The sequence below is a fragment of the Geodermatophilus telluris genome (genome assembly GCF_900102745.1).
Classification (GTDB): domain Bacteria; phylum Actinomycetota; class Actinomycetes; order Mycobacteriales; family Geodermatophilaceae; genus Geodermatophilus; species Geodermatophilus telluris.
The window spans coordinates 573,408-630,825 of record NZ_FMZF01000001.1 but is presented as its reverse complement, the minus strand read 5'-3'; the positions used below and the strand labels follow the sequence as shown (position 1 = coordinate 630,825).

Genomic DNA, 57,418 nt, shown 5'->3' with positions numbered 1-57,418 from the left:
TGCCAGGACCTCGCGGGCGGCCGCCGCGGCGGGGCCGGCAGGTAGGACGGCGAGCGGCGCACCGCCGTCGAGGGCGGCGCGGACGGCCGGCAGCACGGTGGTGAGGACGGCGTCAGGGGAGTCCGGCGCGGGGAGGACGGTCAGCTGCCGGGGCACGGCGAACCAGGGTACGTAAGGGGACCCTGCCGCCCCCCACCACTCGTGGGCTCGCGGCGGGCCCCCGCAGGAGGGCCATACGCTTGCGGGCGTGATCACCGCCGCCGTCCCGCCGGGGATCGAGGAGCTGGCGGTGTGGTCGGTGCCGATGCGCACCCGCTTCCGCGGGATCGACGTCCGCGACGGGGTGCTGGTGCGCGGCCCGGGCGGCTGGGGCGAGTTCTCCCCGTTCTGGGACTACGACGCCGCCGAGAGCCGCCGCTGGTGGGCCGCCGCGGCGGAGGCGGCGTCCGGGGGCTGGCCGCCGCCGGTGCGCGACACGGTGCCGGTCAACGTCACGGTGCCCGCGGTCGACGCCGTGCGGGCGCACGCGATCGTGACGGCGTCGGGCTGCCGCACGGCGAAGGTGAAGGTCGCCGAGCCGGGCCAGACCCCCGCCGACGACCTCGCCCGGGTGGAGGCCGTGCGCGACGCCCTGGGCCCCGGCGGCGCCGTGCGGGTGGACGCCAACGCCGCCTGGGACGTCGACACCGCCGTCGCGCGGATCCGGGAGCTCGACCGCGTCGGGCTGGAGTACGTCGAGCAGCCCTGCGCCGGTCTGGACGAGCTCGCCGCGCTGCGCCGCCGGGTGGACGTGCGCGTGGCGGCCGACGAGGTCGTGCGGCGCGCGGCCGACCCGCTCGCGGTCGACCTGCGGGAGGCCTGCGACGTCGTCGTCCTCAAGGTGCAGCCCCTGGGCGGCGTGCGCGCGGCGCTGCGGGTGGCCGAGGCGCACGGGTTGCCGTGTGTCGTCTCCTCCGCGCTGGAGTCGTCGGTGGGCATCGCGGCGGGGGTGGCGCTGGCCGCGGCGCTGCCCGAGCTGCCCTTCGCCTGCGGGCTGGCCACGGTCGCGCTGCTGGCGGAGGACGTGACGTCGGCGCCGCTGCTCCCGGTCGACGGCGTGCTGCCGGTCCGCGCGGTGGTGCCCGACCGGCTGGCCGCGGTCGCCGCCGGCCCGGGCACGGCCACGCGCTGGTCCGGCCGGCTCGCGGCGGTGCTGGCGGCGTGAACCCCGCCACCGCGCTGGCCCGCGTGCTGGTCGACGAGCTGGCCCGCCACGGCGTCACCGACGCCGTGCTGGCCCCCGGCTCGCGCTCGGCGCCGGTCGCGCTCGCGCTGGCCGCGGCGGAGCGGGCCGGCGTGCTGCGGCTGCACGTGCGCACCGACGAGCGGACGGCGGCCTTCCTCGCCCTCGGCCTGGCCCGCGCGTCGGGCCGGCCGGTGCCGGTGCTCACCACCTCCGGGACGGCCGCCGCGCACCTGCACGCCGCGGTGCTGGAGGCCGACGCCAGCGGGGTCCCGCTGCTGGCGCTGACCGCCGACCGCCCGCCGGAGCTGCGCGCCACCGGCGCCAACCAGACCGTCGAGCAGCCCGGGCTCTACGGCGGCGCGGTGCGCTGGGCGGCCGACGTCGGCGTGCCCGAGGCCGGCCGCGAGGAGGCGCAGAACCGCTACTGGCGCTCGCTGGTGTCGCGGGCGGTGCTGGCGGCCACCGGCGCGCTGTCGGCCGACCCGGGCCCGGTGCACCTGAACCTGCCCTTCCGCGAGCCGCTGCTGCCCGACGGCGAGCCCGGGGTGCCCACCGGCCCGTGGGCCGGGCGGGACGGCGGGGCGCCCTGGACCGCCGGGGCACCCGCTCCGGTGGCGTCCGCGCCGGTCGACGCCGGCCCGCGCACGCTGGTCGTCGTCGGGGACGGGCCGGACGCCGTCGGCCGGGCGTGGGCCGCGGGCGCCGCCGGAGCCGGCTGGCCGGTGGTCGCCGAGCCCAGCGGCGGCGCCTGGACCGGCGACGCGGTCCGCGGCGGGGCGCTGCTGCTCGGCGCACCCGGGTGGCTCGACGCGCACCGCCCGGAGCGCGTGGTCGTGGTCGGCCGTCCCACGCTGTCCCGGCCGGTGTCGGCGCTGCTGGCCGACGCGCGCGTGCGGGTGCAGACCGTCGCCGTGGCGCCGCGCTGGCCCGACGCCGGCCGGACCAGCGCGGCCGTGGGCCGGGACGCGCTCCCCGCGGGGGCGCCGGCCGGCAACGGCTGGGCGGGGGCGTGGCGGGACGCGGCCGGCCGGGTGGGGACGGCGGTCGACGCGCTGCTCGACGCCGCACCCGGGCTGACCGCCGCCCGCCTGGCCCGGGACGTGGTGGCCGCGCTGCCCGCCGGGGGCCTGCTGGTGCTCGGCTCCTCGACCCCGGTGCGCGACGTCGACCGGCTCGCCGTCCCCCGCGGCGACCTCACGGTGCTCGCCAACCGCGGCGTCGCCGGCATCGACGGCACGGTCTCGACCGCGGTCGGGGCGGCGCTGGTGCACGGCGGCCCGGCGGTCGCGCTCATGGGCGACCTCACCTTCCTGCACGACCTGCAGGGACTGCTGACCGGCGAGGGCGAACCGCGACCGGACCTCACCGTGGTGGTGCCCGACAACGACGGCGGCGGGATCTTCGCCCAGCTCGAGCCGGGCGGCCCCGCCCACGCCCGCGACTACCGGCGGGTGTTCGGCACACCCCACGGCCGCGACCTGGTCGCCGTCGCCGAGGCGCTGGGCTGGGCCGCGACGGCGGTGACCACCGCGCAGGAGCTGACCGCCGCGCTCGCGCTCGGCGGGCCGCGGGTGGTCGTCGTCCGCACCGACCAGCGCGCCGAGGCCGACCTCGCGGTCGCCGTCCGGGACGCCGCCGTCCGCACGCTGGCGTGAGCGCCCGCGGACTCCCCGTCACTTTTTCGACTCATCCTGGTGTGGCCGGACGGCGTCGCGCTGACCAGCGGGAACGGTCCGTCACGGCCCCGCCCGGACGGCGCCACGCCGGTCGCGACACGCCGCGGGAGGCCCGGGTGTGACCCAGGACACGGCGACACTCGACATGACCGCACGTAGCGTTTTGGCTGCGCTCAGCGAAGACAGAGCGCGGCGCCGGTCCGCCAAACCCTGCCCACCGGTCGCCTGACACCACGTCCCAGGGCAGGGGTGGGGGAACCACTTCCGGCGCGTGACGGTCCACGGGGCCCGTCGGTGCGCGCCTCCGGGGTGAAGCCGCGTCCCGCGGCCGGGCACCGATCGCCCGAACCCGACAGCTCACCTCGCCGGCGGTGATCGGGAGATCATCACCATGGCCAAGCACCGCGCACCCCGCTACGTCCGCACCAAGAAGGTCATCGCCCGGGCCCCTGTCGCCGCCGGCGCCACCGTGGTCGGGCTCGGCGTCCTCAGCTCGCCCGCCTCCGCGTCCGCCGGTCACGACTGGACCGGCGTCGCCCAGTGCGAGTCGAGCGGCAACTGGAGCACCAACACCGGCAACGGCTACTACGGCGGCCTGCAGTTCAGCCAGTCGACCTGGGCCGCGTTCGGCGGCACCGACCTCGCGCCGCGCGCCGACCTCGCCACCCCCGCCCAGCAGGTCCAGGTCGCCGAGCGCGTCCTCGCCGGCCAGGGCATCGGCGCGTGGCCGAGCTGCGGGAAGTACCTGGCCGGCGGCAGCACCGCGGCCGCCGCCGAGGTACCCGCCGCCGAGCCGGCCGCCGAGGCGCCCGCCGCCGAGCAGCACGACCACGACGCCGAGGCGCACGACGCCGACGACTACGGCCGGCACGCCGCCTCCGCCGGGGAGTACGCCGTCCACCGCGGCGACACCATCGCGACCATCGCGGCCGCCCACGGCGAGAAGTGGCGCGACCTCTACCAGCGCAACGTCGAGACGATCGGCGGCAACCCGAACCGGATCTACCCCGGCCAGGTGCTCGAGCTCGCCGGGTCGGCGACCGCGACGACCGCCGAGGCCGCCGCCCCGGCCCAGGCCGGCGAGTCCGCGCCCGCCGCCGCCGTCGCCCCGCTGGCCCAGACCAGCCTCGCCGTCGCGCCGGCCACGGCCACCACCGCGACCGCGACGATCACCAACTCCGCCGGCTCGGTGCACTCCGTCGTGCAGGCGGCCGCGGACGCCGTCGTCAGCAACGTGCCCGGTGCCGCGGACATCAGCCTCGGCGGCACCCGCGCCAGCGCCGTCGACCCCAACGGCCACCCGTCCGGCCTGGCCCTGGACTACATGGTGCTGTCCGACGCCGCCCTCGGCGACGCGATCGCGCAGTACCACGTCGACCACTGGGAGGAGCTCGGCGTCTCCTACGTCATCTGGCAGCAGCGGATCCTCACCTCGCCGACCGGCACCTGGAAGGCCATGGAGGACCGCGGCAGCGCGACCGCCAACCACATGGACCACGTGCACGTGAACTACGTCGACTGACGCGACCGCTCTCGACGCCACGGGGCCCCGACCGCCACCCGGCGGTCGTGGCCCCGTCGTCGGCCTCGTCGACGAGGAGGCGGCGTTGGTAGCTGCACACGCATATCCCGCTGAGCGAAAACCCGACGTTTGGCTGCTGCAGTCAGCCGAGCGACAACGGACGCACGAGGCCAGTGTGAAAATTGTGGCACGAGGTTTGCAGGGTCGCGTCTACGAACGTGAAGCAGTCGGTCGATGAGATGATCGGCGTCATGAATCGGTGGCACTCCTGATGGCAAGCAGTACGGCGACTTCGCCACTTGGGGGCAACTCTGCGCCTCCGCCGCCAGACTTTGAGCGCATCTTTGAGGTGCATGCCCGTGCAGTGCGCCGAGCTTGGCCGGTTAGGTTGCTGGGGGTAGCGCTAGTGGCACTAGTTGTCCTCCTGATGTTGCAGGCCCTCGGTAATCTCCAGGCGTTCCCCCACGATGGGTCCAATCTGCGCTGGCGTGAATTGTTGGGGGACGCTGAACTGTCGCTGGACAAGGCCACGGATGTAGTACTTGGGCTCTTGGCCTTGGAGGCCACGCTCAGCATTGCACTCGCTCTTGTGACGCCGCGGCCGTCTGAGGTCAAGGAGTCGAACGAGGTCAAAGCCTATGTTAACGCCTACGCGTGGGCTCAGGTCGCCGCATTCTCAGCTCTATTGACTTCTGCGCTCGCCCTAGCCATCGCCTTGACGCAGTGGTTTGCGGAGGATTCAAATAGCCGACCGGTCATGGCCGCGATCCTGACGTGCCTCGGCCTGCTTGCTGTGGTGCTCTCACTAGCGGTAACGTCGTACACGGGTCAAGAGACGGCGGACAACATCTACTACCGTCGGTCCATTGAGGCTCTTGATCGAGGATTGCGGAGAAGGTTTCAAGTGCTGCACTCGATGCCAGCGGTTAAGGTGAGAGGCGGGCTCCTGCGTTTCTCTGCTTCATCGGGTGTGACCGTGGCTGTCCTCGTAGTGGTGGCTCAATGGATTTGGGGTGCCCCAGAAACGGCGTGGCCGTGGCCGTGGCGCTTTCTGGGATTGACCGCCTTCGTGGCGGGACTTGCTGCAGTTATGGTGGGTCTGACCAAGAGTCTGTGGCAAGCTCAGTTGGGAACTTCGGTCACTGACCGGCTGATCATGTCATTCTTCCGCGGCTTCTTCTGGCTGTCGATGACATCCGCTTTGTTCGTTATGGCATACCAGTCGACTACGGAGATTCGTTGGCTTGTCGTAGGTAGCATTTGGATCGGCGGTTTGGGGATGCCTGCGCTGGCGTTGACGGTTGCCAGGAGGCTCGGACGGGGTCCAGCTCGATTCGCCGTCCGCGCACACGGTGTGTGGGCGCAGGTGCGACGAGCAGATCTCAAGCGCCGACTTGAGCGGCAACCCTAACGCTCGAGTTGCGATGCGCTTTTCGGGCTTTAGTCGCAGTGATGCGCCAGTGGGCGCAACAGCGGCCGGTAGTGCGCGCCGTGGTCCCAGGACAGGTCCGGGACCACGGCGGTCAGCCCTCCAGCGCGGCCTGGACGGCGGCGAACTTCGACTGGGTCTCGGCCAGCTCGGCGGCCGGGTCGGAACCGGCGACGATGCCGCAGCCGGCGAACAGCCGTGCCGAGCACGGGTCGTCGTCGGACAGCTGGGCGCACCGCAGCGCCAGGCCGAACTCGCCGTCGCCGCGGGCGTCGAGCCAGCCGACCGGGCCCGCGTAGCGGCCGCGCTCGAGCCCCTCGAGCTCGGCGATGAGCGCGGCGGCCCGGTCCGGCGGGGTGCCGCAGACGGCCGCCGTCGGGTGCACCGCGTCGACCAGCTCCAGCAGGCCCGCCGAGCCGCGGCGGCCCGTCCGGCGCTGGGTGCCGGTGACGTCGGTGGCGAGGTGGCGCACGTTGGCCAGCGTGAGCAGCGAGGGGCCCTCGGGCACCGACAGCGCGGTGCAGTAGGGGTCCAGCGCGCGCACCAGCGAGTCGACGGCGAGGGCGTGCTCGGCGCGGTCCTTGGCGCTGTCGAGCAGCCCCGCGGCCAGCCGCTCGTCCTCGGCGCCCGCGCCGCGCGGGGCGGTGCCGGCCAGCACGCGCGCGGACAGCCGGCGGCCGGTGCGCCGCAGCAGCAGCTCCGGGGTGGCGCCGAGCAGCCCCTCGACGGCGAACGTCCAGCAGTCCGGGAAGCGGGCGGCGAGCCGGTCGAGCAGCCGGCGCGGGTCGAGGGGGGCGTCGGCGGTGACCAGCAGGTCACGGGCGAGCACCACCTTGGCCAGGTCGCCGTCGTCGATGCGCGCCACCGCCGCGGCCACGGCCGAGCACCAGGAGGCGGGGTCGAGCACGCCGTCGGCGTAGCGCAGCCGGGACGGCGCCGGCGGCAGCGACCCCGCGGACGCCAGCACCTCGCGCGGGTCGGCGTCACCGGTGGTGGTCAGCCAGGCCACGCTCCCGCGGCGGCCGACGACGACCTCCGGGACGACGAAGACCGACGTCCCCGCGACCGGGTCGAAGGCGATGCTGGCGAACACGACCGGGCCCGAGCCGGGGACGCCGACGCCGTCGTCGACCACCAGGCCGGCGCTGCGCTCGGCCCACCAGGCCGCGGCCTCGGCGAGCGCGCCGGGCCCGGAGACCTCCAGCCGGTCGGCCTGGCCCCAGCCGACGAGGCCCTCGCCGCGGCGTACCCAGGACAGCGCACCGTCGCGGGGCAGCAGGCGCAGCAGGTCGGGGGAGTCGGCGAGCCGGACCGTGGTGACGGCGGGCGCGGCGGCGTCCGGCGAGGTCAGCGCAGCCGCGGTCACGGCACCAGGGTAGGAGCCCGGTAGCGTCGGCCGCCGTGGGTTCCCGGCGAGACAGCGCACACACCGGGCTGCGGGCCGGGCTGGACAAGCAGCCCCGCGACGTCGCGGCCATGTTCGACCGGGTCGCGCGCCGCTACGACGTCACCAACACCGTGCTCTCCGGCGGGCTGGACGCCGGCTGGCGGCGGGCCACCCGCGAGGCGCTGGGCGCCCGGCCGGGCGAGGTCGTCCTCGACGTCGCGGCCGGCACCGCGGTGTCCACCGTCGAGCTCGCCGCCGCGGGCGTGCACGCCATCGCCTGCGACTTCTCCCAGGGGATGCTGCGCGCCGGGGCCGCGCGCCCGGTGCCCAAGGTGGCCGGCGACGCGATGGCGCTGCCGCTGGCCGACGCCAGCGCCGACGGGCTGGTGATCTCCTTCGGGCTGCGCAACGTGGCCGACCCCGACGTGGCCCTGCGCGAGTTCGCCCGCGTGGTGCGGCCGGGCGGGACGCTGGTGGTCTGCGAGTTCTCCAGCCCGACGTGGGCGCCGTTCCGCACCGTCTACACCGAGTACCTGATGCGGGCGCTGCCACGGATCGCCCGCGCGGTGAGCAGCAACCCCGACGCCTACGTCTACCTGGCCGAGTCGATCCGCGCCTGGCCCGACCAGCCGGCGCTGGCCGCGCGCATCCAGGCCGCCGGGTGGGCCGACGTCGAGTGGCGCGACCTCACCGGCGGCATCGTCGCCCTGCACCGCGCCGTCCGCCCGTAGGTGACCTGCCGGAACGGCCGCGTCGCGGGGACCCGCACCGTGCGCAGCGTGGTGTGGGGGGCGACGTGGTCCTTGTAGCGTCGCTCCATGACGACACCGCTGCCCGAGCCGCCCGGCCCGTCGCCGTCGCCGGTCGACCCGATCTCGCCGCCCTCACCGGCCCCGCTCCCGCAGCCCAGCCCCACGGACCCGACCGCGCCGCCGCCCTCGGGGCCACAGCCGGTCTGACCCGTCCGCGCGGTGGACGACGGCCGCCGTCCCTTCGCCGACCGGCGTGAGGCCGGCCGGGAGCTCGCCGCGCTGCTGACCGACCCCGACCGCGCGGCCACCGTCCCGCTCGGGCCCGGGACGCTGGTCCTCGGCCTGCCCCGCGGTGGGGTCCTGGTCGCCGCCGAGGTGGCCGCCGCGCTGGGGGCCGAGCTCGACGTCGTCGCCGTCCGCAAGCTCGGCCTGCCCGGCCACCCGGAGCTGGCGATGGGGGCGCTCGCCGCCGTCGGGGACACCGTGGAGACCGTCCGCAGCGAGGCGGTCCTGGCCCGCCACGCGGTCGACGACGAGGCGGCCGCCGCGGTCCGCCGGGCCGAGCTCGCCGAGCTGCGCCGCCGCCAGGAGGCCTACCGCGGCGACCGGCCGCCCCCGCGCCTGGCCGGGCGCACCGTCGTCCTGGTCGACGACGGGCTGGCCACCGGCTCCACCGTGCGCGCCGCGCTGGCCGCCGTGCGCGGGACCGGTCCCGCCGCCGTCGTCGTCGCCGTCCCGGTCGGGGCGCCCGAGGTGTGCGCCGAGCTCGACGCCGACGAGGTGGTCTGCCTGCGCACGCCGGTGCCGTTCGGCGCGGTCGGCCGGTACTACGACGACTTCGGCCAGACCACCGACGACGAGGTGCGGGCGGCCCTGGCCGGCACCCGCGCCTAGGCTCGGACGGCGGTCCGGGAGGGCCGCAGCCGAGCACCGAGGGGGCCAGCGCGTGACCGATCCGACCGCCGGGGGCAGCGCCGACGTCGTGGTGGTCGGGGCCGGACCGGCGGGCTCGGCCGCCGCCTGGGCACTGGCGACCGCCGGCCTCGACGCCGTGGTGCTGGAGAAGGCGCGCTTCCCCCGCGAGAAGGTCTGCGGCGACGGCCTGACGCCCCGGGCGGTGCGGGCCCTCGACGAGATGGGCGTCGACGTCTCCCCGGCCGCCGGCTGGGTGCGGCACCGGGGCCTGCGGGTCTTCGGCGGTGGCCAGGTGGTCGAGGTCGACTGGCCCACGCTGGACTCCTGGCCCTCCTACGGGCTCATCCGCGCCCGCCGCGACCTCGACCCGCTCCTGGCCGAGCACGCCGTCGCCGCCGGTGCCCGGCTCGAGCAGGAGGTCACCGTCACCGGGCCGCTGCTCGACGACGCCGGCCGGGTCGCCGGCGTGCACGCGCAGGCCGGGCCGGGCAAGGAGCCGGTCACCTGGCGCGCCCCGCTGGTGGTCTCCGCCGAGGGCCTGTCGGGCCGGCTGGCCAAGGCCATCGGGCTCACCCGCCGCGAGGACCGCCCGCTCGGCGTCGCCGTCCGCCGCTACGTCGAGACGCCGCGCGGCGAGGACCCCTGGCTCGACATCTCCTTCGACCTCTCCGCCGAGGGGCCCACCGCGGACGCGATGCCCGGCTACGGGTGGTCGTTCGGCATGGGCGACGGCACCGCCAACGTCGGCTTCGGGCTCCTCGACACGCGGCGCGGCGGGGACGCCGACCCGCGCACCGTGCTGCGGCGGTGGCTGGCCAGCCTCCCGCCGGAGTGGCAGCTCGGCGAGGAGCACGCGGTCACCCCCCTGCGCGGCGCCGGGCTGCCGATGGCTCTCAACCGCGGCCCGGCCTACACCCGCGGCCTGCTGCTGGCCGGCGACACCGCCGGGGTGGTCAACCCGTTCAACGGCGAGGGCATCAGCTACGCGCTGGAGACCGGCCGGATGGCGGGGGAGACCGCGGCCGCGGCGCTGGCCGCGCCGGAGGGCCCCGCGCGGGAGGCGGTGCTGCGCCGCTACCCGCAGCGGCTGCGCGAGGAGTACGGCCGCCACCACCGCCTCGGGACGGCGTTCCTCGCGCTGCTCGACCGGCCGGGGCTGGTCCGGTTCGCCACCGCCCACGGGCTCAAGCGACCGGGGATGGTGGCCGCCGCGCTGCGGCTGATGGGCAACCTCTCCGACGGCCGCGACGGCGACCGCTTCGACCGCCTCGTCGCCGTCCTCACCCGCCTGACGCCGTCGGTCTGAGCCCGCTCCGGCCGGAGCGTGACCAGACCGTGACGCGCAGATGTGAACTCACTCACCCCCCGTGCTTCTCATCCTCCGGAGGGAGGCATAGGCTCGTCCCCGACGGTTTGTGAATTTCTTCACAAGCGCCGCCCGTGGTCCTGGATCGTCGAAGGGGGGAGCCGGTGCTCTCGACCTACGTGCCCATCGTGGGCCTGTTCGCGCTGGCCGCGGCCTTCGCGCTGTTCTCCGTGACGGTCGCGCCGTTCGTCGGCCCGCGCCGCTACAACCGGGCCAAGCTCGAGGCCTACGAGTGCGGCATCGAGCCGGTCGACCAGCCGCTGCAGGGCGGCCGGTTCCCGGTGAAGTACTACCTGACGGCGATGCTCTTCATCGTCTTCGACATCGAGATCGTCTTCCTCTACCCGTGGGCCGTCGCCAACGACGCGCTGGGCGTGTTCGGCCTGGTCGAGATGGTCGTGTTCATCGCGACGGTGTTCCTCGCCTACGCCTACGTGTGGCGCCGCGGCGGGCTCGAGTGGGACTGACGACCGTGACACCAACGACGACCCCGACGGCAGGGAGCTGAGATGGGTCTCGAGGAGAAGCTGCCCAGCGGGTTCCTGCTGACCAGCGTCGAGAAGCTGGTCAACTGGACCCGCAAGTCCTCGCTGTGGCCGGCCACCTTCGGGCTGGCCTGCTGCGCCATCGAGATGATGGCCACCGGCGCCGGCCGCTACGACCTGGCCCGCTTCGGCATGGAGGTCTTCCGCGCCTCGCCGCGCCAGGCCGACCTGATGATCGTCGCCGGCCGGGTGAGCCAGAAGATGGCGCCGGTCCTGCGGCAGATCTACGACCAGATGCCCGAGCCGCGGTGGGTGCTCGCCATGGGCGTGTGCGCCAGCTCCGGCGGCATGTTCAACAACTACGCGGTGGTGCAGGGCGTCGACCACGTCGTCCCGGTGGACATGTACCTGCCCGGCTGCCCGCCGCGCCCGGAGATGCTGATGGACGCCATCCTCAAGCTCCACCACAAGATCCAGAACGAGCCGCTCGGGGAGCGGCGGGCCCGCCAGCTCGAGCAGGACCGGGCCGAGGGCCGCGCGCGCGACCTGCTGGTGGAGATGCCCTCGAGCGTCCGCGTGGACAAGGCGGCCCGCCGGGCCTACGAGGAGGCCGCGGCCGCCGGGCGCACCGGCCAGTTCGCCATCGAGCAGCGCGGCGGCCGGGCCGTCCTGCTGCCCGAGCCGTACGTGCGGAGCCAGCGGTGACCGGCCCCGGCGACCGCAGCGGCACCGACGCCGGACAGGGCGCCGCCGCCCCCGGCGGCGGGTTCCGCAAGGGCGCGTTCGGCGTCTCCGGCAGCGGGGACACCTCCGGCTTCGGCGGGCTGGTCCGCGTCGAGCCCGGCGGCGCGGTGGCGCTGCACTCCACCGACCGGCCCTACGGCGGCTGGTTCGACGAGGTCACCGACGCGCTGGTCGAGGCCGTGGGCGAGGCCACCTACGCCGCCGCCGTCCGGCGCGTGCTGGTCGACCGCGGCGAGATCACCTACTTCGTGGCCCGCGAGCACCTGCTCACCCTGGTGCAGGCCCTGCGCGACGACGACGCGCTGCGCTTCGAGCTGTGCAGCAGCGTCTCCGGCGTCGACTACGAGGGCAGCGGCGGGCCGGCGGCGACGCCGGGCCGGCCGCGGCTGCACGTCGTCTACCACCTGACGTCGATGACCTACCGGCGGCGGATCCGGCTGGAGGTGGCGGTCACGGTGGAGGACCCGCACGTGCCGTCGGTGTCCTCGGTCTACCCGACGGCGGACTGGCACGAGCGGGAGACCTACGACATGTTCGGCGTCGTCTTCGACGGCCACCCCGCGCTGACCCGGATCCTCATGCCCGACGACTGGGACGGGCACCCGCAGCGCAAGGACTACCCGCTCGGCGGCGTCCCGGTCGAGTACCACGGCGCGACCGTCCCGCCGCCCGACACCCGGCGGAGCTACCGGTGACCACGACCGACCCGGGCACCCGGGACCCCTACGCCGGCTCGCGCGAGACCACCGAGGGCCGCGTCTACACCGTCACCGGCGGCGACTGGGACCAGGCGTTCGGCAGCGACCTCACCGGTGAGGAACGCCTCGTCGTCAACATGGGGCCGCAGCACCCCTCGACGCACGGCGTCCTGCGGCTGGTGCTCGACCTCGAGGGCGAGACGGTGACCAAGGCGCGGGTGGTCATCGGCTACCTGCACACCGGCATCGAGAAGAACGTCGAGTACCGCAACTGGACGCAGGGGACGACGTTCGTCACGCGGATGGACTACCTGTCCCCGCTGTACAACGAGACCGCCTACTGCCTGGCCGTCGAGAAGCTGCTCGGCATCGACGCGCCGTCGCGGGCGCAGACCATCCGGGTGCTGGTCATGGAGATCAACCGGATCGCCTCGCACCTCGTCGGCCTGGCCACCGGCGGCATGGAGCTCGGCGCGCTGACCGGCATGACCAACGGCTTCCGCGAGCGCGAGCTGTGCCTCGACCTGCTCGAGGAGATCACCGGCCTGCGGATGAACCACGCCTACGTCCGCCCCGGCGGCGTCGCGCAGGACCTGCCGCCCGGTGCGGTGGAGTCCATCCGCGAGTGGCTGACCGTCATGCCCGAGCGGCTGGCCGGCTACCACAAGCTGCTCACCGGCCAGCCCATCTGGCAGCGCCGGCTCAAGGACGTCGGCTACCTCGACGTCACCGGCTGCCTGGCGCTCGGCATCACCGGGCCCGTGCTGCGCGCCGCCGGGCTGCCCTGGGACCTGCGCCGCACCGAGCCCTACCTCGGCTACCAGGACTACGACTTCGAGGTGCCGACCGCCGACACCTCCGACGCGTGGGGCCGCTACCTGGTCCGGATGGCCGAGATGTTCGAGTCGCTCAAGATCGTCCGGCAGGCGCTCGACCGGCTCGAGCCCGGCCCGGTGATGGTCGAGGACAAGAAGATCGCCTGGCCGGCGCAGCTGTCGCTCGGCGCCGACGGCATGGGCAACTCCCTGGAGCACGTCCGGCACATCATGGGCACCTCGATGGAGGCCCTCATCCACCACTTCAAGCTGGTCACCGAGGGCTTCCGCGTCCCGGCCGGCCAGGTGTACGTGCCGGTCGAGTCCCCGCGCGGGGAGCTCGGCTACCACGTGGTCAGCGACGGCGGCACCCGCCCGTTCCGCGTCCACGTGCGCGACCCCAGCTTCGTCAACCTGCAGGCGACCGCGGCGATGAGCGAGGGCGGCATGATCGCCGACGTCATCGCGGCCATCGCCTCCATCGACCCGGTCATGGGGGGAGTGGACCGATGAGTGCGCTGCCCGGATCGGCCGAGGGTGCGGCGACGACGGGGCTGGTCGACAGCCCCGTCGAGCCCGCGGCCGCGGACCTGCCGCCGCTGACCGAGCAGACCCGGCTCGAGGCGCGCGAGATCACCGCCCGCTACCCGCAGCCGCGCTCGGCGCTGCTGCCGATGCTGCACCTGGTGCAGAGCTACCAGGGCTACGTCTCGCCCGAGGGCGTGGCGCTGTGCGCCGAGGAGCTCGGCCTGACCAAGGCCGAGGTCGGCGCGGTGGCCACCTTCTACACGATGTACAAGCGCCGCCCGACCGGCCGGCACCTGGTCAGCGTCTGCACCAACACGCTGTGCGCCGTCCTCGGCGGGCAGCGGATCATGGACGCGCTCTCGGCCGACCTCGGCGTGCACCACGACGAGACGGCGGCCGACGGGTCGGTCACCCTCGAGCACGCCGAGTGCCTGGCCGCCTGCGACTACGCGCCCGTCGTCACCGTCGACTACGAGTTCTACGACCAGCAGGACGTCGACAGCGCCCGCGCGCTGGTGGCCGCGCTGCGCCGCGGGGAGAAGCCGCACCCGACCCGCGGGGCACCGCTGACCGACTTCCGCGGCGTCTCCCGCCAGCTGGCCGGCTTCTCCCAGCACGCCGACGCCGCGGCCGCCAGAGCCGCCGTCGACGCGCCGGGGGAGTGGGGCCCGACGCTGGCCGGCCTCCGGCTGGCCGCCGAGCGCGGCGAGACCGCCCCGCCGATGCGTGAAGGACCCCGTCCCCCCCACCCTTCGCAGGCTCAGGGCGGGCCCCTGGACGGGGCCGACACCGGGCAGACGCCCGAGAAGGAGGCCGCCGACGCCCGCGTCGCCGCGGCCGACAACCCCGCCGAGCGGGCCGGCGCCGCGCAGACCCACCCCGACGAGGGCACCGAGTACGGCCGGGAGACGCCGCCCGGGTCCCGTCCCACCCCCGACACCCCCGCAGGGACCGAGCCGGGCACCTCCGGCCAGGGTCCAGGGAAGGCCTGACATGCCGCTGACCCCCGTCCTCACCTCGCGCTGGGGCGCCGACCAGCCGTGGCGGCTGTCCACCTACGAGTCGCTCGACGGCTACGCCGCCCTGCGCACGGCGCTGTCGATGAGCCCCGACGAGCTGGTGTCCCTGGTCAAGGACTCCGGCCTGCGCGGCCGCGGCGGCGCCGGGTTCCCCACCGGCATGAAGTGGAGCTTCATCCCGCAGCCCAAGCCGGGGGAGACGCCCACCGGGCCGGCCGCGATGCCCAAGTACCTCGTGGTCAACGCCGACGAGGGCGAGCCGGGCACCTGCAAGGACCTCCCGCTGATGATGACCGACCCGCACTCCCTGGTGGAGGGCGTGATCATCTCGGCGTACGCGATCCGCTGCCGGTTCGCGGTCATCTACGTCCGCGGCGAGGCGGTGCACGCCCACCGCCGGCTGGTCAACGCCGTCGAGGAGGCCTACGCGGCCGGCTACCTCGGCCGCGACGTCCTGGGCTCGGGCTACGACCTGGAGCTGGTCGTGCACGCCGGGGCGGGCGCGTACATCTGCGGCGAGGAGACGGCGCTGCTCGACTCGCTCGAGGGCTACCGCGGCCAGCCGCGGCTCAAGCCGCCGTTCCCCGCCGTCGCCGGCCTCTACGGCGCGCCGACGGTGATCAACAACGTGGAGACGCTGGCCACCGTGCCGTTCGTCGTCCGCGGCGGGGCCGAGTGGTTCAAGCAGTTCGGGCCGGAGAAGTCGCCCGGGCCGAAGATCTACTCGCTCTCGGGCCGGGTCGTGCGCCCCGGCCAGTACGAGGCCCCGATGGGCACCACCATGCGCGAGCTGCTCGCCATGGCCGGTGGCGTGCGGCCCGGTCACGAGCTGAAGTTCTGGACGCCGGGCGGCTCGTCGACGCCGTACTTCACCGCCGAGCACCTCGACGTGCCGCTGGACTTCGACTCGGTCGCGGCCGCGGGCTCCATGCTCGGCACCACCGCGCTGATGGTCTTCGACGAGACCGACTCGATCGTCGAGGCCACCCTGCGGTTCACCGAGTTCTACGCCCACGAGAGCTGCGGCAAGTGCACCCCGTGCCGCGAGGGCACCTACTGGCTGGTCCAGGTGCTGCAGCGGCTGGTCGACGGCCGCGGGACGGCCGCCGACCTCGACCTGCTCACCGACACCTGCGACAACATCCTCGGCCGGTCCTTCTGCGCCCTCGGCGACGGCGCGACCAGCTGCATCACCAGCTCGCTGAAGTACTTCCGCGACGACTACGTCGCGCTGCTGCCGCCCGAGGAGCGGGCCCGCCTGGGCCGCTCCCTGCGCCTCGAGCCCGTCGGAGCCGCCTCGTGACCGAGCTCGCGAGGTCACGTAGAGACACAGCACCCCGTGGCACTGGTGCGACGAGCGCCAGCGAGGAGGACCAGTGACCCTGACGCCCACCAGTCCCGAGCCCGCGGCGGCGGTGCCGCCCGGCGTCCCGGGCCCGCACACCCCGCCGGACGCCGTCCACTGCACCATCGACGGCTTCGACGTCGCGGTGCCCAAGGGGACGCTGATCATCCGGGCCGCGGAGATGGTCGGCATCCAGATCCCCCGGTTCTGCGACCACCCGCTGCTCGACCCGGTCGGCGCCTGCCGGCAGTGCCTGGTCGAGGTCGAGGGCCAGCGCAAGCCGGTGGCCTCCTGCACCATGCCGGTCACCGACGGCATGGCCGTGAGGACCCAGCTGACCAGCGCGGTCGCCGACAAGGCGCAGCAGGGGACGATGGAGCTGCTGCTGATCAACCACCCGCTGGACTGCCCGGTCTGCGACAAGGGCGGCGAGTGCCCGCTGCAGAACCAGGCGCTGAGCAACGGCCGCGGCGAGTCCCGCTTCGTCGACGTCAAGCGGACCTACCCCAAGCCGCTGCCGATCAGCAGCGAGATCCTGCTCGACCGCGAGCGCTGCGTCCTGTGCGCGCGCTGCACCCGCTTCTCCCAGCAGGTGGCCGGTGACCCGTTCATCGAGCTGTTCGAGCGGGGCGCGCTGGAGCAGGTCGCCGTCTACGAGGACGAGCCCTTCTCCTCCTACTTCTCCGGCAACACCACCCAGATCTGCCCGGTCGGCGCGCTGACCAGCGCCCAGTACCGGTTCCGCTCCCGGCCCTTCGACCTGCGCAGTGAGCCCTCGGTGTGCGAGCACTGCTCCTCGGGCTGCGCGATGCGCACCGACTACCGGCGCGGCAAGGTCATGCGCCGGCTGGCCGGCGAGGACCCCGCGGTCAACGAGGAGTGGACCTGCGACAAGGGCCGCTACGCGTTCCGCTACGCGGCGACCAACGACCGGCTCGGCACCCCGCTGGTGCGCGGCGCCGACGGCGTGCTCGCCCCCGCCTCGTGGCCGGACGCGTGGGCCGCCGCCGCGGAGGGGCTGCGCGCGGCGCGGGCGGCCGGCGGTGTCGGGGTGCTGCCCGGCGGCCGGCTCACCGTCGAGGACGCCTACGCCTACGCCAAGTTCGCCCGGACGGCCCTGCACACCAACGACGTCGACGCCCGCGCCCGCGCGCACTCGCCCGAGGAGCAGGCGTTCCTCGCCGCGCACGTCGCCGGCCGCTCCCCGGGCGACGGCGCGGTCACCTACGACGAGCTCACCGCCGCTCCCGCGGTGCTCCTGGCCGGCCTCGAGCCGGAGGAGGAGTCGCCGATCGTCTTCCTCCGGCTGCGGCGGGCGGTGCGCCGGGGCGGGCTGGCCGTCTACGACCTCGCGCCCTTCGCCACCCGGGCCGCGCAGAAGCTGCAGGCCACCGTCCTGGTCACCCGGCCCGGCGACGAGGCCCGCGCGCTCGGTGCGCTGGCCGGCGGCAGCTGGGGCGGCCCCGCGGTCGAGGCGCTGCGGCAGCCCGGTGCGGTGGTGCTCGCCGGCGAGCGGCTGGCCGCGGTCCCCGGCGCGTTCACCGCGCTGGTCGCGCTCGCCCGGGCCACCGGTGCACGGGTCGCGTGGGTGCCGCGGCGGGCCGGTGAGCGCGGCGCCGTCGAGGCCGGTGCGCTGCCGGCGCTGCTGCCCGGTGGGCGCCCGGTCGAGGACCCCGTCGCCCGCGCCGAGGTCGCCGCGCTGTGGGGCGTCGACCCCGCCGACCTCCCCGCCGTCCCCGGCCGGGACACCACCGGCATCCTCACCGCGGTCCGCGACGGGCGGCTGGCCGGTCTCGTCGTCGGCGGCGTCGACCCCGACGACCTGCCCGACCCGCGGCTGGCCGCGGCCGCCCTGGCCGCGGCGTCGTTCGTGGTCAGCCTCGAGCAGCGGCCCGGCGCCGTCACCGCGCACGCCGACGTCGTCCTGCCGGTGGCCGCCGCGCCCGAGAAGGCCGGCAGCTACCTGGACTGGGAGGGGCGGGTGCGCTCCTTCGACGCCACGCTGCACGGCACCGGCCAGCTGCCCGACGGCCGGGTGCTGCACGGTCTGGCCGAGCACCTCGACGTCGACCTGCGGCTGCCCGCGCCCGAGGCCGCCCGCGCCGAGCTCGCCGCCCTCGGCGCCGCGGTCACCCCTGCGGAGGTCCCGGGCCTCGACGAGCCGCCCGCGGTCGCCCCGCAGCCCGGCGCCGGCGAGGCGCTGCTGGCCTCGTGGCGGCAGCTGCTCGACGTCGGCACCCTGCAGCGTGACGAGCCCGAGCTCGCCGGCACGGCGCGCCCGCCGGTGGCCCGGCTGGCCCCCGAGGCGGCCGCCCGGCTGGGCCTGGCCGACGGCGACCCGCTCACCGTCACCGGCGCGACCGGCTCGGTGACCCTGCCGCTGTGCGTCACCGACATGCCCGACGGCGTCGTCTGGCTGCCGCTGCGCTCGCCCGGCAGCGAGCTGTACCGCGACCTCGGCACCGCGCCCGGCGCCGTCGTCCGCCTGTCCGGAGGTGCCGCGTGACGCCGCTCGCCGCCGCCGACCAGCCGACGCTCGAGGACTTCGGGTCCGACGTCTGGTGGATCGTGCTCATCAAGATCGTCGGCGTGTTCGGCGTGCTGGTCCTGATGACGCTGTTCGCCATCGTGTTCGAGCGCAAGGTCGTCGCCCGCATGCAGCAGCGCTCCGGCCCCAACCGGGTCGGGCCGCGCGGGTCGCTGCAGAGCCTGGCCGACGGGCTCAAACTGGCGTTCAAGGAGGACATCATGCCGGCGCTGGCCGACCGGCCGGTGTACTTCCTGGCGCCGGTCATCTCCGCGGTCCCGGCGTTCCTGGCCTTCTCGGTCATCCCGCTGGGCCCGACGGTGAGCATCTTCGGCCAGCGGACCCCGCTGCAGCTGACCGACGCCCCCATCGGCGTGCTCGTCGTGCTGGCCTGCTCGGCGATGGGCGTCTACGGCATCGTGCTCGCCGGCTGGGCATCGGGCTCCACCTACCCGCTCCTCGGCGGGCTGCGCAGCGCCGCGCAGATGGTCAGCTACGAGATCGCGATGGGCCTGTCGATCGTCGCGGTGTTCCTCTACGCGGGCTCGATGTCCACCTCGGAGATCGTCGCCGCCCAGGCCGACGGCAACCAGGTGTCGTTCTTCGGCCTGGAGTTCACCGGGCCCAGCTGGTTCGCCGTCCTGCTGCCGGTCAGCTTCGTCATCTACGTCGTCGCCGTCGTGGGCGAGACCAACCGGGCGCCCTTCGACCTGCCCGAGGCCGAGAGCGAGCTGGTCGGCGGCTTCCACACCGAGTACACGTCGCTGAAGTTCGCGCTGTTCTTCCTGGCCGAGTACATCAACATGGTCACCGTCTCGGCCCTGGCCGCGACGCTGTTCCTCGGGGGCTGGCGGGCGCCGTGGCCGCTGTCGATCTGGGACGGCGCCAACTCCGGCTGGTGGCCACTGCTGTGGTTCTTCCTCAAGGTCGTCCTCGCGCTGTTCGTCTTCATCTGGCTGCGCGGGACGCTGCCCCGGCTGCGCTACGACCAGTTCATGCGCTTCGGCTGGAAGGTCCTGGTCCCCACCGCGCTGGTCTGGATCCTCGTCGTCGCCACCATGCGCACCGTCGCCCGCGAGGCGGAGCTCTCCAGCGGCCAGGTCGCGCTGTTCGTCGGCGTGCCGATGGCCATCGTGGTGCTCGCCGGCCTGCTGATCGCCAGCCGCACCGCCAACCGCGACACCCGGCTCATGGCCGCCGACGCCGCGGCCGGCGGGGTGCACGCCACCGACCCCGACCCCGAGCCCGAGGTGCTGCCCCCCGCCGGGCCGCGGCACCGCCCCGCCCAGCGCAGCGGCCCGGCCCGCGCCGAGGGCGGCTTCCCGGTGCCGCCCATGGACCTCGCCGTGCCGCCCTCGCCCCGGCTGCGCCGCGGCGAGCCGGTCGGCGCGCCCGCGGGCGGGGTGGTCAGCAGCGGCCGCCGGGCCCCGGGCGGCAGGGGCAGCACCGCCACCAGCGCACAGGAGGACCCCGATGTCTGAGCGGACCCCCGCGGGAGCCACCCCGGCCCGGCGCGGCGGCGGGGAGGTCGAGCGTGCCGGCGGCGGCGGTGCCGCACCCGCGCGGCGCAGCCTCTTCCCGGCGCCGGGCCAGGGCTTCGGCGTCACCTTCGGCCAGATGTTCAAGAAGGTGACCACCGAGCAGTACCCCGAGACGCCCAAGGTGACCAAGCCGCGCTACCACGGGCGGCACGTGCTCAACCGGCACCCCGACGGGCTGGAGAAGTGCGTCGGCTGCGAGCTGTGCGCGTGGGCGTGCCCGGCCGACGCGATCTACGTCGAGGGCGGCGACAACACCGAGGACGAGCGCTACAGCCCCGGCGAGCGCTACGGCCGCGTCTACCAGATCAACTACCTGCGCTGCATCTTCTGCGGCCTGTGCATCGAGGCCTGCCCGACCCGCTCGCTGACCATGAGCAACGACTTCGAGCTGGCCGACGACAACCGGGCCGACCTCATCTACACCAAGGAGCAGCTCATGGCCCCGCTGCTGCCGGGCATGGAGGCCCCGCCGCACGCCATGCGCCTGGGCGAGGACGAGAAGGCCTACTACGTGCGCGAGCCGGAGGCCGGCTCGGCGGCCGAGCCGGTGACGGTGGAGCGGGCATGAACGTGGTCGCCGCGGCCGCCGACACCTCGGTCCAGCTGGGCACCGGGGAGGCCGTCGTCTTCTGGGTGCTCGGCCCGATCGCGCTGGCCGGCGCGCTGGGCATGGTGTTCAGCCGCAACGCCGTCCACTCGGCGCTCTGGCTGGTCAACACCATGCTGACGCTGGGCGTCTTCTACGTCGTCCAGTCGGCGCCGTTCCTCGGCGCGGTGCAGATCATCGTCTACACCGGCGCGATCATGATCCTCTTCCTGTTCGTGCTCATGCTGGTCGGCCGCGACTCCTCGGACTCGGTCGTGGAGACCCTGCGCGGGCAGCGGGTGGCCGCGATCGTGCTCGGCGTCGGCTTCGCCGGGCTGGTCGGCGCCGGCATCGCCCGCGCCACCCGGGACACCGCGGCCACCGGCCTGGACGAGCGGGGCGGGACGGGCAACATCCAGGCGATCGCCGAGGTGCTCTTCACCCGGTACCTGCTGGCCTTCGAGGTGACCAGCGCGCTGCTCATCACCGCCGCGGTCGGCGCGATGGTGCTGGCCCACATCGAGCGCGAGCCCGGCACCCGGCAGACCCAGAAGGAGCTGTCCCGGGCGCGCTTCCTCACCGACCGGCCGCAGACGCTGCCCGGCCCCGGCGTGTACGCCCGCGCCAACTCCGTCGCCGCCCCCGCGCTGCTGCCCGACGGCAGCACCGCCGACGAGACGGTCGCCACCGGCATCGACGCCCAGGACGTCGAGCAGATGCCGCGCCCCACCGGCCGCGGCCAGCTCGGCAGCCCCGACGCGTCGCTCGGCAGCCTGGAGGGCCCGCGATGACGCTGACGCACTACCTGGTGCTCGCGGCGATCCTGTTCACCATCGGCGCGGTCGGCGTGCTGGTGCGCCGCAACGCGATCGTCGTGTTCATGTGCGTCGAGCTGATGCTCAACTCGGTGAACCTGACGCTGGTCACCTTCGCCCGGGCCACCGGGACCATCGACGGCCAGATCATGGCCTTCTTCGTCATGGTCGTGGCCGCCGCCGAGGTCGTCGTCGGCCTGGCGATCATCATGTCGATCTACCGGACCCGCCGGTCGGCGTCGGTCGACGACGCCAACCTGCTCAAGTACTGACGGGAGCCGGGGACATGGACACCGGGGGACTGGACACCGTCGCCGCCGACGGACTGCTCTCGGCCGCGTGGCTGGTGATCGCGCTGCCGCTGCTCGGGGCCGCGGTCCTCCTGCTCGGCGGCCGCCGCACCGACCGCTTCGGCCACCTGCTGGGGACGGCGACCGTCGCCGCCGCGTTCGTCGTCGGGCTGCTGTGCACCGTCGCGCTGGCCGGCAGCGACCAGCGCTCGGTCGCCGTCGACCTGTTCACCTTCATCGGCGTCGGCGAGCTCGACGTGCGGGCCGGCCTGCTCGTCGACCCGCTGTCGGCGACGTTCGTGCTGCTGATCACCGGCGTGGGCGCGCTCATCCACGTCTACTCGATCGGCTACATGGCGCACGACCCGCGCCGCCGCCGCTTCTTCGCCTACCTCAACCTGTTCGTCGCGGCGATGCTGCTGCTCGTCCTCGGCGACAACTACGTGGCCCTCTACGTCGGCTGGGAGGGCGTCGGCCTGGCGTCCTACCTGCTCATCGCCTTCTGGCACGAGCGCCCGGCCGCGGCCACCGCCGCGAAGAAGGCGTTCGTCATGAACCGGGTCGGCGACGTCGGCCTGGCCCTGGCGATCTTCCTCATGTTCGCCCAGCTGGGCACGGTGAGCTACGAGGGCGTCTTCGGGGGCATCGGCACGCTGGCCGGCGGGACCGTCACCGCCATCGGCCTGCTGCTCCTGCTCGGCGCCTGCGGCAAGTCCGGCCAGTTCCCGCTGCAGGCGTGGCTGCCCGATGCCATGGAGGGCCCGACGCCGGTCTCGGCGCTCATCCACGCCGCCACCATGGTCACCGCCGGCGTCTACCTCATCGCCCGCTCGGCGCCGATCTACGACCTCACGCCGACCGCCCGCACCGTCGTCCTCGCCGTCGGCGCGCTCACCCTGCTCATCGGCGCGATCGCCGGCTGCGCCTACGACGACATCAAGAAGGTGCTGGCCTACTCCACGGTCAGCCAGATCGGCTACATGTTCCTGGCGGTGGGCCTGGGCCCGGTCGGCTACGCGGCCGGCATCGCCCACCTGCTCACCCACGGCTTCTTCAAGGCCGGGCTGTTCCTCGGCGCCGGGTCGGTCATGCACGCCATGGACGACCAGGTGGACATGCGCCGCTTCGGCGGGCTGGCGCGCAGGCTGCCGGTCACCTTCGTCACCTTCGGCCTGGGCTACCTGGCGCTCATCGGCTTCCCGTTCCTGTCCGGCTACTGGACCAAGGACGCGATCATCGAGGCGGCGCTGGACCGCGGCGGGACGTCGGGCTGGCTGCTGGGTGCCGTCGCCGTCGTCGGGGCCGGGCTGACCGCCTTCTACATGACCCGGTTGATGCTGATGACCTTCCTCGGCCGGCCGCGGTGGACCGAGGGCGTGCACCCGCACGAGTCGCCGTCGGTGATGACCGCGCCGATGGTCGTGCTCGCCGTCGGGTCGGTGGCCGCGGGGTTCCTCCTGGTCAACGTCTTCCCGCTCGACGAGTGGCTGTCCCCGGTGTTCGGTGCCCCCGAGGAGGCCGAGCACGTGGTGGCGCCCGCCGTCGTCGGGATCGTGGTGACCGCGGTGGTGCTGGTCGGCGTCCTGGCCGCGTGGCTGTTCGTCGGTCGCCGCGAGATCCCGGTGGTCGCGCCGGAGCGCGTCTCGCCGGTCACCCGTGCCGCCCGCCAGGCCCTCTACGCCGACGCGGTCAACGAGTCGCTGTTCATGCGGCCCGGGCAGTGGCTGACCCGCGCGCTGGTGTGGGTGGACAACCGCGGCGTCGACGGCGCGGTCAACGGCCTGGCCGCCACGCTCGGCGGCTCGTCCTCGCGGCTGGGCCGGGCGCAGACCGGCTTCGTCCGGTCCTACGCCCTCGGGATGCTCGGCGGCGCGGTCGTCGTGGCCGGGGCCCTGCTGGCGGTGACGGCCGGGTGAGCGGACCCCTGCCCGACGAGAGGACGACCGACGACGTGCCGACCGCGACCCTCAGGAGCCCGGCGTGAGCGACTCCCTGCTGCTGCTCGCGATGCTGGTGGTGCCCGCGCTGGGCGCCGCCGTCGTCGCGGCGCTGCCCGGTGACCGGGAGGCCACGGCCAAGCAGGCCGCCCTCGGCGTGAGCCTGGTCGTGCTCGTCCTGGCGGTGCTGGCCGCCCTGGCCTTCGACCCCGACGGCGAGCGGTTCCAGCTCACCAGCTCGGTGCCCTGGATCCCCGGTTTCGGCGTCGACTTCGCCCTCGGCGTCGACGGCATCGCGCTGGTGATGCTGCTGCTGGTCGGCGTCCTGGTGCCGGTGGTGGTGCTGGCCTCCTGGCGGGACACCTCGCCCGGGCGCCGCTCGATGCGCACCTTCTTCGCCTGGCTGCTGCTGCTCGAGGCGTGCATGGTCGGCGTCTTCGCCGCCACCGACGTCTTCCTGTTCTACGTCTTCTTCGAGGCGATGCTCGTCCCGATGTACTTCATCGTGGGCAGCTTCGGCGGTCCGCGGCGGCAGTACGCGGCGGTCAAGTTCTTCCTCTACAGCCTGGTCGGCGGCCTGGTCATGCTGGCCGCCGTCATCGGCCTCTACGTGGTCAGCGAGGCGGCGGGGGAGGGCACCTTCTCCTTCACCGCGCTCAACGACCTCGACATCGACCCCACGGCGCAGCGGCTGCTGTTCCTCGGCTTCTTCGTCGCCTTCGCGATCAAGGCGCCGCTGGTGCCGCTGCACACCTGGCTGCCCGACGCCGGTGCCGAGGCCCCGATCGGCGGCGCGGTGCTGCTGGTCGGCGTCCTGGACAAGGTGGGCACCTTCGGCTTCCTGCGCTACTGCCTGCCGCTGTTCCCCGACGCGTCGCGGGAGTTCGCGCCACTGGTGCTGGTGCTCGCGGTCGCCGGCATCCTGTACGCCGCGCTGCTGGCGATGGGGCAGAGCGACATGAAGCGGCTGGTCAGCTACACCTCGATCGCGCACTTCGGCTTCATCGCGCTCGGCGTCTTCGCGTTCACCACCGAGGCCGGCACCGGCGCCGTGCTCTACATGGTCAACCACGGCATCGCCACGGGCCTGCTGTTCCTCGTCGTCGGGATGCTCATCGCCCGCGGCGGGTCCCGGCTGGTCGGCGACTACGGCGGCGTGGCCGCGCACGCGCCGAAGCTCGCCGGGGTGTTCCTCGTGGCGGGGCTGGCCTCGCTGGCGCTGCCGGGCACCAACAGCTTCGTCAGCGAGTTCCTGGTGCTCATCGGCTCGTTCCCGACCCGGCCGGTGTTCACGGTCCTGGCCACCGTGGGCATCGTGCTGGCCGCGCTCTACGTGCTGCTGCTCTACCAACGCACGATGCACGGCCCGCCGCGCGGCGTGCTGTTCCCCGCCGACGACGACGCGACGGCCGGCACCGCGGTCCCGGAGCCCGGTCACGCGGCCGGCGCCACCGCCGCCAGCCCCGCCGGCGTCACGACCACGGGGACGGCGGGGACGGCCACGCTCACCCGGGCCGCCGGCGTCGCCACCCGCGTGCGGGACCTGTCCCGCCGCGAGGTCGCCGTCGTCGCCCCGCTCGTGGCGCTGGTCCTCGTGCTCGGCGTCTACCCGCAGCCGCTCGTCCGCCTGGTCGAGCCCGCCGTCGCCGCCACCATGAGCGACGTCGGTGCCGGCACGCCCGACTCCTCCGAGGGGACCGACTGATGTCCATCGAGGCCCCCGACCTCTCGCTGGCCGCACTCCTGCCGCTGCTGTTCGTCTTCGGCGCCGCCTGCGTCGGGGTGCTGGTCGAGGCGTTCGGGCCGCGCGAGAGCCGCCACCCGGTCCAGGTGGGCGTCGCGCTGGTCGGCACCCTCGGCGGGCTGGTCACCACCCTGCTGCTGGCCGGCACCGGGGAGGTGACCGCCGGCGGGGCGCTCGCCGTCGACGGCGCCGCCGTCTTCCTGCAGGCCACCATCGCCGGGCTCGCCGCCCTGTCGGTGCTGATGTTCGCCGAGCGCAACCTCGACCCGGCCCGCTCGGCGTTCGTGGTCTCCGCCGCCGTCCCGGCCGGCAGCGTCCGCGACCGCGAGCTGCTCACCGTGCAGCGGGTGCAGACCGAGGTCTACCCGCTGACGCTGTTCGCCGTCGGCGGGATGATGCTGTTCGTCGCGGCCAACGACCTGCTGGTCATGTTCGTCGCGCTCGAGGTGCTCAGCCTCCCGCTGTACCTGATCAGCGGCCTGGCCCGCCGGAGGCGGCTGCTGTCGCAGGAGGCCGCGGTCAAGTACTTCCTGCTCGGCGCCTTCGCCTCGGCGTTCTTCCTGTACGGCGTCGCCCTGGTCTACGGCGCCACCGGCAGCGTGCGGCTGGCCGACGTCCGCTCCGCGGTGGGCGCGGGCGACGGCGAGGTGCTGCTCGTGCTGGGCCTCGCGCTGCTCGTCGTCGGCCTGCTGTTCAAGGCGAGCGTCGCCCCGTTCCACACCTGGACGCCCGACGTCTACCAGGGCGCGCCCACCCCGGTGACCGCCTTCATGGCCGCCTGCACCAAGGTCGCCGCGTTCGGCGCGATCCTGCGGCTGCTCTACGTCGCGTTCGGTCCCGAGGAGTGGACCTGGCGGCCCCTGGTCTACGGCGTCGCCATCGTCTCCATGGTCGTCGGCGCGGTCCTCGGTCTCACCCAGACCGACCTCAAGCGGATGCTGGCCTACTCCTCGGTGGCCCACGCCGGCTTCCTGCTCACCGGCGTCCTGGGCTACCCGGGCGCCGGTGACCCCGCGGGCTCCGGCCTGCCGGCCACGATGTTCTACCTGCTCGCCTACGGCCTGACCACGCTCGGCGCGTTCGCCGTCCTCACCCTGGTGCGCAGCGGTGACGGCGAGGCCACCCACCTGTCGCAGTGGGCCGGGCTGGCGCAGCGCTCGCCGCTCACCGCCGCGGTGATGAGCCTGTTCCTGCTCGCGCTGGCCGGCATCCCGCTCACCAGCGGGTTCACCGGAAAGTTCGCCGTGTTCCGGGCCGCCATCGAGAACGGTGCCTGGCCGCTGGCCCTGGTCGCGCTGCTGGCCAGCGCGGTGGCGGCCTTCTTCTACCTGCGGGTGATCGTGCTCATGTACTTCTCCGAGCCCGCGGCCGACGGTCCCACGGTCGGCGTGCCCGGCCTGCCCACCACGATCGTGCTGGCCGTGACGGCGGCGGCCACCCTGGTGCTGGGCGTCGTCCCCGGGTCGGTGCTCGCCCTGGCGGACCAGGCGGCTATCTTCGTCGGTTGATGACCGGACCCCGTGCCGCCGTCGACGGGATCGCCCCGGCCGAGGTCTGGCACCGCATCTCGACACCCGCCTCCACCGTCGGGGCCTGGCTGCCCGCCGGCCCGCTCGGGACGTCCCTGGGCGACGGGCTCGCCCGTGTGGAGGCGGCTCTCGCCACCGCCGTGGACAGCGACCACTCGTTCGTCTCCGAGGCGGCCGGGCACCTCATGGCGGCCGGGGGCAAGCGGTTCCGGCCGATGCTCGCGCTCCTGGCCGCCCAGCTCGGGGACGCGCAGGCCCCCGACGTCGTCCGCGCCGCCGTCGTCTGCGAGCTGACCCACCTGGCGACGCTCTACCACGACGACGTGATGGACGAGGCCTCCGTCCGCCGCGGGGCGCCCAGCGCCAACAGCCGGTGGACCAACAGCGTGGCCATCCTGACCGGCGACTTCCTCTTCGCCCGTGCGTCGGACATCCTCGCCGACCTCGGCCCCGAGGCGGTGCGCATCCAGGCGCGGACCTTCGAGCGGCTGGTCACGGGGCAGATCCGGGAGACCGTGGGCGCGCGCCCGGGCGAGGACCGGGTCACCCACTACCTCGAGGTGCTCGCCGACAAGACCGGCTCGCTGGTGGCCACCTCCGCCCGCTTCGGCGCCACCTTCGCCGGCGTCGAGCCCGCGCTGGTCGAGGCGCTCACCCGCTTCGGCGAGCTGGTCGGCGTCGCCTTCCAGATCTCCGACGACCTGCTCGACATCGTCAGCGAGGACGGCGCCTCCGGGAAGTCGCCGGGCACCGACCTCCGCGAGGGCATCGCCACGCTGCCGGCGCTCATCGCGCTCACCGGGGACGACCCCGCCGAGGCGCGGCTGCGCGAGCTGGTCGCCCGCCCGCTGTCCGACGACGCCGAGCACGCCGAGGCGCTGGCGCTGCTGCGGAGCTCGGCGGCGCTGGCACGCGCCGGCGAGGTGCTGCGCGACTACGCCGACCGCGCCCAGGCCTCCCTCGCCGACGTCCCGGCCGGTGAGGTGCGCGACGCCCTCGCCGCGCTGTGCGACTACGTGGTCACCCGCACCAGCTGAGGACCCCCGTGCCCCTCGCCGCGCGCAGCCCCGCGGCGGGAGCCTGCACGCGGGCCGTGCTGGCCGCTGCGCTCCTGCTGACCGGCTGCTCGGGGGACGGGACCGGCGACCTGCCCGGCAGGCAGGAGGCCGAGGCGCCGACCGGGGCCCCCGACGGCGGGGGGACCGCGCCCGGCGGCCTGCCCGCGCTGGAGGTGGAGACCGTCCTCGACGGCCTCGACCACCCGTGGGACGTCGCGCAGGCCCCCGACGGCACCCTGCTGCTCGACGAGCGCGGCGGCGGCCTGACCGTCGTGCTGCCCGACGGCGCGGCCCGGGAGCTCGACGCCGACCTCGCCGACCTCTTCGCCGTCGGCGAGACCGGCCTCATGGGCCTGGTGCTCAGCCCGTCCTTCGCCGACGACCGGCGGTTCTACACCTGCCAGGGCGTCGAGGAGGACGGCGGCGCGGAGATCCAGGTGGTCGCCTGGACGGTCGACGCCGGCTGGACCCGCGCCACCCGCGTGGCCGACCCCCTCGTCGGCGACATCCCGGTGAACGAGTCCTCCGGCCGGCACGGTGGCTGCCGGGTGCGCTTCGACCCGACCGGCGCGCTGCTGGTCGGCACCGGCGACAACGCCGTCGGCGCCAACCCGCAGGACCTCGGCACGACGGCCGGCAAGGTCCTGCGCGTCGACCCGGCCACCGGCGGCCCCGCTCCCGGCAACCCGTTCGCCGACGACGCCGACCCCGACACCCGGCTGGTCCTCAGCTCCGGGCACCGCAACGTGCAGGGCATCGCCGTGCACCCGGGCACCGGCGCGGTGTACACCGCCGAGCAGGGCTCCGACCGCGACGACGAGGTCAACCTGTCGGTGCCCGGCGGAAACTACGGGTGGGACCCCGACGGCTCCGGCGGTGGCTACGACGAGAGCGTGCCGATGACCGACCCGGCCGTCCCCGGCGCGATCCCCGCGGTCTGGTCCTCCGGCCTCCCGACGATCGCCACCAGCGGCGCGGAGTTCCTCAGCGGCGCGCAGTGGGGCGGCTACGACGGCGTCCTGGTCATCGGCGTGCAGAAGGACACCGGCGTGCTGGCGCTGCGGGTCGACGAGGGCCGGCTGGTCGAGCAGTTCCGCGTGCCGGAGCTGGAGGACACCTACGGCCGGGTGCGCACCCCGGTGCTCGGCAGCGACGACGCGCTGTACCTGACCACCGACAACGGCGACGGCGAGGACCGCCTGTTGCGGGTCACCCCCGCGTAGCGGTCGCCGCCCCGAGCGGGCCCCGGAGGGGTCCGCGCAGGGGCGGCGGGTCCGGCTCGACGCTGCCGGGGACCTCACCTGGCCGCGGTGTCGGCCGGTAGGCCGACGGTGTCGAGGGGTCCGCGCAGGGGCGGCGGGTCCGGCTCGACGCTGCCGGGGACCTCACCTGGCCGCGGTGTCGGCCGGTAGGCCGACGGTGTCATCGCGTCACGCCCGTCGGCCGAGGACGCGGTCGGGCACCGCGGTCCCCGCGGGCAGCAGCGGGCAGGGCTCCGGTGCGCCGAGGACGGTGCGCAGCGGCAGCACCCCCGCCCACACCGGCAGCGCCAGGTCCTCCTCGTCGTCGACGGGCGGCCCGGTGCGCACCTTGACGCTGGCCTCGGTCAGGTCCAGCGCCAGCAGCGCGGTGGCGGCCAGCTCCCTGCGGGTCGGCCGGCGGGTGGCCGACCACGAGCCCGGCGCCAGGTGCTCGGTCAGCACCTCGAGCCCGAGCAGCAGCTCCTCCGGGTCGGTCACCACCCGCGCCGTCCCGTGGACCACCGCGCAGCGGTAGTTCATCGAGTGGTGGAACGCCGAGCGCGCGTAGACCACCCCGTCGACGTGGGTGACGGTGAGGCACACCGGCGCCCCGGCCGCCGCGGCGCGCAGCGTGGCCGCGCCCGTGGAGCCGTGCACGTACAGCGTGTCCCCGCGCCGGCCGTAGCCGGTGGGCAGCACCACCGGCGCGCCGTCGAGCACGATCCCGAGGTGGCCGACCAGCCCGGCGTCGAGGACGGCGTGCAGCTCGGCGCGGTCGGTGCGCGCCCGCGCCGCCCCCCGGCGGACGGTGCTGCGGGGGGTGGGGGAGAGCGGCGGCGAGGTGTCCACGGCACCAGCATCGGCGACGGGGTGGCATCCTCCAAGGGCCACTCCGGAGCACTTCCGGCAGGCCACTGGTGAGGAGGTGCGCGTGGTCGAGGTCCCACCGGTCGTGCTGCACCGCGCGTCCGGGACGCCCCTGGCGGTCCAGCTCGCCGACGCCCTCCGCGCCGCGGCCGCCGGCGGGGCACTGCGGCCCGGCGACCGGCTGCCCTCCACCCGCGAGATGGCCACGGCGCTGCGGGTCAGCCGGACGGTCACCTCGGCCGCCTACGACCAGCTCGTGGCCGAGGGGTGGGCGGCCGGGCGGCACGGCGCGGGCACCTTCGTCGTCGGCGCGGCGCCGCCCGCCCCCCTGCGGGACGGGCACCGCACGCCGGCCCGTCCGCAGGCGGCACCCGCGGTCGACCTGCGGGCCGGCGCGCCGTGCCTCGAGGTGCTCGACCGCGCCGCGTGGCGACGGGCCTGGCGGGCGGCCGGGGACGCCGCACCCGACGCCGGTCCCGAGCCGGCCGCGGACCCGGGGTTCCAGCTCGCCGTCACCGAGCACCTGCTGCGGCACCGCGGCCTGCCCGCGGCGCCGGACGACGTGCTGGCCACCGCCGGCACCTCCGCGGCCGTCGGGGAGGTCGCCCGACTGCTGCCGCCGGGCGGCCGGGTGGGGCTCGAGGACCCCGGCTACCAGCGGGCGGCCGGGGCGCTGCGGGCCGCCGGGCTGGAGGTGGTGCCCTGCCCGGTGGACGACGACGGGCTGGTCGTCGAGGCCCTGCCGGCCGGGCTGGCCGCGGTCTACTGCACGCCGGCGCACCAGTTCCCGCTGGGCCGGCGGCTGTCGGCGGCCCGCCGGGTGGCACTCGTCGCGCGGGCGCGCGCGGAGGGCTGGTGGGTGCTGGAGGACGACTACGACGGCGAGCTGCGCTACGACGTCGCCCCGCTGCCGCTGCTGGCCGCTCTCGGCCCCGACGTCGTGGTGCACCTGGGCACGAGCAGCAAGGTGCTCAGCCCGACGCTGGGCACCGGCTGGCTGGTGGCGCCGCCGGACCTGCGGGCCACCCTGGTCGCCGCCCGCACGGCCACCGGCTCCCGCCCGCCCCGGGCCGGCCAGCGGGTCCTCGCGGCGCTCGCTGCCTCCGGTGACCTGGCCCGGCACCTGCGGCGGCTGCGCCGGGAGCTGTCCGGCCGGCGGGCGCTCGTGCTGCGGGCGCTGGCCGCCGCGGGCGTGACCGCGACCGGGGACCCCGCGGGTGCGCACCTGCTCGTCCCGCTGCCCGACCGGGTGGCGGAGGCGGCGGTCGTCGCCGCGGCCGCCGCGCGCGGGCTGACCGTCGACGGGCTGGCCCGGCACGCGGCCGCACCCGGCCCGGCCGCCGCTCTGGTCCTGGGCTTCGCGGCGCCCACCCGGGCGGAGCTGGAGCGGGCGCTGCCCGTCCTGGCCGACGTCCTCGCCGGACGCGTCCGGCCCGCCTCCCCGGGGGGAAGCGGGCCGGACGCGGGGTGACGGGCTGCTACGCCGACACGGTCCAGGTGTCGCCGCCGGCGAGGAGCGCGCCGAGGTCGCCGGGGCCCTCGGTGCGGGCCTCCTCGAGCTGGTCGGCCATCATCCGGTCGTAGGTGGGCTTGCGCACCGACCGGAAGACGCCCATCGGCGTGTAGCGCAGGTCCTGGCTCGACAGCCGCGACAGCGCGAACGCGTAGGACGGGTCCTCGCGGGTCGCGTCGTGCACGACGATCTCGCTCGCGTCGACCTGGTTGGTCTCGGCGATCCGCAGGCCGCCGAAGTCGTCACGGACCACGCACGAGGCGCCGTCCGGGCCGAAGACCAGCGGCTGGCCGTGCACCAGCGGGATCGTCCACATCGGCCCGGTCGACGGGTCCTTGAGCAGGTCGAACGCGCCGTCGTTGAAGATGTTGCAGTTCTGGTAGATCTCCACGAGCGCGGTGCCCTCGTGCTCGGCGGCCTGCCGCAGCACCTCGGTGAGGCCCTTGCGGTCGGAGTCCATCGCCCGGCCCACGAAGGTGGCGTCGGCGCCGATGGCCAGCGAGACCGGGTTGAACGGGTGGTCCAGCGAGCCCATCGGCGTGGACTTGGTGACCTTGCCGACCTCCGACGTCGGCGAGTACTGGCCCTTGGTCAGCCCGTAGATCCGGTTGTTGAACAGCAGGATCGTCATGTCGACGTTCCGGCGCAGCGCGTGGATCAGGTGGTTGCCGCCGATCGACAGCGCGTCGCCGTCGCCGGTGACGACCCACACCGACAGGTCCGGCCGGGAGGCGGCCAGGCCGGTGGCGATCGCCGGGGCGCGGCCGTGGATCGAGTGCATCCCGTAGGTGTTCATGTAGTACGGGAAGCGCGAGGAGCAGCCGATGCCCGAGACGATGACCATGTCCTCGCGGGCGATGCCCAGCGAGGGCAGGAAGCTCTGGACGGCGTTGAGGATGACGTAGTCACCGCACCCGGGGCACCAGCGCACCTCCTGGTCGGTCTTCATGTCCTTGGCCTTGAGGGCCGTCTGCTTCTCGCCCTGGGCGGCCACCGAGTCGGCGATCGCCTGCTGGATGTTCGCGTCGATCGGCGTCCCCGGCATGCCGAGGTCGTGGACGTGCGGGGAGGTGGTCACTTCGTGTCTCCGGTGGAGTCGATGACGTCCTGGACGACGGCGGCGAGCTCGGCGGCCCGGAAGGGCAGCCCGCGCACCTGGGTGTGGCTCTGGACGTCGACGAGGTACTTGGCGCGCAGGAGCAGCGCGAGCTGCCCCAGGTTCATCTCGGGGCAGACGACCCGGTCGTACCGGCGCAGCACCTCGCCGAGGTCGGCCGGCATCGGGTTGACGTGCCGCAGGTGGATCTGGGCGACCTTCCGGCCCGAGCGGCGGATCCGCCGGCAGGCGGCCCCGATGGGTCCGTAGGTGGAGCCCCAGCCGATGACCGCGACGCGGGCGTCCCCGTCCGGGTCGTCGACGTCGGTCGGCGGGATGTCGGCGGCGATGCCGTCGACCTTGGCCTGCCGCAGCCGGGTCATCAGGTCGTGGTTGGCCGGGTCGTAGGAGATGTTGCCGGTCTGGTCGGCCTTCTCCAGCCCGCCGACGCGGTGCTGCATGCCCGCGGTGCCGGGGATCGCCCACGGCCGGGCCAGCGTCTCGGGGTCGCGGAGGTAGGGCAGGAACTCCGGGGTCCCGTCCTTGGCCGCCCCGTTGGGCTCGGTGGCGAACTCGACCGACAGGTCGGGCAGGTCCTCGACGGCCGGGACCGCCCACGGCTCGGCGCCGTTGGCCAGGTAGCCGTCGGACAGCAGCATCACCGGCGTCCGGTACTTCAGCGCGATCCGCGACGCCTCCAGCGCCGCGTCGAAGCAGTCGCCGGGGGAGCGGGGTGCGATGACCGGCAGCGGGGCCTCGCCGTTGCGGCCGAACATCGCCTGCAGCAGGTCGGACTGCTCGGTCTTGGTGGGCAGTCCGGTGGAGGGACCGCCGCGCTGCACGTCGACCACGACGAGCGGCAGCTCGATCATCACCGCCAGACCCAGCGCCTCGGACTTCAGCGAGACACCGGGGCCCGACGTCGTCGTGACGCCCAGGGCGCCGCCGAAGGAGGCGCCCAGCGCCGAGCCGATGCCGGCGATCTCGTCCTCGGCCTGGAAGGTGCGCACGCCGAAGGCCTTGTGCCGGGACAGCTCGTGCAGGATGTCCGACGCCGGGGTGATCGGGTAGGCGCCGAGGAACACCGGCAGGCCGGACCGCTGCCCGGCGGCCACCAGCCCGAGGGCCAGCGCCTGGTTGCCGGAGATGTTGCGGTAGCGGCCCGGGGCCATCGGGGCCGGCTTGATCTCGTAGGAGACCGCGAAGGCCTCCGTCGTCTCGCCGTAGTTGTAGCCGGCGCGGAAGGCGGCGATGTTGGCCGCGGCGATCTCCGGCTTGCGGCGGAACTGCCGCTCGAGGAAGCGCACCGTGCCCTCGGTGGGCCGGTGGTACATCCAGCTGAGCAGGCCGAGCGTGAACATGTTCTTGCTCCGCTCGGCCTCCTTCTTGCCGAGGCCGGTGTCGGCCAGCGCCTCCAGCGTCATGCTGGTCAGCGGCACCGCGACGACCTGCCAGCCGTCGAGCGAGCCGTCCTCGAGGGGGTTGGTCGCGTAGCCGACCTTGGCCAGGTTGCGCGGGGTGAACTCGTCGCTGTCGGCGATCACCAGCCCGCCGCCGGGCAGGTCGGCGAGGTTGGCCCTGAGCGCCGCGGGGTTCATCGCGACCAGCACGTCCGGTGCGTCGCCCGGCGTCATGATGTCGTGGTCGGCGAAGTGCAGCTGGAAGGAGCTGACGCCGGGCAGCGTCCCCGTCGGCGCGCGGATCTCGGCGGGGAAGTTGGGCAGCGTCGACAGGTCGTTGCCGAAGGACGCGGTCTCGCTGGTGAAGCGGTTGCCGGTCAGCTGCATGCCGTCGCCGGAGTCGCCGGCGAGCCGGATGACGACGCGGTCGAGTTCCACGACGCTCTTGACGAGCCCACCGGGGGCTGAGCTGCCGGGCGTGAGGGGCGATCCGGTAACTGTCATCAGGTTTTACCTCCCACGGCTCAGGTTACGGGCCGGTGACCCTGCAGGTCCTGTGAGCCAGCTCACGGGATCCCTCGCCGCACCCGGCACCCTGGGGGTCAAGCCTCCCTGATCCGCAGGTGTTCCGCTCCCCTCCCGTCCGTGACCGGCGTCGCAGTCCGGGGGTGGGAACGGCGGTCACCCGCGTTCCGTTCACGAGGGGTGCGGCGCTGGGGCAACGGGGTGCGGACCGCCCTCCTCCTCGGTCTGGTGGCCGGTCTCGTCCTGGCCGCCGGCGCCCTGGTCGGCGGCCGCGTCGGGCTGCTCGTCGCCCTCGTCGTCGCCCTCGGGGTGAACGGGTGGGCCTGGTACCACTCCGACCGGCTGGCCCTGCGGGCGATGCGCGCCTTCCCGGTGACCGAGACGCAGGCGCCGGGGCTGTACGCGGTGGTGCGCGAACTGGCCACCGAGGCGCGCCACCCGGTGCCGCGCCTCTACGTCAGCCCCACCGACCAGCCCAACGCCTTCGCCACCGGCCGCACCCCGCGCCGGGCGGCGGTGTGCTGCACCCAGGGGCTGCTCGAGCTGCTCGACCGCCGCGAGCTGCGGGCGGTGCTGGCGCACGAGCTCTCCCACGTCTACAACCGCGACGTCCTCATCAGCTCAGTCGCCGGCGCCCTGGCCACCGCCGTCACCCACCTGGCGCACCTGGCCACGCTCGGGGCGCTGTTCGGCGGCCGCTCCGCCGACCGGGGGAGCGGCAGTCCGCTCGGCTCGCTGCTGCTGGTGCTGCTCGGCCCGCTGGCCGCGGGACTGGTGCAGTTCGCGGTGAGCCGCAGCCGCGAGTACGAGGCCGACGCCGCCGGGGCCCGCCTGTCCGGCGACCCGCTGGCCCTCGCCGCGGCCCTGCGCCGCATCGCCCGCGGGACGGCCGCCCGGCCGCTGCCCCCCGAGGAGCGGCTCGTGTCGCAGAGCCACCTGATGATCGCCGCCCCGTTCCGGTCGGCCGGCCTGGCGGCGCTGTTCGCCACCCACCCGCCCATGGCCGAGCGGATCGCCCGGCTCGAGCGGATGGCGCGCGAGCCCGGCCGCGACTGACCCCCGGACGGCCGCGTCCCCCGTGCCGGTACCGGCACGGGGGACGCGGGACGACGCTGCGGGGAGGGATCGGGCGGGGAGGGATCGGGCAGGGGGTCAGGCGGGGACGAGCATCCGGGGGTCCGACCGGCGCCCGGTGAGCAGCAGCTTCACCGCGTCGCCGGGGACCAGCGGGCGGGAGAAGTGGTAGCCCTGACCGAGCGGGCAGGCCAGCGCCCGGAGGATGTCGACCTGGTCGCCGGTCTCCAGCCCCTCGGCCACCACCTCCAGGCGCAGGTCCTGGCCGAGCTGGGTGATCGCCGCGACGACCGCGTGCCCCTCGGGGCTGCTGGCCACGCCGTCCACGAAGGACTTGTCGATCTTCAGCGTGTCGATGGGGAAGCGCCGCAGGTAGCCCAGCGACGAGTAGCCGGTGCCGAAGTCGTCGAGGGCCAGCCGCACGCCCAGGTCCTTGAGCTGGGCGAGCTTGCGCGTCGTGTCGTCGCTGTCGTGCACGAAGAGGGACTCGGTGATCTCCAGCGTCAGCAGCGACGCGTCCAGCCCCGACGTCCGCAGCGCCTCGGCCACGTCGCCCACCAGGTCCGGGTGCTGGAACTGGCGGACCGAGACGTTGACGCTCATCCGCAGCCGGCCCAGCGGCGAGCGGTGCTGCCACTCGGCGGCCTGCCGGGTGGCCTCCAGGAGCACCCAGCGGCCGATCGGCACGATCAGGCCGGTCTCCTCGGCCAGCGGGATGAACTCCAGCGGCGAGACCAGGCCGCGCTCGGGGTGCCGCCAGCGCAGCAGCGCCTCGAACCCGACGATGACCTGCGAGGACACGTCGACGATGGGCTGGTAGTGCAGCTCCAGCTGCTCGGCGTCCAGCGCCCCGGACAGCTCGGCCCGGACGGCGTCCCGGCGCACCTGGGCGGTGTGGTGGCTGGGCTGGAACACCTCGAGCCGGCCCTTGCCGTCGGTCTTGGCCGCGTACATGGCCAGGTCGGCGGCGCGCAGCATGGTGATGCCGGTGGGGGCGCAGGCGTCGGAGGTGGCCAGGCCGATGCTCAGCCCGGTCCGCACCGCGTGCTCGCCGATGCGGGTGGGCGCCCGCAGCGAGTCCAGGATGCGGTGCGCAACCCGCTCGGCCTGGTGGGCGCTGCCCGGGCCGGTGAGCAGGATGGCGAACTCGTCACCGGAGAGCCGCGCGACGGTGTCGGTCTCGCGGACGGAGCCGACCATGCGCTGGCTGAGCAGCCGGATCAGGTGGTCGCCGCCCTCGTGTCCGAGGTTGTCGTTGACCGCCTTGAGGTTGTCCACGTCGAGGAAGAGCACCGCCGACTGCTCGCCGGTCTCCTGGTGGGCGGCCTCGGCCTCCGCCAGGCGTTCCATGAAGTACGCGCGGTTGGGCAGCCCGGTGAGCACGTCGTGGAAGGCCTGGAAGCGCAGCCGCTCCTCCAGCTCCTTGCGGCCCTCGACGGCGCCCAGCAGGCTGTTGAAGGCCCGGCCGGCCTCGCCGATCTGGTCGTCGGAGTCGACGTCGATGCGCTCGAACACCGCCGCGGACCAGTCGCCGGAGCTCGACGCCGAGCTCACCACGCTGGTCGCCGACCGGAGGTGGCTGGTCAGCACCTCCATGCGGCCGCCGACGACCCCGCGGCACAGCGCGTAGTTCATCGCGCCCACGAGGAAGCCGGCCACCAGGCAGGCGGTGCCGAACACCGGGCGGTGGGCGATCGTCTCCGGGACGCCGAGCAGCACGGCGAACGGCGGGAAGACGACACCGACGGCGAGGCCGAGGCCGACCATGTAGATCGCCATGTCCCAGAACACGCGGGACGTCAGCCGGAAACCCCGGCGGGTGCGCGGCCGGTCGGTGGCCGGCGGGTCGTGCAGCGTCATGGAGGACAGATCGGCCGCCGGCAGTGTGAGTTGAGCGACTCCGGCGTCCGGCCGAGCCATTCCCCCACTTCTGGGGAGATGGCCCGGGGCGTTCAAGGAATGGTCGTGCGCGCCGATCTGACCTGCATGGAGATGACGCCGTCCTTCACGGCCGGCCAGTACGTGGGCGACGACCTGTGGGTCTCGGTCCTCGACGGCCGCCCGCGCCAGTACGTGGACCTCGACACCGCCGCCACCAGCTCGGCGTCGGTGGTCGTCGCCCGCGCCGTCCAGGACTTCCTGCCGTGGTACGCCAGCGTGCACCGGGGTGCCGGCATCCGGTCCCAGCTCACCAGTGCCCGCTACGAGGAGGCGCGCGAGGTGATCACGCGCTTCGTCGGCGGCGACCCCGCCACGCACGTGACGCTGTTCCCGCGCAACACCACCGAGGCGATCAACCTGCTGGCCTTCCGCCTGGGCCTGACCCGCGACGACGTCGTGGTGACCACGGCCGTCGAGCACCACGCCAACCTGCTGCCGTGGCGCCGGCACGCGCAGCTGCGCGTCGTCGACGTCGACGCCAGCGGTGCCTTCGACGTCGCCGCGGTCGAGGCGGCCCTCGACCAGCACCCCCGGCCGCGCGTGCTCGCGGTGACCGGCGGCTCCAACGTCACCGGCTGGCTGCCCGACCTGCGGGCGATCGCGGCGGCCGCCCGCCAGCGCGGGGTGCTGGTGGTCGTCGACGGCGCCCAGCTGGTGCCGCACCGCGCGGTGGACATCAGCGCCCTCGGCGTCGACGTCATCGCCTTCTCCGGGCACAAGATGTACGCGCCGTTCGGTGCGGGCGCCCTCGTCGTGCCCCGGGCGCTGCTGGCCGGCGGCGAGCCCTTCCTCGTCGGCGGCGGCGCGGTCGGCGCCGTCTCCTTCGACGACGTGATCTGGGCCGACGGCCCCGACCGCGACGACGCCGGCTCGCCCAACGTGGTCGGCGTCGTGGCGCTCATGGCGGCGGCCGACGAGCTGCGCAGCGACGGCTGGTCGACGGTGCGCGCCCACGAGGACCACCTGGTCCGGGCGCTGGACTCCGAGCTGCGCTCGGTCCCCGGCCTGCGCCGGCTCGGCCCGGTCACCGGGGACCGGCTGCCGGTCGCCGCCTTCAACCTCGAGGGCGTGCCGCACGGCCTGCTCGCCGCGCGGCTGGCCAACGAGTACGCGATCGGCACCCGCAGCGGCTGCTTCTGCGCCCACCCCTACATGGGCCGGCTGCTCGGGCTCTCCGACGCCGAGGTCGGGCAGTTCCACGCCGACGTGCGGGCGGGCAACCGGCACCGGCTGCCCGGCGCGGTGCGGGTCAGCGCCAACCGGCAGACCTACCTCACCGACATCCCCCTGCTCGGCCAGGCGCTGCGCGAGATCGCCGCCAGCCCCGAGGGCGCCGCGCAGTACGTGCTCGACGAGCGCGGCGACTACGTGCCGCGGGTCCGCCCGCGCCTGCCGGTCTCGGTCTGACGGTCCCCGGGACCGTCAGCCGTCGGCGGCGTGCCGGCCGCGGGGCGGGACGGGCGGCCGGGCCGTCATCGTCGTCGGCCCGGGGTCGGCCTCGCCGCGCAGCGGGGCGCCGACCGAGGCGGGGTCCCGCCGGTCGGCCCGGCGGATGCCCGGGGTGGGGCAGACGAGCGCGGCCGGTCCCGGGCGGCCCAGGTGGAAGCCCTGGCCGAGGCGGACACCGAGGGCCTCCAGGCTGCGCAGCTCGCCCGGGGTCTCGATGCCCTCGGCCACGAGGTCGAGCTCGAGGGTCTGCCCGAGCGTCACGATGGCGCTCGCGACCGCCTGGTTCTGCCGGTTGACGTCGATCCCCTCGACGAAGGACTTGTCGATCTTGAGGATGTCGAAGGGGAAGCGACGGAGGTAGGACAGCGACGAGTAGCCGGTGCCGAAGTCGTCCAGGGCGAGGCGGACGCCGAGGTCCTTGAGCCGCTCGAGCTTCAGGGTGACGTCGCGGACGTCCGAGGCGAACAGGCTCTCGGTGATCTCCAGGGTGAGCAGGTGCGGGGCCAGCCCCGAACGGCGCAGCGCGTCAGCCACGTCGTGCAGCAGGTCCCCGTGGACGAACTGGCGCACCGACACGTTCACGCTCACGTGGACCCCAGCCGGGTCGGCCGGGTGCTGCCAGCCGGCGGCCAGCGCCGTGGCCTCCCGGAGGACCCAGCGGCCGATGGGGACGATGAGCCCGGAGGTCTCTGCCAGAGGGATGAAGTCCGCGGGTGACACCAGGCCGCGCTCGGGGTGCTGCCAGCGCAGCAGCGCCTCGTAGCCGTCGATGCGGCCGGTGCCCAGGTCCACCAGCGGCTGGTAGTGGACGACGAGCTGGTCGCCGTCGAGTGCGTGCTGGAGGTCGGCCTGCAGTCGCTCGCGCTCGAGCTGGACGGCGTGGTGGCGAGGCTGGAAGGTCTCGCAGCGCCCCTTGCCGGTGGCCTTGGCGACCGACAGTGCGACGTCGGCGGCCCGCAGGACCCCGATGCCGCTGCTGACCGCGGCGGTGGAGGCGGCCACGCCCACGCTGGCCGCCGGCTGGACGAAGCTGTCGTCGACGAGCACCGGCTGCACCAGCGCGGCAAGGATGCGCTCGGCGGTGCGCAGCGCCTCGCGCTCGCTGCCGGGGCCGGTGAGCAGGACGGCGAACTCGTCGCCCTCCAGGCGGGCGAACACGTCGGCCGGTCGCAGGCAGTCGAGGATCCGGGTGCTCACGACCTGCAGCAGGCGGTCACCGCCCTCGTGGCCGACGTCGTCGTTGACCGCCTTGAGGTCGTCCATGTCGAGGTAGAGCAGGGCCAGCGGGACGCCGTGGACCTCGAGGGCCTCCTCGGCGGCGCGCAGCCGCTGGAGGAAGAGGCTGCGGTTGGGCAGGTCGGTGAGCGGGTCGTAGAACGCCTGCGTCCGGAGCTGCTCCTCCAGCTCCCGCCGGTCGCTGACGTCACGCGTGCTCAGCACGACCCCGCTGACGGCCGGGTCGTGCTGGAGGTCGTTGACGACGGTCTCCGTCCAGCGCCAGGAGCCGTTGCGGTGGCGCATGCGGCACCCGATCGGCGCCGTGGCAGGTAGCCCGGCGCTGGTCTCGGCGAGCTGGGCGGCGAAGGGCCCGGCGTCCTCGGGGTGGATGAGCGCGACCAGCTCGGTGCCCACCAGGCCACCGGGCGGGTAGCCGAGGACCCAGCCCACCGACGGGGTCTGGTAGGTGATCCTCCCGGCGGTGTCGACGATCGTGATGACGTCGGAGGCGTTGCGGACCAGCGACCGGAAGTGCTGCCCGACCTCCAGCGCGTCGAGCAGGCCGTTGAACGCCTGCGCGGTCTCACCGAGCTGGTCGTCGGAGTCGACCGGGATCCGGGCGGAGCTGGAGGCCGACCAGTCGCCGGTGCGACTGGCCTGCGCCACGGAGCCGGCGACCTGGCGCAGGTGACCGCTGAGCACGGCCAGCCGGCCACCGACCACCCAGCGGCAGATCGCGTAGCTGAGCGCGCCGACCAGGAAGCCGGCGACCAGGCAGGCGGCGCGGAACCCCACGCGCTCGGCGTGGACGCTGGGCACCCCCAGGGCGACCGCGAACGGTGGGAAGACCAGACCGACCGCGAGTCCGAGCCCGACCATGTAGATCGCCAGGTCCCAGAACACCCGGGCGGTCAACCGGAACCCGCGGCCGGAGCCGAACCTGCTGGCCGTGACCGTGGGACTGGTCACGGTCACCACCGAGCCGTCGAGCGTGGCGTTCACCCGCCCGTCATCGGCGGCCCGGCGCGCGGTGATGACCGCTCGGGCTCACCGGATGGGGACGACGCGGACGTCGGCGGATCGTGTCGCCGTCCCGCGGACCACCTCGCGGCCCGGCCCTGGACGCGCGGGCGCGCCAGGAGCGGTCACGCGGACGACGCCCGGCCGGTCGCGGCGCCGTGGACGCTGCCGCTGCCGCGGTCGGGACCGCCGTACCAGTCGAGGCAGAGCAGGGTGGCGTCGTCACGCAGGTCGCCCCGCGTGGCGCGCAGCACCGCCGCGCCCAGCTCCTGGACGACCTCCCGGGGGTGCAGGTCCGTGGTGTCGCGGAGGGCGGCGGCGACGTCGAGCAGGACGGCGTTGCGCTCCTGCATGCCGTCGGTCAGGAACACCACCCGGTCGCCCGGCTCCAGCGGCAGGCGCTGGGTGTGGAAGGACCTGCCGGGCACGACACCGAACGGCGGCTCGACGTCGAGCGCGATCTCCCGCACCCGGCCGTCCCGCACGAGCAGGGGGAGGGGGTGGCCGGCGTTGACGACGGCGGCCGTGCCGGTCGAGAGGTCCACGCGCACGAGCTGCCCGGTGACGAACCGGCCGGCGGCGACGTTCGCGACGAGCGCGTCGTTGGCGTACCGGGCCTGGACGGCCAGGTCCAGGCCCCTCCGGCGGGCGTTGCGCAGCGCACCCACGAGCACCGTGGCCAGGAGCGCGGCCTCGACCTCGTGGCCGACGGCGTCGGTGATCGACACGTGCAGGGCGTCCTGGTTGAGCGTGAAGTCGAAGGTGTCCCCGCCCACCGACGCGGCCGGTTCCAGCCAGCCGGCGAGGGTGAACTGGCCCGCCTCGCAGGTGTAGGAGGACGGCAGCAGCCGGCGCTGGATCTCGGCGGCGAGCGAGAACGGCGTGGTGCGCTGCCCCCACTCGAACACGTCCGTGTACCGGCGGGCGGCGATGACGACGTAGGCCAGCGCGTGCGCGGCGGCGGCGACGTCGGCGATCAGCGCCGGTGGAGGTTCCCGGGGGAGCGTGAGCTCCACGAGCCCGATCGCGTCCCCGCGGTCGCTGACCGGTGCGACGACCCGTGCCCCGTCCGCGAGCGGCTCCACGTCGACCTGCTGGGTGCGCAGCACGCGCTCGTAGACGGTGCCCGCCATGGGCACCGTCTCCGCCTGCACGCCGGCCTGGTTCCGGGAGCCCTCGGCTCCCGCGGTGCCCGTCCGGAGGCGCACGACGGCACGTCCGCTGAAGTCGGCGATGAGGAAGGTCAGCTCGCGGGCCCCGAGCTCCTCCGCCAGGGTCTCGGCCGCGGCGTCGACCGCGTCGGTGGGTGCGGTCCCCTCGACCCGGTCGAGCACCAGGCCGACGTCCAGGCCGGGACCCGGCCCGGCGCGGCGCGGCGAGGGACGGGCGGTGTCGACGCCCCGGGTCACCGGTAGTTGTCGAACTGCAGGGCGACGTCGAGGTCCTTGCCGCGCAGCAGCTGCTGCACCGCCTGCAGGTCGTCGCGCTTCTTGCCGCTGACCCGCAGCTGGTCACCCTGGATCTGCGCCTGCACGCCCTTCGGGCCCTCGTCGCGGATGATCTTGGCGATCTTCTTGGCGGTGTCGGACTCGATGCCCTGCTTGATGCGCGCGGAGAGCTTGTAGGTCTTGCCGGAGGACTGCGGCTCGTCGGCGTCGAGGGCCTTGAGCGAGATGCCGCGCTTGACGAGCTTGTCGCGGAAGACGTCGAGGGCGGCCGTGACCCGCTCCTCGGTGTCGGCCTGCAGCGTCACCCCGTCCTCACCGGCCCAGGTGATCGAGGCGTTCGTGCCGCGGAAGTCGAAGCGCTGGGCGAGCTCCTTGGCGGCCTGGTTGAGCGCGTTGTCGATCTCCTGGCGGTCGACCTTGCTCACGACGTCGAACGACGAGTCGGCCACGGTCTGCTCCTCTCCCTCCCGCGCGGCTGACCGCGGCGGGACCCGTCGGGCCGGCACCGGCCCGTCTTGTACGCTCTCTCCCGTGGGACCGGGGCGGGTTGCCCGAGTGGCCAATGGGAGCGGACTGTAAATCCGTCGGCTTAGCCTACGAAGGTTCGAATCCTTCACCCGCCACCCCCGTGCAGCGGCTCCCGACCGGCAGGTCGGGGGCCGCTGTCGCGTCCGGCGCCGGGTCACCCCAGCGTGGGCGCCCGGGCACTGGCGACGGCGGTGACCTCCAGGGGACGGCCGCCGAGGAACAGCCAGCCGAAGGCGATCTCCACGGAGCGCACGCAGCGAACGGTGACCTCCGCGCCGTCGGTCCCGGCCGTCCAGCCGTCCAGCGGGTCCCCGCCGTCGGCGAGGTGGTCGGCGACCGCCGTCCGCGCCGTCTCCCCGGTCAGCGGCAGCTGTCCGCCGACGCCGGAGGCGTAGACCCGGCCCTCGTCGGTCCGGTTGGCCGCGGCGAGGGCGGCGCCGTCGCACACCGCCTGGACGTCCTGCCGCTCGAGGAAGGCGTCGGAGGCAGCCACCGCGCCCAGCACCATGAACGCGGCGACCAGCCAGCAGACGAGCACGAACGGCAGGGCGGAGCCGCGCTCACCGTCGACCGACCCCGCTGGCACGGCGGGAGCGTAGGTCGGCGCGGTGGCCCGCGGACCTCCTCCACAGGGACGTTCGCCCCTGGTGCCCCACCCGTCACCCGTCTCGGTGACACTGCGATGATCGGATGCGACGCTGCGTCACGACATTACGGCTCGTCACTCTTCCGTGATCGAGCGTGCTTGCCCGTCAGGGGGACGGGAAGCAGGGTTCCGGGCGCGGTCCGTACACGAACGACGCTCTGCCCCCGCGCCTGGGTGACAGCCCGCAACAGAGAGCTGTCTTTCATGCCTGAGGAGGCTTCGGTGGTTCAGCAGCGTGGTTCGAAGTGGGGCCGGGGTTCGAAGTGGGGCCGTGGTTCGAAGTGGGGCCGTCGCTCGACGTCGACCTGCTGACCGTCGACTGACGCATCCGGACGAGGAGGGTCGCCCGTCCGGCGGCTCCCTCCTCCGGGGCAGTGGCATGTCCGCGGAGGGGTCCCGCTGTTAGCCTCGGCGCCGCTCATACCACCTCCTAGGAACCGGGTGACGTTGGCCAGTCCCGAGCTCCGCGCACCGGCACGACGCATCGCGGCGCCCGTCGACCCGTGGGTGCTCGCCGCCGCCGCCGGCCTGCTGGCGCTGGTCCTGGCCGTCGTCGTGTTCGCGGGCGACCCCGGCGAGTTCCGGCTCCTCCCGGCACTGGTCGTGACGGTCGCCTTCCTCGTCACCGAGACCGTCACGCTGCACGTCGAGTTCCGTCGGCAGACGTGGCTGTGGTCGGTCAGTGAACTGGCGCTCACCATCGCCCTGGTCGTCGTCGGAGGCCTGTGGGCCGCCCTCGCCCGGGCCGTGGGCCTGGGACTCAGTCTGGCGCTGCAGCGCAGCACGCCGGCCAAGGCGGTGTTCAACGTCGCGGTGGGGGTCATCGAGGTCGCCGTCGCCTTCGCCGTGCTGGCCGCGTTCCCTCACGGCGACCTCGGGAGCCCGGTGAGCTGGCTGGCCCTGATGGTGGCCGTCCTCGCTGCCGACGTCATCGGCACCCTGCTGGTCATCGCGGCGATCCGGCTCACCGGCGGCAACCCCGGCCGAGCGATGTGGCAGGAGCTCCTGCTCCCCGTCGCCGTCGTGGCCCCGTTCGCCGTCTCCGTCGCCGTCGTCACCCTGCTGCTGCTCTCGCTCAACCCGTGGGCGTCCGTGCTCATGGTCCCCGCCGGTCTCGCGGTGGTCCTGCTCTTCCGGCGCTTCGCTGCCACGGCGCGCGAGGAGCGCAGTCTCCAGCAGGTCTACGCCTTCGCCCGGCGCGTTGAGCAGATCCCCTCCGACCAGGACGGTCCGCGATGGATCGTCGAGGCGGTCAAGGAACTCCTCAACGCCGACAAGGTGGCCCTCTGGCTGCCGCCCTACCTCGACGACGAGCCGCGCCTGGTGGTCGCCGGGGACGGCGGCACGACCTGGTACGACGGCCCCGGCGACCCCGAGGACCTGATCCGCCGCCGGGCACTGGAGCCGGGCGCGTCGGGCCCCGTGCTCGTGGCCGCCAGCCGGCTCGACGCCGAGTCGGCCGCCCTCGCCCGGCGCGGCGCCCAGGAGGTCCTGGGTGCACCGGTGACCACGGCCGCCGGCGAGCCCGGCTACCTCGAGGTCTGCGACCGGCGCAGCGACGTCGTCTCGTTCTCCGAGGGTGACCGCTCCGCGCTGGACTCGATGCTCACCCACGTCAACGCGGCGATCCGCCAGCAGCAGCTGCTCACCCAGATCCGCTACGACGCCGACCACGACCGGCTCACCGGCCTGCCCAACCGGCAGCGGCTGGCCGCCGAGATCGACCAGCTGCTGCACGCCGACCCGGTCGGGGCGCGCGCCGGGCTGGTGCTCGCCGGGCTGGACAACCACACCGAGATCGTCGACACCCTCGGCCACGCCGCGGCCGACGAGCTGCTCCTGGTCACCGCCGGGCTGCTGCGCGAGCACGCCCCGGCCGACGCCGTCGTCGCCCGCATGGAGGGTCCCCAGTTCGCCGTCCTGCTGCCCGGGCTGTCGCAGGTCGCCGCCGAGCGCGCGGCCCGCCGGCTGCGCGAGGCCACCTCCACCCGCGCCCGGGTCGCCGGCCTGGACCTCGAGGTCACGCTCACCGTCGGCGTCGCCGCCGCTCCCGCGCACGGCACGGACTCCGGCACGCTCATGCAGCGGGCCGACGTCGCCCTGCTGGCCGCCGCCTCCGAGAGCGGCGGTGTGGCCAGCTACCACCAGGTGCTCGACCAGCAGAGCCTGCGCCGGCTGCAGCTGGGCACCGAGCTCGAGCAGGCGATGGCCGACGGGCAGATCAGCGTGGTCTTCCAGCCGATCATCGACGCCCGGACCTCCGACATCGTCTCGGCGGAGACCCTCGTGCGCTGGGCGCACCCGCGCTTCGGGGCGATCCCGCCGGACGACTTCATCCACCTCGCCGAGCAGATCGGCCGGATCGGCCCGCTCACCGACCACGTGCTCGACCTGGCGCTGGCCCGCTGCCGGCGGTGGCTGGACCAGGACATCGCGCTGTCGGTGGCGGTCAACCTCTCCGCGCGCTGCCTCAGCGAGCCCGACCTCGTCGAGCGGGTGCAGCGGGCGCTGCGCCGTCACGGCGTCCCCGGCGAGCTGCTCATCCTGGAGCTCACCGAGGGCAGCGTGGTCGACGACTCGGTCCGCTCCAGCACCGTCCTGGCCGACCTGCACGCGCTCGGCCTGCGGCTGTCGATGGACGACTTCGGCACCGGCTACTCGTCGCTGTCGCAGCTGCGCCAGCTGCCCATCGACGAGGTCAAGATCGACAAGTCCTTCGTGCTGGGCATGTCCACCAGTCAGGGCGAGTCGTTCATCGCCCGCTCGATCATCGAGCTCGCCCACAACCTGGGCCTGCGCGTGGTCGCCGAGGGCGTCGAGGACGAGCTGACCCGCAAGCTGCTCACCGAGATGGGCTGCGACAAGCTGCAGGGCTTCCTGATCAGCCGCCCGCTGCCCGACGACAAGCTGGAGAAGTGGCTGCTCGCCCGCACCGGCGTCCGGTCGGCCGCGCCCGGTGCCCAGCACCGCCGGCTGTTCGTCCGGGTGTGAGGACGGTCCCGGCGGGCCCCTGCGGGAGCGGCCGGAGGGCGTCGGGTATAGTTCCTCGCGGCTCGAAGAGCACGCCCCTTTAGCTCAGTCGGCAGAGCGTCTCCATGGTAAGGAGAAGGTCTACGGTTCGATTCCGTAAAGGGGCTCCGACCAGCCGGTCCAGTCGCGAGACCGGGCCGCGCGGTCATCCCGGCGGTGTAGCTCAGCCTGGTAGAGCAAGCGGCTCATAATCGCTGTGTCACCGGTTCAAGTCCGGTCACCGCTACTCCAGACGGACCCCGGCTCCCCGGGGTCCGTCGCCGTGTCGGCACCCGCCGCCACGGTCGCCGGCCGTGAGGCCGGTCCCGACAAGGCGAGGAGTGCCTCATGGCAGCCACCGACGTCCGTCCGAAGATCACCCTGGCCTGCCAGGAGTGCAAGAACCGCAACTACATCACCCGCAAGAACCGGCGCAACGACCCCGACCGGCTCGAGTTGAAGAAGTACTGCCCCAAGGACAAGCGCCACACCGTCCACCGCGAGACCCGCTGACCCGGGTCGCGGACGGAGCAGGGAGGGCGGGAGTGGCGCTGGACGCAGGACTGGTCGGGCGCAGCTACCCGCCCTCCGCCGTCTACGAGGTCGGCCGCGCGACGATCGCCGAGTTCGCCGCCGCCGTGGGGGCCACCGACCCGGCGCACACCGACGCCGGGGCCGCCCGCGCGCTGGGCCACCCCGACGTCGTCGCGCCGCCCACGTTCGCCATCGTGGTCACCCTGGGCGCCGCCGACGTCGTGATCGCCGACCCCGACGTCGCGCTGGACTACAGCCGCGTCGTGCACGGCGAGCAGCGCTTCACCCACCACCGGCCGATCCGGGCCGGCGACCGGCTGGTCAGCACCACCACGATCGAGGCCGTGCGCACCGTCGCGGGCAACGACATGCTCACCACCCGGGTCGACGTCGCCACCGAGGACGGTGAGGCGGTCTGCACCGCCACGTCCCTGCTCGTGGCCCGGGGGACGGCGTGACCGCCCGGCTGCGGGCCGCCGACGTCGCCGTCGGCACCGAGCTGCCCGAGCAGACCCACCGGGTCACCCGCGCCGACCTGGTCCGCTACGCCGGCGCCTCCGGCGACCTCAACCCGATCCACTGGAGCGACCGCGTGGCCACCGGTGTGGGCCTGCCCGGGGTCATCGCCCACGGGATGCTCACCATGGGCCTCGCGGCCCGCGCGGTCACCGACTGGGCCGGCGACCCGGGTGCCGTGGTCGAGTACCAGGTCCGCTTCGGCCGCCCCGTCGTCGTCCCCGACGACGACACCGGCGCCGAGGTCACCGTCCGCGGGAAGGTCGGTGCCGTGCTCGACGGCGGCCGGGTCCGCGTGGACCTCATGGTCACCAGCGGCGGCGAGAAGGTGCTCTCGCTGGCCCGCGCCACCGTCGCCCTGGCATGACCGCCCGGCGGGTGGCCCCGGCCGCCGTCGCGCTGACCCTGCTGGCCGGCTGCACGTCCTTCTCCCAGACCCTCACCGGCGAGCAGGGCGGTGGCACCCCGGGCACCGCCGCCCCGTCGTCGTCCCCCGCGGGCGACGACGCGGGCGACGACGGGGGCGACGACGCGGTCAGCTGCCCGGCCGAGCGCGCCGAGCCCGACCCCGACCGGCCGGTCGTCGACCTGGACTTCCGGCTCTCCGACGACCTGGGCACCGTCACCGGCACCGAGACCGTCGTGTTCACCCCCGACGTGGCCACCGACGAGATGGTCTTCCGCCTGGTGCCCAACAGCCCCGTCGCCGCCGGGCTGGGCAACCGGATCACCGTCGACGGCGTCCGCGGCGACGACGTCGACCAGGCCGGTTACGAGGACGCCGGTGCCGACGGGCCGGGCGGGCTCTACGTGCTGCAGCTGGACGGCGAGCTGGCGGCGGGGGAGTCCACCGAGGTGGAGCTGGACTTCACCGTCTCCCTCGGCGAGGGCGGCTTCGAGCGGCTCGGCGCGGTGGAGGGCGTGTCCTGGTGGGGCAGCGGCTTCCCGCTGCTGGCGTGGGAGCCCGGCGTCGGCTGGGCCCGCGAGCGGTTCGTGGCGATCCTCGGCGAGACGGCCAGCAGCCCGGTCGCCGACACGACGGTCAGCGTCTCGGTGCCCGAGGACCTCACCGTGCTGATGACCGGCGACCAGGACGAGCCGGCCGCCGCCGAGGACGGCCGGCGCACCTGGACCTCCCACGAGCCCGTGGCCCGCGACGTCAGCGTCGCCGCCGGCGAGTTCCGCACCGCCACGCTGCGCACCCCGGGGGGCGTCGAGGTGACCACCGGGGTGCTGCCCGGGGCCGGCACCGGCCCCGGCGAGCTCGCCGACCGGGCCAGCGAGGACGTCACCGAGCTGGCCGACCGCTTCGGCGCCTTCCCCTACGCCACCCTCACCGTGCCGCTGCTGCCCGACGCGGGCGGCGGCATCGAGTACCCCGGCTCGATCCTGCTGGCCGGCGCGGACCGCTCGGTGCTCGAGCACGAGGTCGCCCACATGTGGTTCTACGGCATGGTCGGCGACGACCAGTTCCGCGACCCGTGGCTGGACGAGGCCCTCGCCACCTACGCGGAGGAGACGGTCGGGGGGCAGGAACCGCAGGTCGACCTCGAGCAGGTGCTGGCCACCGAGGGCGACGTCGGTGCCGCGATGGACGCCTTCGCCGACACCGAGCAGTACTTCCGGGTCGTCTACGACAAGGGCGGGGACGCACTGCTGGCGGCCCGCCAGGCCGCCGGTGCGCCGGCGTTCGACGCGGCCCTGCGCTGCTACGTGCAGGCCAACGCCTGGACCACCGCCACGCCCGCCGACCTCGCCGCCGCCCTGGCCGACCTGCCCGCCGCGCTCGACGTGCTGGTGCGGGCCGGGGCGCTCGACGAGGCGGACGCACCCGGGTGACCCCGGGGCGGCCCGCCCGCCGTCAGCCGCCGAGCAGGCGCTGCATCCGGCCGACGCCCTCGGCCAGGTCGTCGTCGCCCAGCGCGTAGGACATCCGCAGGTAGCCCGGGGTGCCGAAGGCCTCGCCCGGGACGACGGCCACCTCGGCCTCCTCCAGGACGATCTCGGCGAGCTCCACGCTGCTCGACGCCGTCCGCCCGTGGATCGGCCGGCCCAGCAGCGCCTTGACCGACGGGTAGACGTAGAAGGCGCCCTGGGGCTCCGGGCAGGCGACGCCGGGGATCTCCCGCAGCATCGACACGATGGTCTTGCGCCGGCGGTCGAACGCCGTCCGCATCTCGTCGACCGCGGACAGGTCGCCGGTGAGCGCGGCGACCGCGGCGGCCTGCGACACGTTGGCCACGTTCGAGGTGGCGTGCGACTGGAGGTTGGTCGCGGCCTTGACCAGGTCGGCCGGCCCGACCATCCAGCCCACCCGCCAGCCGGTCATCGCGTAGGTCTTGGCCACGCCGTTGACCACGACGCAGCGGTCGGCCAGCTCGGGCACGAGCACCGGCATCGAGGGGGCGGTGGCCCCGCCGTAGGTCAGGTGCTCGTAGATCTCGTCGGTGAGCACCCACAGCCCGGCCTCCAGCGCCCAGCGGCCGATGGCCTCCACCTGGTCGGGCGGGTACACCGCGCCGGTCGGGTTGGACGGCGAGACGAACAGCAGCACCTTGGTGCGCTCGGTGCGGGCCGCCTCGAGCTGCGCCACCGACACCAGGTAGCCGCTCTCCTCGTCGGCCACCACGGGCACCGGCACGCCACCGGCCAGCCGGATGGCCTCGGGGTAGGTGGTCCAGTACGGCGCCGGGACGAGGACCTCGTCACCGGGGTCGAGCATCGTGGCGAAGGCCTCGTAGACGGCCTGCTTGCCGCCGTTGGTCACCAGCACCTGGGCCGGCGTCACCGCCAGCCCCGAGTCACGGGCGGTCTTGGCGACGATCGCCTCCTTGAGCGCCGGCAGCCCGCCGGCCGGGGTGTAGCGGTGCATCGCCGGCTGGCGGCACGCGGCGACCGCGGCCTCGACGACGTAGTCCGGCGTCGGGAAGTCCGGCTCCCCGGCCCCGAAGCCGATGACCGGCTTGCCCGCCGCCTTGAGGGCCTTGGCCTTGGCGTCGACCGCGAGCGTCGCGGACTCCGAGATGGCCCCGATGCGCCGCGACACGCGGCGCTCGGCGGGGGAGAGGGTGGCGGACTCCGACGGGGAGACGGCGGTCATGCCCCCATCGTGTCAAAGACCACTCTCCCGGGGCCCCTCAGTCCGGGCCGGGTGCCCGCCCGGCGTCCCGACCCGCCGCGGGAGGACGGTGCGGCCCGGCTCCGGACGGCCCGGAGGGAGTGCCGGCCGGAGCGCGGTCACGGGTGCCGTCCGCGGTCCCGTACACTGGCAGTCCTGGGGCGTTCGACCCCGCCACCGGCGTGCCCCGGATCCCTCCGGGGCGGGCGCCGGACCGGCGGGCCAGGACGCTCCGGGGCAGCCCGGGACCACCGCACGCGTGGCACCGGTCCGGGGCACTAGGGGTGTAGCTCAACTGGCAGAGCAGCGGTCTCCAAAACCGCAGGCTGCAGGTTCAAGTCCTGTCACCCCTGCCCGTGCCGCCGGCCCGTGCCGGCGGGCAGCACGACCCGGTACGCACCGTGCGCCGGCACGGCCGTGCCGCACGGGGCGCACGACACCAGAGGGCCCGCCAGCAGCGGCCACCACCACGACGCGAGCGAGGCGCAGTGAGCGACGAGAAGCCGGGCCGCGGGGACGACCCCCGCGCCGCCTCCGACGCCGAGCTGACCGACGAGCAGCTCGACCGGGAGGCCCCGGGCGTCGAGGACGCTGCCGAGCTCGAGGCCGCCGAGGCCGAGATCGCCGCCGAGGCCGAGGACGACGAGGACAAGGTCGTCCCCACCGCCGCCCGCCGGCGCGGCGGTCGCATCACCGCCGCCGACGACGAGGACGACGACGAGCCGGTCTCGCGGCGCAGCGCCCGGGCGGCCCGGGCCGGGAGCACCGCCGCGAGCCGCGCGGGCGACGCCGGCACCCGGTCCCGCGCCGCCGCGCAGCGCTCCCGGACCGACGAGGTCCGCCAGAAGCGCAGCCTGCGCCGCTTCCTGCGCGAGGTCGTGGCCGAGCTGCGCAAGGTCATCTGGCCGGGCCGCCGCGAGCTGATCACCTACACGACCGTGGTCATCCTCTTCGTGGCCTTCATCGTCGCGCTGGTCGCGGGCCTGGACATCCTCTTCGCGCAGGGCGTGCTGGCCGTCTTCGGCTGACCGTCCCCCGCGCCCGCACGCACCCGACAAGGAAGAGATCCCCGTGACCGACCCCCGCGAGCCCTTCGACACCGACAGCGACGTCGAGACCGTCGACCTCGACGACCAGCGGCTCGACGTCCGCGGCAGCGTCGACCTCGAGACCGGCGCCGGTGAGGACGGGGCGGCCGAGGGCTCCACGGACACCACCGACCAGGACACCGCCACCGGCGTCGCCGACGTCACCCCCCTGGTGGAGAGCGGCGGCCGAGACAGCCTCGTCGGCGACCCGCTGGCCGCGCCGGCCCCCGACCACGACCCGATCGTCACCGAGGCGCTGGCCGAGGCGGAGGCCGAGGACGAGGACCCGCGCGAGACGCTCAAGCGGACCCTGCGCACGCAGTTCGGCGACTGGTACGTCATCCACTCCTACGCGGGCTACGAGAACAAGGTGAAGACCAACCTCGAGTCCCGGATCCAGTCGCTGGACATGGAGGACTACATCTTCCAGATCGAGGTGCCCACCGAGGAGGTCACCGAGATCAAGAACGGCAAGCGCACCCAGGTCAACCGGAAGAAGCTGCCCGGCTACCTGCTCGTCCGGATGGACCTCAACGACGAGTCCTGGGGCGCGGTCCGCAACACCCCCGGCGTCACCGGCTTCGTCGGTGCCACCTCCCGGCCCTCGCCGCTGTCCATCGACGAGGTCGTGAACCTGCTCGTCCCGGCGACCCCGCCGCAGGCGGCCAAGGTGGCCGAGAGTGCCAGCCCGGCCGCCGCGGCGTCCGCGCCGACGACGGTCGTCGACTTCGAGATCGGCGAGTCGGTGACCGTCATGGACGGTCCCTTCGCCACCCTCCCGGCGACGATCAACGAGATCAACGCCGAGCAGCAGAAGCTGCAGGTGCTGGTCTCCATCTTCGGCCGGGAGACGCCGGTCGAGCTGTCGTTCACCCAGGTCGCCAAGTTGTAGGACCCGTCGCCCCGCAGGCTCGGCGCGGGCCCCCGCGACGGGGCCGTCCGGCCACCACCCCGCACCATGCTCACGAAGAAGGAATGACATGCCCCCCAGGAAGCGGTTGACCGCGGTCATCAAGCTCCAGATCAACGCCGGTGCGGCCACCCCCGCGCCGCCGGTCGGTCCGGCGCTCGGCCAGCACGGCGTCAACATCATGGAGTTCTGCAAGGCCTACAACGCCGCCACGGAGTCGCAGCGCGGCAACGTGATCCCGGTCGAGATCTCGGTCTACGAGGACCGCACGTTCACCTTCGTCACCAAGACCCCGCCGGCGGCGCGCATGCTGCTCAAGGCCGCGGGCGTGGAGAAGGGCTCGGGCGAGCCGCACAAGACCAAGGTCGCCACCGTCACCCGCGACCAGGTCCGCGAGATCGCCCAGACCAAGATGGCCGACCTCAACGCCAACTCGCTCGACGAGGCCGAGAAGATCATCGCCGGCACCGCCCGGTCGATGGGCATCACCGTCTCCGGCTGATCGAGACCCGCCGGACGACGGCGGCGTCGCACCACCCGGGCTCTGACGAGCCCGCGTCACCCGTGGGAGGGCCGCGCCAGGCCCGCGCACCACACGATCCCCGGCAGCGGCCGGGGGAGAGGACACACCATGGCGAAGCACGGCAAGAAGTACCTGGAGGCGGCCGCCAAGGTCGACCGCGAGTCCCTCTACAGCCCGCTGCAGGCGGCCGGGCTGGCGAAGGAGACCTCGCCGACGTCCTACGACGCCACCGTCGAGGTGGCCATGCGGCTCGGCGTCGACCCGCGCAAGGCCGACCAGATGGTCCGCGGCACGGTCAACCTGCCCCACGGCACTGGCAAGACCGCCCGCGTCATCGTCTTCGCGACCGGTGACAAGGCCACCGAGGCGGAGGCCGCCGGCGCCGACGTCGTCGGCTCGGACGACCTGATCGCGCGCATCCAGGAGGGCTTCCTGGACTTCGACGCCGCGATCGCCACGCCCGACCAGATGGCCAAGGTCGGCCGGATCGCGCGCATCCTCGGCCCCCGCGGCCTGATGCCGAACCCGAAGACCGGCACGGTGACCCCCGACGTCACCAAGGCCGTCGCCGACATCAAGGGCGGGAAGATCAACTTCCGCGTCGACAAGCAGGCCAACCTGCACCTGGTGATCGGCAAGACCTCCTTCGACGACACGAAGCTGGTCGAGAACTACGCCGCCGCGCTCGACGAGGTGCTGCGCGCCAAGCCGGCCGCCGCCAAGGGCCGGTACCTGAAGAAGGTCACCATCTCCACCACCATGGGCCCGGGCATCCCGGTCGACCCGAACCGCACCCGCAACCTGACGGTGGACGAGCCCACGGCGTGAGCCTCTGCTGAGGCCGTCCCCGGAGGCCCCGCCGCGCACCCGCGCGGCGGGGCCTCCGGCGTTCCCGGGGTCCGCGGCGGGCGCTCGCCCACCCCGTGTACGCTCGACCTCGTTCCCCCCACGACCGCTGGTCGTCGCACGTCCGCGTGCGATCGAAGGTCCCGGATCCCCGGGCGGCCCGCGCAGGAGGACGGTTCGATCGCCGCGGCGCCCCGTGCCCGCGTCCCTCGCCCCGTGCGCCCTGCGCCGGGGCGTTCCTCGTCTCCGGCCCCGATCGCCCGCGCTCGTACGGCGCACGAGCGGTCACCCGTCCGACGAGAGGAGGCCCATGCCCACGCAGGCGAAGGCCGCGGTGATCGACGAGATCACCGAGCGGTTCCAGAAGTCCAGCGCGGCCGTGCTCACCGAGTACCGCGGGCTGACCGTGGCGCAGCTGACCCAGCTGCGCCGTTCCCTCGGTGCGGGCAGCAGCTACGCCGTCGTCAAGAACACCCTGACGAAGCGGGCGGCGGACTCGGTCGGCCACACCGACCTGGCTCCGCTGCTCAACGGTCCGACCGCGATCGCCTTCATCGAGGGCGACGTCGTCGAGGCCGCGAAGGCCATCCGCGACTTCGCGCGCGCCAACCCGCTGCTCGTCGTCAAGGGCGGCGTCGTCGAGGGCCGCACCGTCAGCCCCGCCGAGGTCACCGCCCTGGCCGACGTGGAGCCGCGCGAGGTGCTGCTGGCCAAGCTGGCCGGCGCGATGAAGGGCAACCTGACCAAGGCCGCCGGCCTGTTCCAGGCCCCGCTGTCGCAGGTCGCCCGCCTGGCCGCGGCGCTGCAGGAGAAGAAGGAGTCCGCCGAGGGCTCCGCCGCTCCGGCCGCCGACACCGCTGCTGCCGACACCACCACCGACTCCGCTGACGCCGCGGACACCGCGGCCAGCACCGACTGACCCCCTAGGAGACATCATGGCCAAGCTGTCCACCACGGAGCTGCTCGACGCGTTCAAGGAGATGACGCTGCTCGAGCTGTCCGACTTCGTGAAGCAGTTCGAGGAGACCTTCGAGGTCACCGCGGCTGCCCCCGTCGCCGTCGCGGCCGCCCCGGCCGCCGGTGGCGCCGGCGACGGCGGTGCCCCCGCCGCCGAGGAGCAGGACGAGTTCGACGTCATCCTCGAGGCTGCCGGCGACAAGAAGATCCAGGTCATCAAGGAGGTGCGCGGCCTGACCTCGCTCGGCCTCAAGGAGGCCAAGGACCTGGTCGACGGCGCGCCGAAGCCGGTCCTGGAGAAGGTCGCCAAGGACGCCGCCGAGAAGGCCAAGGCCGCCCTCGAGGGCGCCGGCGCCACCGTCACCGTCAAGTGACGCCCTCCCCGGCCCCAGGGCCGGGGGACCGCACCACCTGAGCACGCCCCAGGGGCCGCTCTCCTCCGGGAGGGCGGCCCCTGCCGCGTCCGGCGGCGCCGTGGTCGAGACGGCCGCCGCGTCCACCGGGTGCGGCGTGGCGGAGACAGCGGGCCCCTCGGACTGGCATCATGGCCGCGCGGAACCGCCGGGCGACGCGACGCTGTCCTTCCCGGGGTGTGGCGCTGGTCGCCTCCACCCCCCGACGTGGACAGTGCGCGCCAGCAGGGGTAGGGTTCTCTGTTGCGCTGCCCTCTGACTGCCTGCCCGCCGAGCCGGGTCACTCGGGGTGCCCGGGATCCCGGTCGCCCCGCGACCCACCCGTCGACCTGACCCGTCGACCCAGCGGGCCGGACGCCGCGGACGGCGCCGCCACCTCCGACGACGACCCAGGACGAACCCGCACCCACCGCCCGCACGTCGTGATGTCCTTGGAAGGACGCATCTTGGCAGGCTCTCGCCCCACCAGCATCGCCCCCAGCACCACCGAGTCCGGCGGCTACGGCCAGCAGAACCAGACTCCCCAGGCCGGCCCCCGCACCGGAGAGGCCGACCAGCAGAAGATCCCCGGCGCCCCGCTCCGCGTCTCCTTCGCGAAGATCTCCGAGCCCCTGGAGGTCCCGGACCTCCTGGCGCTGCAGACCGCCTCCTTCGACTGGCTGGTCGGCAGCCCCGAGTGGCGCGCCACCCTCTCGCCCGAGGAGCAGCAGAGCGCCGTCGGCGGCCTCGCCGAGATCCTCGAGGAGATCTCGCCGATCGAGGACTTCAGCGGCTCGATGTCGCTGTCCTTCTCCAACCCGCGCTTCGAGGACGTCAAGGCGTCCCTCGAGGAGTGCAAGGACAAGGACATGACCTACGCGGCGCCGCTGTTCGTCACCGCCGAGTTCATGAACAACACCACCGGCGAGATCAAGTCGCAGACGGTGTTCATGGGTGACTTCCCGATCATGACGAACAAGGGCACGTTCGTCATCAACGGCACCGAGCGCGTCGTGGTCTCCCAGCTCGTCCGCAGCCCGGGCGTCTACTTCGACAAGACCCTGGACAAGACGTCGGACAAGGACGTCTTCAGTGCCAAGGTCATCCCCAGCCGTGGTGCGTGGCTGGAGTTCGACGTCGACAAGCGCGACACCGTCGGCGTCCGGATCGACCGCAAGCGCCGCCAGCCGGTCACCGTGCTGCTCAAGGCCCTGGGGTGGACCGAGGACCGCATCCGCGAGCACTTCCAGTGGTCGCCCACGGTCCTGGCCACCCTGGAGAAGGACCACATCGCCGGGCAGGACGAGGCGCTGCTCGACATCTACCGCAAGCTGCGGCCGGGCGAGCCGCCGACGCGGGAGAGCGCCCAGGCGCTGCTGGAGAACCTCTTCTTCAACCCCAAGCGCTACGACCTGGCCAAGGTCGGCCGCTACAAGGTGAACAAGAAGCTCGGCGTCGAGGTGCCCCAGGCCACCCTCACGCTGACCGAGGACGACATCGTCGCCACCATCGAGTACGTCGTGCGGCTGCACGCCGGCGAGCCCGAGCACGGCGTCGACGACATCGACCACTTCGGCAACCGCCGCCTGCGCACCGTCGGTGAGCTGATCCAGAACCAGATCCGGG

49 protein-coding genes, 4 tRNA genes and 1 riboswitch (2 of these 54 only partly in view) are annotated in these 57,418 nt (G+C 74.3%); of the genes, 42 read left to right on the top strand and 11 right to left on the bottom strand.

Translation table 11 applies throughout. From position 1 onward, the window contains the following. Nucleotides 1–156 carry the start of an o-succinylbenzoate--CoA ligase gene (gene menE / locus BLQ97_RS03040; RefSeq protein WP_091363057.1) on the bottom strand. 981 nt of this gene lie to the left of the window's left edge, so only the first 156 of its 1,137 coding nucleotides appear in the window; it begins with the start codon at nt 154–156; its stop codon lies beyond the left edge, outside the window. A gap of 91 nt (nt 157–247) precedes the next feature. On the opposite strand from menE, the gene BLQ97_RS03035 reads away from it, so the two are divergent. The 4 genes from BLQ97_RS03035 (at nt 248) to BLQ97_RS03015 (ending at nt 5,834) form a co-directional block, all read left to right on the top strand. Next, a complete protein-coding gene (locus tag BLQ97_RS03035; protein ID WP_245691749.1) occupies nt 248–1,204 on the top strand; it encodes an o-succinylbenzoate synthase in 957 nt (318 codons plus the stop codon). Beyond that, entirely contained in the window at nt 1,201–2,880 is a 1,680-nt protein-coding gene (gene menD, locus BLQ97_RS03030; RefSeq protein WP_091363056.1) for a 2-succinyl-5-enolpyruvyl-6-hydroxy-3-cyclohexene-1-carboxylic-acid synthase, read from the top strand. The genes BLQ97_RS03035 and menD overlap by 4 nt, the downstream gene beginning before the upstream one ends. Nucleotides 2,881–3,120: 240 nt before the next feature. After that, a riboswitch (cyclic di-AMP (ydaO/yuaA leader) is annotated at nt 3,121–3,288 on the top strand. 4 nt (nt 3,289–3,292) lie between these two features. Continuing rightward, nucleotides 3,293–4,423, top strand: a complete 1,131-nt coding sequence (locus BLQ97_RS23770; RefSeq protein WP_139173426.1) for a LysM peptidoglycan-binding domain-containing protein — start codon at nt 3,293–3,295, stop codon at nt 4,421–4,423. Between the two features lie 427 nt (nt 4,424–4,850). Continuing rightward, entirely contained in the window at nt 4,851–5,834 is a 984-nt protein-coding gene (locus tag BLQ97_RS03015; RefSeq protein ID WP_139173425.1) for a hypothetical protein, read from the top strand. Nucleotides 5,835–5,946: 112 nt separating this feature from the next. Here BLQ97_RS03015 and BLQ97_RS03010 read toward each other — a convergent pair whose 3' ends face one another. Beyond that, nucleotides 5,947–7,218, bottom strand: coding sequence for an isochorismate synthase (locus tag BLQ97_RS03010; RefSeq protein ID WP_091363052.1), 1,272 nt, complete (start codon nt 7,216–7,218; stop codon nt 5,947–5,949). Nucleotides 7,219–7,253: 35 nt separating this feature from the next. Between BLQ97_RS03010 and BLQ97_RS03005 the strand changes: the two genes are divergently transcribed. From BLQ97_RS03005 to BLQ97_RS02915, 19 genes are all read left to right on the top strand, one after another. Next, the gene (locus tag BLQ97_RS03005) at nt 7,254–7,970 is read left to right on the top strand and encodes a demethylmenaquinone methyltransferase (protein WP_091363050.1); all 717 of its coding nucleotides are present in this window, start codon (nt 7,254–7,256) and stop codon (nt 7,968–7,970) included. 240 nt (nt 7,971–8,210) lie between these two features. Further along, the gene (locus tag BLQ97_RS03000) at nt 8,211–8,885 is read left to right on the top strand and encodes a phosphoribosyltransferase (RefSeq protein ID WP_091363048.1); all 675 of its coding nucleotides are present in this window, start codon (nt 8,211–8,213) and stop codon (nt 8,883–8,885) included. Between the two features lie 52 nt (nt 8,886–8,937). Beyond that, on the top strand, nt 8,938–10,212 hold the full coding sequence (locus BLQ97_RS02995) for a geranylgeranyl reductase family protein (RefSeq protein ID WP_091363046.1): 1,275 nt from the start codon (nt 8,938–8,940) through the stop codon (nt 10,210–10,212). Nucleotides 10,213–10,376: 164 nt separating this feature from the next. Continuing rightward, the gene (locus BLQ97_RS02990) at nt 10,377–10,739 is read left to right on the top strand and encodes an NADH-quinone oxidoreductase subunit A (protein WP_091363044.1); all 363 of its coding nucleotides are present in this window, start codon (nt 10,377–10,379) and stop codon (nt 10,737–10,739) included. 42 nt (nt 10,740–10,781) lie between these two features. Beyond that, entirely contained in the window at nt 10,782–11,462 is a 681-nt protein-coding gene (locus BLQ97_RS02985; RefSeq protein ID WP_091363041.1) for a NuoB/complex I 20 kDa subunit family protein, read from the top strand. Continuing rightward, complete coding sequence (locus BLQ97_RS02980; RefSeq protein WP_091363039.1) at nt 11,459–12,196, top strand: NADH-quinone oxidoreductase subunit C; 738 nt, start codon at nt 11,459–11,461, stop codon at nt 12,194–12,196. Before BLQ97_RS02985 ends, BLQ97_RS02980 begins: the two co-directional genes overlap by 4 nt. Then, the gene (locus tag BLQ97_RS02975; RefSeq protein WP_091363036.1) at nt 12,193–13,527 is read left to right on the top strand and encodes an NADH-quinone oxidoreductase subunit D; all 1,335 of its coding nucleotides are present in this window, start codon (nt 12,193–12,195) and stop codon (nt 13,525–13,527) included. Before BLQ97_RS02980 ends, BLQ97_RS02975 begins: the two co-directional genes overlap by 4 nt. Continuing rightward, nucleotides 13,524–14,534 carry an NADH-quinone oxidoreductase subunit NuoE gene (gene nuoE / locus BLQ97_RS02970; protein ID WP_091363033.1) on the top strand — a complete coding sequence of 337 codons (1,011 nt, stop codon included), beginning with the start codon at nt 13,524–13,526 and terminating at the stop codon, nt 14,532–14,534. The genes BLQ97_RS02975 and nuoE overlap by 4 nt, the downstream gene beginning before the upstream one ends. Nucleotide 14,535: 1 nt before the next feature. Continuing rightward, nucleotides 14,536–15,864 carry an NADH-quinone oxidoreductase subunit NuoF gene (nuoF, locus tag BLQ97_RS02965; protein WP_091363030.1) on the top strand — a complete coding sequence of 443 codons (1,329 nt, stop codon included), beginning with the start codon at nt 14,536–14,538 and terminating at the stop codon, nt 15,862–15,864. Between the two features lie 73 nt (nt 15,865–15,937). After that, nucleotides 15,938–18,412: an NADH-quinone oxidoreductase subunit G gene (locus tag BLQ97_RS02960; RefSeq protein ID WP_091363027.1), complete on the top strand. Its 2,475-nt coding sequence runs from the start codon at nt 15,938–15,940 to the stop codon at nt 18,410–18,412. Continuing rightward, nucleotides 18,409–19,914 carry an NADH-quinone oxidoreductase subunit NuoH gene (nuoH, locus tag BLQ97_RS02955; RefSeq protein ID WP_091363025.1) on the top strand — a complete coding sequence of 502 codons (1,506 nt, stop codon included), beginning with the start codon at nt 18,409–18,411 and terminating at the stop codon, nt 19,912–19,914. The genes BLQ97_RS02960 and nuoH overlap by 4 nt, the downstream gene beginning before the upstream one ends. After that, entirely contained in the window at nt 19,907–20,542 is a 636-nt protein-coding gene (gene nuoI, locus BLQ97_RS02950; RefSeq protein WP_091363023.1) for an NADH-quinone oxidoreductase subunit NuoI, read from the top strand. Before nuoH ends, nuoI begins: the two co-directional genes overlap by 8 nt. After that, a complete protein-coding gene (locus BLQ97_RS02945) occupies nt 20,539–21,351 on the top strand; it encodes an NADH-quinone oxidoreductase subunit J (protein ID WP_091363021.1) in 813 nt (270 codons plus the stop codon). The genes nuoI and BLQ97_RS02945 overlap by 4 nt, the downstream gene beginning before the upstream one ends. Beyond that, nucleotides 21,348–21,647 (top strand): NADH-quinone oxidoreductase subunit NuoK, encoded by a 300-nt coding sequence (gene nuoK, locus BLQ97_RS02940; protein ID WP_075013278.1) that lies wholly within the window; start codon nt 21,348–21,350, stop codon nt 21,645–21,647. The genes BLQ97_RS02945 and nuoK overlap by 4 nt, the downstream gene beginning before the upstream one ends. Nucleotides 21,648–21,661: 14 nt before the next feature. Then, nucleotides 21,662–23,581 carry an NADH-quinone oxidoreductase subunit L gene (nuoL, locus tag BLQ97_RS02935; RefSeq protein WP_091363019.1) on the top strand — a complete coding sequence of 640 codons (1,920 nt, stop codon included), beginning with the start codon at nt 21,662–21,664 and terminating at the stop codon, nt 23,579–23,581. A gap of 64 nt (nt 23,582–23,645) precedes the next feature. Next, complete coding sequence (locus BLQ97_RS02930; protein WP_091363017.1) at nt 23,646–25,307, top strand: NADH-quinone oxidoreductase subunit M; 1,662 nt, start codon at nt 23,646–23,648, stop codon at nt 25,305–25,307. Then, nucleotides 25,307–26,854, top strand: coding sequence for an NADH-quinone oxidoreductase subunit NuoN (gene nuoN / locus BLQ97_RS02925; protein ID WP_091363015.1), 1,548 nt, complete (start codon nt 25,307–25,309; stop codon nt 26,852–26,854). Before BLQ97_RS02930 ends, nuoN begins: the two co-directional genes overlap by 1 nt. Further along, nucleotides 26,854–27,912: a polyprenyl synthetase family protein gene (locus BLQ97_RS02920; protein WP_091363012.1), complete on the top strand. Its 1,059-nt coding sequence runs from the start codon at nt 26,854–26,856 to the stop codon at nt 27,910–27,912. Before nuoN ends, BLQ97_RS02920 begins: the two co-directional genes overlap by 1 nt. A 56-nt stretch (nt 27,913–27,968) precedes the next feature. Then, nucleotides 27,969–29,156 carry a PQQ-dependent sugar dehydrogenase gene (locus tag BLQ97_RS02915; protein WP_217637014.1) on the top strand — a complete coding sequence of 396 codons (1,188 nt, stop codon included), beginning with the start codon at nt 27,969–27,971 and terminating at the stop codon, nt 29,154–29,156. A 207-nt stretch (nt 29,157–29,363) separates the two neighbouring features. Here BLQ97_RS02915 and BLQ97_RS02910 read toward each other — a convergent pair whose 3' ends face one another. Beyond that, nucleotides 29,364–30,023, bottom strand: a complete 660-nt coding sequence (locus tag BLQ97_RS02910) for a pyridoxamine 5'-phosphate oxidase family protein (protein WP_091363008.1) — start codon at nt 30,021–30,023, stop codon at nt 29,364–29,366. 82 nt (nt 30,024–30,105) lie between these two features. Here BLQ97_RS02910 and pdxR point away from each other — a divergent pair, with 82 nt between their 5' ends. After that, a complete protein-coding gene (gene pdxR, locus BLQ97_RS02905; protein WP_091363006.1) occupies nt 30,106–31,512 on the top strand; it encodes a MocR-like pyridoxine biosynthesis transcription factor PdxR in 1,407 nt (468 codons plus the stop codon). A 7-nt stretch (nt 31,513–31,519) separates the two neighbouring features. Here the strand turns inward: pdxR and BLQ97_RS02900 are convergent, their stop codons facing one another. Both BLQ97_RS02900 and BLQ97_RS02895 read right to left on the bottom strand, forming a co-directional pair. Next, the gene (locus BLQ97_RS02900; protein ID WP_217637013.1) at nt 31,520–32,632 is read right to left on the bottom strand and encodes a 2-oxoacid:ferredoxin oxidoreductase subunit beta; all 1,113 of its coding nucleotides are present in this window, start codon (nt 32,630–32,632) and stop codon (nt 31,520–31,522) included. Further along, nucleotides 32,629–34,488 (bottom strand): 2-oxoacid:acceptor oxidoreductase subunit alpha, encoded by a 1,860-nt coding sequence (locus BLQ97_RS02895; RefSeq protein WP_245691748.1) that lies wholly within the window; start codon nt 34,486–34,488, stop codon nt 32,629–32,631. Before BLQ97_RS02895 ends, BLQ97_RS02900 begins: the two co-directional genes overlap by 4 nt. 315 nt (nt 34,489–34,803) lie before the next feature. Between BLQ97_RS02895 and BLQ97_RS02890 the strand changes: the two genes are divergently transcribed. Next, nucleotides 34,804–35,631, top strand: a complete 828-nt coding sequence (locus BLQ97_RS02890) for a M48 family metalloprotease (protein WP_245691746.1) — start codon at nt 34,804–34,806, stop codon at nt 35,629–35,631. Nucleotides 35,632–35,727: 96 nt separating this feature from the next. Here BLQ97_RS02890 and BLQ97_RS02885 read toward each other — a convergent pair whose 3' ends face one another. Then, nucleotides 35,728–37,509 (bottom strand): putative bifunctional diguanylate cyclase/phosphodiesterase, encoded by a 1,782-nt coding sequence (locus BLQ97_RS02885; protein ID WP_175471563.1) that lies wholly within the window; start codon nt 37,507–37,509, stop codon nt 35,728–35,730. Between the two features lie 105 nt (nt 37,510–37,614). Between BLQ97_RS02885 and BLQ97_RS02880 the strand changes: the two genes are divergently transcribed. Further along, complete coding sequence (locus BLQ97_RS02880) at nt 37,615–38,997, top strand: aminotransferase class V-fold PLP-dependent enzyme (RefSeq protein ID WP_175471562.1); 1,383 nt, start codon at nt 37,615–37,617, stop codon at nt 38,995–38,997. A gap of 15 nt (nt 38,998–39,012) precedes the next feature. Here the strand turns inward: BLQ97_RS02880 and BLQ97_RS02875 are convergent, their stop codons facing one another. From BLQ97_RS02875 to BLQ97_RS02865, 3 genes are all read right to left on the bottom strand, one after another. Beyond that, on the bottom strand, nt 39,013–41,259 hold the full coding sequence (locus BLQ97_RS02875) for a putative bifunctional diguanylate cyclase/phosphodiesterase (RefSeq protein ID WP_091362996.1): 2,247 nt from the start codon (nt 41,257–41,259) through the stop codon (nt 39,013–39,015). A gap of 143 nt (nt 41,260–41,402) precedes the next feature. Continuing rightward, on the bottom strand, nt 41,403–42,686 hold the full coding sequence (locus BLQ97_RS02870) for a PP2C family protein-serine/threonine phosphatase (protein ID WP_245691744.1): 1,284 nt from the start codon (nt 42,684–42,686) through the stop codon (nt 41,403–41,405). After that, nucleotides 42,683–43,174 (bottom strand): YajQ family cyclic di-GMP-binding protein, encoded by a 492-nt coding sequence (locus BLQ97_RS02865; RefSeq protein WP_091362994.1) that lies wholly within the window; start codon nt 43,172–43,174, stop codon nt 42,683–42,685. The genes BLQ97_RS02870 and BLQ97_RS02865 overlap by 4 nt, the downstream gene beginning before the upstream one ends. 92 nt (nt 43,175–43,266) lie before the next feature. Between BLQ97_RS02865 and BLQ97_RS02860 the strand changes: the two genes are divergently transcribed. Next, a tRNA-Tyr gene (locus BLQ97_RS02860) sits at nt 43,267–43,348 on the top strand. A 59-nt stretch (nt 43,349–43,407) separates the two neighbouring features. On the opposite strand, the gene BLQ97_RS02855 is transcribed toward BLQ97_RS02860, so the two are convergent. Further along, nucleotides 43,408–43,839, bottom strand: a complete 432-nt coding sequence (locus tag BLQ97_RS02855; protein ID WP_091362993.1) for a pilus assembly protein TadG-related protein — start codon at nt 43,837–43,839, stop codon at nt 43,408–43,410. Nucleotides 43,840–44,340: 501 nt separating this feature from the next. On the opposite strand from BLQ97_RS02855, the gene BLQ97_RS02850 reads away from it, so the two are divergent. The 7 genes from BLQ97_RS02850 (at nt 44,341) to BLQ97_RS02820 (ending at nt 49,797) form a co-directional block, all read left to right on the top strand. Then, on the top strand, nt 44,341–46,890 hold the full coding sequence (locus BLQ97_RS02850) for a putative bifunctional diguanylate cyclase/phosphodiesterase (RefSeq protein ID WP_425402609.1): 2,550 nt from the start codon (nt 44,341–44,343) through the stop codon (nt 46,888–46,890). 73 nt (nt 46,891–46,963) lie between these two features. Further along, nucleotides 46,964–47,036, top strand: a tRNA-Thr gene (locus BLQ97_RS02845). Nucleotides 47,037–47,081: 45 nt separating this feature from the next. Further along, nucleotides 47,082–47,155, top strand: a tRNA-Met gene (locus tag BLQ97_RS02840). A 101-nt stretch (nt 47,156–47,256) separates the two neighbouring features. Then, entirely contained in the window at nt 47,257–47,421 is a 165-nt protein-coding gene (rpmG, locus tag BLQ97_RS02835; RefSeq protein WP_073421301.1) for a 50S ribosomal protein L33, read from the top strand. Between the two features lie 32 nt (nt 47,422–47,453). Continuing rightward, complete coding sequence (locus BLQ97_RS02830; protein ID WP_091362991.1) at nt 47,454–47,900, top strand: FAS1-like dehydratase domain-containing protein; 447 nt, start codon at nt 47,454–47,456, stop codon at nt 47,898–47,900. Next, nucleotides 47,897–48,325 carry a MaoC family dehydratase gene (locus BLQ97_RS02825; protein ID WP_091362989.1) on the top strand — a complete coding sequence of 143 codons (429 nt, stop codon included), beginning with the start codon at nt 47,897–47,899 and terminating at the stop codon, nt 48,323–48,325. The genes BLQ97_RS02830 and BLQ97_RS02825 overlap by 4 nt, the downstream gene beginning before the upstream one ends. After that, on the top strand, nt 48,322–49,797 hold the full coding sequence (locus BLQ97_RS02820) for a M1 family aminopeptidase (protein ID WP_091362987.1): 1,476 nt from the start codon (nt 48,322–48,324) through the stop codon (nt 49,795–49,797). Before BLQ97_RS02825 ends, BLQ97_RS02820 begins: the two co-directional genes overlap by 4 nt. 22 nt (nt 49,798–49,819) lie before the next feature. On the opposite strand, the gene BLQ97_RS02815 is transcribed toward BLQ97_RS02820, so the two are convergent. After that, nucleotides 49,820–51,058, bottom strand: a complete 1,239-nt coding sequence (locus tag BLQ97_RS02815; protein WP_091362986.1) for a pyridoxal phosphate-dependent aminotransferase — start codon at nt 51,056–51,058, stop codon at nt 49,820–49,822. A 298-nt stretch (nt 51,059–51,356) separates the two neighbouring features. On the opposite strand from BLQ97_RS02815, the gene BLQ97_RS02810 reads away from it, so the two are divergent. From BLQ97_RS02810 to rpoB, 8 genes are all read left to right on the top strand, one after another. Beyond that, nucleotides 51,357–51,429: transfer RNA gene (locus BLQ97_RS02810), tRNA-Trp, on the top strand. Between the two features lie 135 nt (nt 51,430–51,564). Further along, entirely contained in the window at nt 51,565–52,104 is a 540-nt protein-coding gene (gene secE / locus BLQ97_RS02805; RefSeq protein WP_091362984.1) for a preprotein translocase subunit SecE, read from the top strand. Nucleotides 52,105–52,147: 43 nt separating this feature from the next. Beyond that, nucleotides 52,148–53,056, top strand: a complete 909-nt coding sequence (gene nusG, locus BLQ97_RS02800) for a transcription termination/antitermination protein NusG (protein ID WP_091362983.1) — start codon at nt 52,148–52,150, stop codon at nt 53,054–53,056. Nucleotides 53,057–53,144: 88 nt separating this feature from the next. Beyond that, complete coding sequence (gene rplK / locus BLQ97_RS02795; RefSeq protein WP_091362981.1) at nt 53,145–53,576, top strand: 50S ribosomal protein L11; 432 nt, start codon at nt 53,145–53,147, stop codon at nt 53,574–53,576. Nucleotides 53,577–53,705: 129 nt separating this feature from the next. After that, nucleotides 53,706–54,425, top strand: coding sequence for a 50S ribosomal protein L1 (gene rplA, locus BLQ97_RS02790; RefSeq protein ID WP_091362979.1), 720 nt, complete (start codon nt 53,706–53,708; stop codon nt 54,423–54,425). A gap of 328 nt (nt 54,426–54,753) precedes the next feature. Next, nucleotides 54,754–55,362, top strand: coding sequence for a 50S ribosomal protein L10 (gene rplJ / locus BLQ97_RS02785; RefSeq protein ID WP_091362977.1), 609 nt, complete (start codon nt 54,754–54,756; stop codon nt 55,360–55,362). 16 nt (nt 55,363–55,378) lie between these two features. Continuing rightward, nucleotides 55,379–55,774 carry a 50S ribosomal protein L7/L12 gene (gene rplL / locus BLQ97_RS02780; protein WP_091362974.1) on the top strand — a complete coding sequence of 132 codons (396 nt, stop codon included), beginning with the start codon at nt 55,379–55,381 and terminating at the stop codon, nt 55,772–55,774. A 485-nt stretch (nt 55,775–56,259) separates the two neighbouring features. Next, a protein-coding gene (rpoB, locus tag BLQ97_RS02775; RefSeq protein WP_091362973.1) for a DNA-directed RNA polymerase subunit beta crosses the window boundary here: on the top strand, nt 56,260–57,418 show its 5' portion. The gene runs 2,351 nt beyond the window's last position; only the first 1,159 of its 3,510 coding nucleotides appear in the window; its start codon is at nt 56,260–56,262; its stop codon lies off the right edge, out of view.

Bases quoted from the DNA above. Each gene is read 5' to 3' on its own strand.
- BLQ97_RS23770 (WP_139173426.1), top strand. From the start codon at position 3,293: ATGGCCAAGCACCGCGCACCCCGCTACGTCCGCACCAAGAAGGTCATC.
- BLQ97_RS03015 (WP_139173425.1), top strand. From the start codon at position 4,851: ATGTTGCAGGCCCTCGGTAATCTCCAGGCGTTCCCCCACGATGGGTCC.
- BLQ97_RS02985 (WP_091363041.1), top strand. From the start codon at position 10,782: ATGGGTCTCGAGGAGAAGCTGCCCAGCGGGTTCCTGCTGACCAGCGTC.
- nuoE (WP_091363033.1), top strand. From the start codon at position 13,524: ATGAGTGCGCTGCCCGGATCGGCCGAGGGTGCGGCGACGACGGGGCTG.
- nuoF (WP_091363030.1), top strand. From the start codon at position 14,536: ATGCCGCTGACCCCCGTCCTCACCTCGCGCTGGGGCGCCGACCAGCCG.
- nuoI (WP_091363023.1), top strand. From the start codon at position 19,907: ATGTCTGAGCGGACCCCCGCGGGAGCCACCCCGGCCCGGCGCGGCGGC.
- BLQ97_RS02945 (WP_091363021.1), top strand. From the start codon at position 20,539: ATGAACGTGGTCGCCGCGGCCGCCGACACCTCGGTCCAGCTGGGCACC.
- nuoK (WP_075013278.1), top strand. From the start codon at position 21,348: ATGACGCTGACGCACTACCTGGTGCTCGCGGCGATCCTGTTCACCATC.
- nuoL (WP_091363019.1), top strand. From the start codon at position 21,662: ATGGACACCGGGGGACTGGACACCGTCGCCGCCGACGGACTGCTCTCG.
- nuoN (WP_091363015.1), top strand. From the start codon at position 25,307: ATGTCCATCGAGGCCCCCGACCTCTCGCTGGCCGCACTCCTGCCGCTG.
- BLQ97_RS02920 (WP_091363012.1), top strand. From the start codon at position 26,854: ATGACCGGACCCCGTGCCGCCGTCGACGGGATCGCCCCGGCCGAGGTC.
- BLQ97_RS02885 (WP_175471563.1), bottom strand. From the start codon at position 37,509: ATGACGCTGCACGACCCGCCGGCCACCGACCGGCCGCGCACCCGCCGG.
- rpmG (WP_073421301.1), top strand. From the start codon at position 47,257: ATGGCAGCCACCGACGTCCGTCCGAAGATCACCCTGGCCTGCCAGGAG.
- BLQ97_RS02820 (WP_091362987.1), top strand. From the start codon at position 48,322: ATGACCGCCCGGCGGGTGGCCCCGGCCGCCGTCGCGCTGACCCTGCTG.
- BLQ97_RS02815 (WP_091362986.1), bottom strand. From the start codon at position 51,058: ATGACCGCCGTCTCCCCGTCGGAGTCCGCCACCCTCTCCCCCGCCGAG.
- rplK (WP_091362981.1), top strand. From the start codon at position 53,145: ATGCCCCCCAGGAAGCGGTTGACCGCGGTCATCAAGCTCCAGATCAAC.
- rplA (WP_091362979.1), top strand. From the start codon at position 53,706: ATGGCGAAGCACGGCAAGAAGTACCTGGAGGCGGCCGCCAAGGTCGAC.
- rplJ (WP_091362977.1), top strand. From the start codon at position 54,754: ATGCCCACGCAGGCGAAGGCCGCGGTGATCGACGAGATCACCGAGCGG.
- rplL (WP_091362974.1), top strand. From the start codon at position 55,379: ATGGCCAAGCTGTCCACCACGGAGCTGCTCGACGCGTTCAAGGAGATG.